This is a genomic window from Paenibacillus sp. Negev47, from assembly GCF_058313655.1.
The window spans coordinates 3,689,756-3,747,426 of record NZ_CM177754.1; the positions used below are offsets into that span (position 1 = coordinate 3,689,756).

50 protein-coding genes and 1 pseudogene (2 of these 51 running past the window's edge) are annotated in these 57,671 nt (G+C 46.0%); 15 read left to right on the forward strand and 36 right to left on the reverse strand.

The features are described 5' to 3' along the window. A protein-coding gene (locus tag AC4G47_RS16490) for an MMPL family transporter (RefSeq protein WP_491101858.1) crosses the window boundary here: on the forward strand, positions 1–2,192 show its 3' portion. The gene continues 133 nt to the left of window position 1, outside the view; only the last 2,192 of its 2,325 coding nucleotides appear in the window; the start codon falls outside the window, past its left edge; its stop codon occupies positions 2,190–2,192. A gap of 95 nt (positions 2,193–2,287) precedes the next feature. Here AC4G47_RS16490 and AC4G47_RS16495 read toward each other — a convergent pair whose 3' ends face one another. Then, positions 2,288–3,043: a gamma-glutamyl-gamma-aminobutyrate hydrolase family protein gene (locus tag AC4G47_RS16495; RefSeq protein ID WP_491101859.1), complete on the reverse strand. Its 756-nt coding sequence runs from the start codon at positions 3,041–3,043 to the stop codon at positions 2,288–2,290. Positions 3,044–3,251: 208 nt separating this feature from the next. Beyond that, positions 3,252–4,451, reverse strand: coding sequence for an MFS transporter (locus AC4G47_RS16500; RefSeq protein WP_491101860.1), 1,200 nt, complete (start codon positions 4,449–4,451; stop codon positions 3,252–3,254). A 244-nt stretch (positions 4,452–4,695) separates the two neighbouring features. Between AC4G47_RS16500 and AC4G47_RS16505 the strand changes: the two genes are divergently transcribed. After that, positions 4,696–5,568 (forward strand): helix-turn-helix transcriptional regulator, encoded by an 873-nt coding sequence (locus AC4G47_RS16505; RefSeq protein WP_491101861.1) that lies wholly within the window; start codon positions 4,696–4,698, stop codon positions 5,566–5,568. 89 nt (positions 5,569–5,657) lie between these two features. Here the strand turns inward: AC4G47_RS16505 and AC4G47_RS16510 are convergent, their stop codons facing one another. Beyond that, positions 5,658–7,172, reverse strand: a complete 1,515-nt coding sequence (locus tag AC4G47_RS16510; RefSeq protein WP_491101862.1) for a response regulator — start codon at positions 7,170–7,172, stop codon at positions 5,658–5,660. A 16-nt stretch (positions 7,173–7,188) separates the two neighbouring features. Further along, on the reverse strand, positions 7,189–8,952 hold the full coding sequence (locus AC4G47_RS16515; protein WP_491101863.1) for a sensor histidine kinase: 1,764 nt from the start codon (positions 8,950–8,952) through the stop codon (positions 7,189–7,191). A 207-nt stretch (positions 8,953–9,159) separates the two neighbouring features. Here AC4G47_RS16515 and AC4G47_RS16520 point away from each other — a divergent pair, with 207 nt between their 5' ends. From AC4G47_RS16520 to AC4G47_RS16530, 3 genes are all read left to right on the forward strand, one after another. Continuing rightward, positions 9,160–10,470, forward strand: coding sequence for an ABC transporter substrate-binding protein (locus AC4G47_RS16520; RefSeq protein ID WP_491101864.1), 1,311 nt, complete (start codon positions 9,160–9,162; stop codon positions 10,468–10,470). A 74-nt stretch (positions 10,471–10,544) separates the two neighbouring features. Beyond that, positions 10,545–11,417 carry a carbohydrate ABC transporter permease gene (locus AC4G47_RS16525; RefSeq protein ID WP_145317392.1) on the forward strand — a complete coding sequence of 291 codons (873 nt, stop codon included), beginning with the start codon at positions 10,545–10,547 and terminating at the stop codon, positions 11,415–11,417. Position 11,418: 1 nt separating this feature from the next. Then, positions 11,419–12,249 carry a carbohydrate ABC transporter permease gene (locus AC4G47_RS16530; RefSeq protein WP_145317395.1) on the forward strand — a complete coding sequence of 277 codons (831 nt, stop codon included), beginning with the start codon at positions 11,419–11,421 and terminating at the stop codon, positions 12,247–12,249. A gap of 281 nt (positions 12,250–12,530) precedes the next feature. Here the strand turns inward: AC4G47_RS16530 and helD are convergent, their stop codons facing one another. Continuing rightward, complete coding sequence (helD, locus tag AC4G47_RS16535; protein WP_491101865.1) at positions 12,531–14,945, reverse strand: RNA polymerase recycling motor HelD; 2,415 nt, start codon at positions 14,943–14,945, stop codon at positions 12,531–12,533. Between the two features lie 409 nt (positions 14,946–15,354). Between helD and AC4G47_RS16540 the strand changes: the two genes are divergently transcribed. Beyond that, on the forward strand, positions 15,355–16,335 hold the full coding sequence (locus tag AC4G47_RS16540) for an aldo/keto reductase (protein ID WP_491101866.1): 981 nt from the start codon (positions 15,355–15,357) through the stop codon (positions 16,333–16,335). 69 nt (positions 16,336–16,404) lie between these two features. Here AC4G47_RS16540 and AC4G47_RS16545 read toward each other — a convergent pair whose 3' ends face one another. Together AC4G47_RS16545 and AC4G47_RS16550 are read right to left on the reverse strand one after the other, a co-directional pair. Continuing rightward, positions 16,405–16,776: an iron chaperone gene (locus AC4G47_RS16545; protein ID WP_458126835.1), complete on the reverse strand. Its 372-nt coding sequence runs from the start codon at positions 16,774–16,776 to the stop codon at positions 16,405–16,407. Between the two features lie 177 nt (positions 16,777–16,953). Beyond that, a complete protein-coding gene (locus tag AC4G47_RS16550) occupies positions 16,954–17,994 on the reverse strand; it encodes an NAD(P)-dependent alcohol dehydrogenase (protein WP_491101867.1) in 1,041 nt (346 codons plus the stop codon). A gap of 192 nt (positions 17,995–18,186) precedes the next feature. On the opposite strand from AC4G47_RS16550, the gene AC4G47_RS16555 reads away from it, so the two are divergent. After that, positions 18,187–18,600: a MerR family transcriptional regulator gene (locus AC4G47_RS16555; RefSeq protein WP_491101868.1), complete on the forward strand. Its 414-nt coding sequence runs from the start codon at positions 18,187–18,189 to the stop codon at positions 18,598–18,600. A gap of 97 nt (positions 18,601–18,697) precedes the next feature. Here the strand turns inward: AC4G47_RS16555 and AC4G47_RS16560 are convergent, their stop codons facing one another. Further along, entirely contained in the window at positions 18,698–19,276 is a 579-nt protein-coding gene (locus AC4G47_RS16560; protein ID WP_491101869.1) for a TetR/AcrR family transcriptional regulator, read from the reverse strand. A 203-nt stretch (positions 19,277–19,479) separates the two neighbouring features. Between AC4G47_RS16560 and AC4G47_RS16565 the strand changes: the two genes are divergently transcribed. Beyond that, positions 19,480–20,403 carry an AraC family transcriptional regulator gene (locus AC4G47_RS16565; RefSeq protein ID WP_491101870.1) on the forward strand — a complete coding sequence of 308 codons (924 nt, stop codon included), beginning with the start codon at positions 19,480–19,482 and terminating at the stop codon, positions 20,401–20,403. 110 nt (positions 20,404–20,513) lie between these two features. On the opposite strand, the gene AC4G47_RS16570 is transcribed toward AC4G47_RS16565, so the two are convergent. From AC4G47_RS16570 to AC4G47_RS16595, 6 genes and pseudogenes are all read right to left on the reverse strand, one after another. Further along, the gene (locus tag AC4G47_RS16570) at positions 20,514–21,536 is read right to left on the reverse strand and encodes an NADH:flavin oxidoreductase/NADH oxidase (RefSeq protein WP_491101871.1); all 1,023 of its coding nucleotides are present in this window, start codon (positions 21,534–21,536) and stop codon (positions 20,514–20,516) included. Between the two features lie 111 nt (positions 21,537–21,647). Continuing rightward, positions 21,648–21,992: a rhodanese-like domain-containing protein gene (locus AC4G47_RS16575; RefSeq protein WP_458126829.1), complete on the reverse strand. Its 345-nt coding sequence runs from the start codon at positions 21,990–21,992 to the stop codon at positions 21,648–21,650. A gap of 51 nt (positions 21,993–22,043) precedes the next feature. Then, a pseudogene (locus AC4G47_RS16580) lies at positions 22,044–22,511 on the reverse strand (NAD(P)H-binding protein); the annotation flags it as partial. A gap of 116 nt (positions 22,512–22,627) precedes the next feature. Continuing rightward, complete coding sequence (locus tag AC4G47_RS16585) at positions 22,628–23,053, reverse strand: MarR family winged helix-turn-helix transcriptional regulator (RefSeq protein WP_458126828.1); 426 nt, start codon at positions 23,051–23,053, stop codon at positions 22,628–22,630. Between the two features lie 349 nt (positions 23,054–23,402). Continuing rightward, a complete protein-coding gene (locus AC4G47_RS16590) occupies positions 23,403–23,633 on the reverse strand; it encodes a hypothetical protein (protein WP_491101872.1) in 231 nt (76 codons plus the stop codon). Next, the gene (locus tag AC4G47_RS16595) at positions 23,626–24,168 is read right to left on the reverse strand and encodes a TroA family protein (protein ID WP_491101873.1); all 543 of its coding nucleotides are present in this window, start codon (positions 24,166–24,168) and stop codon (positions 23,626–23,628) included. Before AC4G47_RS16595 ends, AC4G47_RS16590 begins: the two co-directional genes overlap by 8 nt. Positions 24,169–24,376: 208 nt before the next feature. On the opposite strand from AC4G47_RS16595, the gene AC4G47_RS16600 reads away from it, so the two are divergent. Next, the gene (locus tag AC4G47_RS16600) at positions 24,377–25,189 is read left to right on the forward strand and encodes an undecaprenyl-diphosphate phosphatase (protein ID WP_491101874.1); all 813 of its coding nucleotides are present in this window, start codon (positions 24,377–24,379) and stop codon (positions 25,187–25,189) included. 88 nt (positions 25,190–25,277) lie between these two features. Here AC4G47_RS16600 and AC4G47_RS16605 read toward each other — a convergent pair whose 3' ends face one another. Together AC4G47_RS16605 and AC4G47_RS16610 are read right to left on the reverse strand one after the other, a co-directional pair. After that, positions 25,278–26,456: an MFS transporter gene (locus AC4G47_RS16605; protein WP_491101875.1), complete on the reverse strand. Its 1,179-nt coding sequence runs from the start codon at positions 26,454–26,456 to the stop codon at positions 25,278–25,280. Positions 26,457–26,603: 147 nt separating this feature from the next. Beyond that, entirely contained in the window at positions 26,604–27,461 is an 858-nt protein-coding gene (locus AC4G47_RS16610; protein ID WP_491101876.1) for an arginase family protein, read from the reverse strand. Positions 27,462–27,566: 105 nt separating this feature from the next. Between AC4G47_RS16610 and AC4G47_RS16615 the strand changes: the two genes are divergently transcribed. After that, on the forward strand, positions 27,567–27,932 hold the full coding sequence (locus AC4G47_RS16615; protein WP_458127234.1) for a winged helix-turn-helix transcriptional regulator: 366 nt from the start codon (positions 27,567–27,569) through the stop codon (positions 27,930–27,932). Positions 27,933–28,076: 144 nt separating this feature from the next. Here the strand turns inward: AC4G47_RS16615 and AC4G47_RS16620 are convergent, their stop codons facing one another. Then, a complete protein-coding gene (locus AC4G47_RS16620; protein WP_491101877.1) occupies positions 28,077–28,547 on the reverse strand; it encodes a GNAT family N-acetyltransferase in 471 nt (156 codons plus the stop codon). Positions 28,548–28,738: 191 nt separating this feature from the next. Between AC4G47_RS16620 and AC4G47_RS16625 the strand changes: the two genes are divergently transcribed. After that, positions 28,739–29,404 carry an MBL fold metallo-hydrolase gene (locus AC4G47_RS16625; protein ID WP_491101878.1) on the forward strand — a complete coding sequence of 222 codons (666 nt, stop codon included), beginning with the start codon at positions 28,739–28,741 and terminating at the stop codon, positions 29,402–29,404. A 73-nt stretch (positions 29,405–29,477) separates the two neighbouring features. On the opposite strand, the gene AC4G47_RS16630 is transcribed toward AC4G47_RS16625, so the two are convergent. Continuing rightward, positions 29,478–30,101 (reverse strand): DUF8426 domain-containing protein, encoded by a 624-nt coding sequence (locus tag AC4G47_RS16630; protein WP_491101879.1) that lies wholly within the window; start codon positions 30,099–30,101, stop codon positions 29,478–29,480. Between the two features lie 225 nt (positions 30,102–30,326). Here AC4G47_RS16630 and metE point away from each other — a divergent pair, with 225 nt between their 5' ends. Then, entirely contained in the window at positions 30,327–32,621 is a 2,295-nt protein-coding gene (gene metE / locus AC4G47_RS16635) for a 5-methyltetrahydropteroyltriglutamate--homocysteine S-methyltransferase (protein WP_491101880.1), read from the forward strand. A gap of 162 nt (positions 32,622–32,783) precedes the next feature. Here the strand turns inward: metE and AC4G47_RS16640 are convergent, their stop codons facing one another. The 6 genes from AC4G47_RS16640 to AC4G47_RS16665 form a co-directional block, all read right to left on the reverse strand. Continuing rightward, positions 32,784–33,326 (reverse strand): TlpA family protein disulfide reductase, encoded by a 543-nt coding sequence (locus AC4G47_RS16640; RefSeq protein WP_491101881.1) that lies wholly within the window; start codon positions 33,324–33,326, stop codon positions 32,784–32,786. A gap of 11 nt (positions 33,327–33,337) precedes the next feature. Then, entirely contained in the window at positions 33,338–34,051 is a 714-nt protein-coding gene (locus tag AC4G47_RS16645; protein ID WP_491101882.1) for an ABC transporter ATP-binding protein, read from the reverse strand. Beyond that, positions 34,044–34,865 carry an ABC transporter permease gene (locus tag AC4G47_RS16650; RefSeq protein ID WP_491101883.1) on the reverse strand — a complete coding sequence of 274 codons (822 nt, stop codon included), beginning with the start codon at positions 34,863–34,865 and terminating at the stop codon, positions 34,044–34,046. The genes AC4G47_RS16645 and AC4G47_RS16650 overlap by 8 nt, the downstream gene beginning before the upstream one ends. A 28-nt stretch (positions 34,866–34,893) precedes the next feature. Further along, positions 34,894–35,475, reverse strand: a complete 582-nt coding sequence (locus tag AC4G47_RS16655) for a nitrous oxide reductase accessory protein NosL (protein ID WP_491101884.1) — start codon at positions 35,473–35,475, stop codon at positions 34,894–34,896. Then, entirely contained in the window at positions 35,472–36,740 is a 1,269-nt protein-coding gene (locus AC4G47_RS16660) for a right-handed parallel beta-helix repeat-containing protein (protein WP_491101885.1), read from the reverse strand. The genes AC4G47_RS16655 and AC4G47_RS16660 overlap by 4 nt, the downstream gene beginning before the upstream one ends. Before the next feature lie 443 nt (positions 36,741–37,183). Continuing rightward, complete coding sequence (locus tag AC4G47_RS16665) at positions 37,184–37,771, reverse strand: TetR/AcrR family transcriptional regulator (RefSeq protein ID WP_491101886.1); 588 nt, start codon at positions 37,769–37,771, stop codon at positions 37,184–37,186. Between the two features lie 139 nt (positions 37,772–37,910). Here AC4G47_RS16665 and AC4G47_RS16670 point away from each other — a divergent pair, with 139 nt between their 5' ends. Together AC4G47_RS16670 and AC4G47_RS16675 are read left to right on the forward strand one after the other, a co-directional pair. After that, positions 37,911–38,792, forward strand: a complete 882-nt coding sequence (locus AC4G47_RS16670) for an ABC transporter ATP-binding protein (protein ID WP_491101887.1) — start codon at positions 37,911–37,913, stop codon at positions 38,790–38,792. Position 38,793: 1 nt separating this feature from the next. Continuing rightward, on the forward strand, positions 38,794–39,591 hold the full coding sequence (locus AC4G47_RS16675) for a hypothetical protein (protein ID WP_491101888.1): 798 nt from the start codon (positions 38,794–38,796) through the stop codon (positions 39,589–39,591). Between the two features lie 210 nt (positions 39,592–39,801). Here the strand turns inward: AC4G47_RS16675 and bshB2 are convergent, their stop codons facing one another. The 3 genes from bshB2 to AC4G47_RS16690 all read right to left on the reverse strand — a co-directional run bounded on the left by bshB2 (position 39,802) and on the right by AC4G47_RS16690 (position 41,318). Beyond that, positions 39,802–40,479, reverse strand: coding sequence for a bacillithiol biosynthesis deacetylase BshB2 (gene bshB2, locus AC4G47_RS16680; RefSeq protein ID WP_491101889.1), 678 nt, complete (start codon positions 40,477–40,479; stop codon positions 39,802–39,804). A gap of 23 nt (positions 40,480–40,502) precedes the next feature. Beyond that, entirely contained in the window at positions 40,503–40,847 is a 345-nt protein-coding gene (locus AC4G47_RS16685; protein WP_145317477.1) for a YojF family protein, read from the reverse strand. Between the two features lie 132 nt (positions 40,848–40,979). Then, entirely contained in the window at positions 40,980–41,318 is a 339-nt protein-coding gene (locus AC4G47_RS16690; protein ID WP_458126812.1) for an antibiotic biosynthesis monooxygenase, read from the reverse strand. A gap of 270 nt (positions 41,319–41,588) precedes the next feature. Between AC4G47_RS16690 and AC4G47_RS16695 the strand changes: the two genes are divergently transcribed. After that, positions 41,589–42,374, forward strand: a complete 786-nt coding sequence (locus AC4G47_RS16695) for a DUF817 domain-containing protein (RefSeq protein ID WP_491101890.1) — start codon at positions 41,589–41,591, stop codon at positions 42,372–42,374. A 180-nt stretch (positions 42,375–42,554) separates the two neighbouring features. Here the strand turns inward: AC4G47_RS16695 and AC4G47_RS16700 are convergent, their stop codons facing one another. From AC4G47_RS16700 to AC4G47_RS16740, 9 genes are all read right to left on the reverse strand, one after another. After that, the gene (locus AC4G47_RS16700) at positions 42,555–45,092 is read right to left on the reverse strand and encodes a glycosyl hydrolase family 95 catalytic domain-containing protein (RefSeq protein WP_491101891.1); all 2,538 of its coding nucleotides are present in this window, start codon (positions 45,090–45,092) and stop codon (positions 42,555–42,557) included. Further along, positions 45,089–46,234 (reverse strand): glycoside hydrolase family 88/105 protein, encoded by a 1,146-nt coding sequence (locus AC4G47_RS16705; RefSeq protein ID WP_491101892.1) that lies wholly within the window; start codon positions 46,232–46,234, stop codon positions 45,089–45,091. The genes AC4G47_RS16700 and AC4G47_RS16705 overlap by 4 nt, the downstream gene beginning before the upstream one ends. Before the next feature lie 67 nt (positions 46,235–46,301). Continuing rightward, positions 46,302–48,359 (reverse strand): glycoside hydrolase family 65, encoded by a 2,058-nt coding sequence (locus tag AC4G47_RS16710; protein ID WP_491101893.1) that lies wholly within the window; start codon positions 48,357–48,359, stop codon positions 46,302–46,304. Between the two features lie 43 nt (positions 48,360–48,402). After that, complete coding sequence (locus AC4G47_RS16715; protein ID WP_491101894.1) at positions 48,403–50,697, reverse strand: helix-turn-helix domain-containing protein; 2,295 nt, start codon at positions 50,695–50,697, stop codon at positions 48,403–48,405. Between the two features lie 87 nt (positions 50,698–50,784). After that, positions 50,785–53,016 carry a glycoside hydrolase family 88/105 protein gene (locus AC4G47_RS16720; protein ID WP_491101895.1) on the reverse strand — a complete coding sequence of 744 codons (2,232 nt, stop codon included), beginning with the start codon at positions 53,014–53,016 and terminating at the stop codon, positions 50,785–50,787. 1 nt (position 53,017) lies between these two features. Next, entirely contained in the window at positions 53,018–54,346 is a 1,329-nt protein-coding gene (locus AC4G47_RS16725; RefSeq protein ID WP_458126805.1) for a Gfo/Idh/MocA family protein, read from the reverse strand. Further along, a complete protein-coding gene (locus tag AC4G47_RS16730; RefSeq protein ID WP_491101896.1) occupies positions 54,343–55,881 on the reverse strand; it encodes an extracellular solute-binding protein in 1,539 nt (512 codons plus the stop codon). Before AC4G47_RS16730 ends, AC4G47_RS16725 begins: the two co-directional genes overlap by 4 nt. Positions 55,882–55,904: 23 nt before the next feature. After that, entirely contained in the window at positions 55,905–56,774 is an 870-nt protein-coding gene (locus AC4G47_RS16735; RefSeq protein WP_458127233.1) for a carbohydrate ABC transporter permease, read from the reverse strand. 2 nt (positions 56,775–56,776) lie between these two features. Beyond that, a protein-coding gene (locus tag AC4G47_RS16740) for an ABC transporter permease (RefSeq protein ID WP_491101897.1) crosses the window boundary here: on the reverse strand, positions 56,777–57,671 show its 3' portion. Its footprint extends 65 nt past the window's final position; only the last 895 of its 960 coding nucleotides appear in the window; the start codon falls outside the window, past its right edge; the stop codon is at positions 56,777–56,779.

Here is a 57,671-nt window from a genome sequence, read left to right on the forward strand (position 1 = left end):
TGAAGATTGAAGGCACCGAGTCACAGAAGGTCCTGGATCAATTAGCAAAAGAACTGCCAGCCGCTTCCGGTGGTCAAGGAAGTGTTGTGTTCAAGGCACCAGACAACGAACGTCTGGATACACCTGAAAATATGGCTGCTATGATGAAAGGTGTTACTGAGGTTTACGGATTAGATAAAGTCATTAACCCTGCAGACTATGCAGCTGAAGCAGGCAATTCGGGTGCTGCCGCTGAGATGGCCCAGAATGCTCAATTTACCGATATGGCGCAATCCTCAACAACCACTCCTCCACCCTATGGACCTTTGATGCTGGATGGGGTTCCAGTACCAGGCATGCTGATCTCTTCGGATGGAAGCATTGCACTGTTCCAATTCCAATTTACAGTGGAGCAGTCTGCCATAACCCAAGATGTGTTTGATTCCGTTATTCAATCCGTTATGACGGTTGAGCAAGGAACCCCTATTACGGTATTGCCAGGCGAAACGCTCAAAACGGTATCCATTGGGGTCGGCTCGGCAGAGATTGTCGGATTGGTCATTGCTGTCATTGTATTGCTGATCACTCTTGGGTCCGTTGTTGCCGCAGGTCTTCCTCTCCTCACTGCACTCCTTGGTGTTGCAATCGGAGTAGGTGGAGCATTCTCCATCTCCAAATTTATCGAAATGCCTAGTGTCACTTCCGTGCTGGCTCTCATGGTTGGATTGGCGGTTGGAATCGATTATGCTCTCTTCATTGTTAATCGCCAGCGCCGAATGATTATTGATCAGGGCTTGAGCGCAAAAGAAGCGACGGCAAGAGCTATTGGCACATCGGGCAGCGCAGTATTTTTTGCCGGATTAACCGTCATTATTGCACTGTGCGGTATGCTTGTCATTGGTCTTACATTCTTGTCTACGATGGCTTTGGTTGCAGCAGCTACCGTGCTCATCAACGTGTTCGTTGCTTTAACCCTGTTGCCAGCTTTGCTGGGATTGGTAGGAGAACGTATCTGTTCCGCCAAAGCTCGTGAGAAAGGCGCACAACATGCCAAAACCGCTAATCGTGGATTTGCAGACAAATGGGTGAAATTCGTTATCAAGAATCGTTGGGCTACCATTATTGCCATCATCGTCATTCTTGGGTTCGCCGCAACGCCGATCACCAAAATGGAAATGGGTATCCCTGGCGCTTCCTCAGCGAATCTGGATACAACCGCAAGACAAAGCTATGACGCCATCTCCGAAGGCTTCGGAGATGGATTTAACGGACCCCTTATTCTGGTCGCAGAGCCTAATCAATCTTCCGCAAAAGTTACACCGGAGCTCTTGGGCGGTCTGGTGATGGAACTCCAAGGTCAAAATAACGTTGCACAAGTCACACCGCTTGGTATGACAGAAGATTTAGCTATTTTCAGTCTCATTCCAAAAACAGGTCCTAACGATAATCTCACTAAAACACTGGTCACTGATCTGCGCGCGGCTGATTCCAGCATTGCACAGACCTATGATGTGAAACTCGGAGTTACGGGACTTACAGCTGTTAACATTGATATGTCAGCCAAACTGGCGCAGGTGTTCCCTATTTATGTAGGCATCATAATCCTGCTCTCGCTGATCATCCTGTTACTCGTATTCCGTTCGATCATCGTTCCAATTAAAGCCACCATCGGGTTCCTTCTTAGTATCCTCGCTACATTCGGGATCACTACTGCTGTATTCCAATGGGGCTGGCTGCATTCGCTCTTTGGTTTCGATACCGGCGGTCCACTGCTTAGCTTCATGCCAATCATCGTGACAGGTATCCTGTATGGCCTTGCGATGGACTATCAGGTCTTCCTGGTCAGCTCCATGCGCGAATCCTATGTTCATGGTCATCGCGGAACTGAATCCGTTGTTCATGGGTACAATCAGGTAAGTCGCGTGGTTGTTGCCGCAGCAGTGATCATGGTTTCTGTTTTTGCAGGATTTATCTTCACTGATGATGTCATGATCAAGCAGATTGGCTTTACCTTGGCGGTAGGCATCCTGATTGATGCGTTCATTATCCGGATGGGATTGGTTCCAGCCATCATGGCTATTTTCGGTGACAAAGCTTGGTCTCTCCCGAAATGGCTGGATCGTATTCTGCCGAATCTGGATGTTGAAGGCGAGAAACTGATTGCTTCCCTTAATGCAAAAGATCAAGCCAACACCAAGTCCGGGTTAAAATAATACTGCGCTAGCATGGTGATATCATGACTCCATTCACCACGACAAAGACCTCCTCTGTTTGTATAAACAGGAGGTCTTTTTTTCTGCTCCAAATCTTATGCAGTTATGTCTTCAATATGGACATTATAGCGTGAGGATTGAGCAGCATGAACAAACGCCGCAAATAACTTTTGACTATAATGATCCACAGTGTAACTGTACTCCGGGTGCCATTGTACCGCCAAAACAAATGTCTGGTTCGGCATAACCACCGACTCAACGAGTCCATCTTCGGCAACTGCCACGGCAGTTAACTTATCGGATAACATCTTGATCCCTTGATGATGATAACTATTCACTTTTATCGTGCCTGCTTGCAAGATATCGTATAATAGATTATTTGTCTCAATATGTACATCATGTACAAGATTCGTATACGGCGGGTTTTGCTTATGATTAACGATCTCGTTCACATCAAGTTGAAGGCTGGTAGGAATATCTTGATACAACGTACCACCCAAAATAACGTTGAATAGTTGGAGTCCACGGCATATGCCAAAGGCAGGCTTATCAAGCTCAATTACCTTTTGTAATAATATCGACTCCATCAGATCGCGTTCAATACATAACTCCCCACAGGTATCCTCTGTCTGCTCATGATATAGATCAGGATTGAGGTCATGTCCTCCTGTGAACAGGAACCCATCGAACTCATGAGCCAACGTAGCAAGGATCTCGACATCCGTTGTCAGAGGTAGCATGATTGGAATCCCACCAGCACCCTCGATTGCGTTCATATAACCCGGAAGCATCCAGTAACTTTTTTTGTCAGTATCATATAAAGGCAGTACACCGATCATGGGCTTTTTCATGGCTTTCCCTCCTAATGAATTCATTTTATCAGATCTCCTTATATATAAACTCACTAAATTGTTGCATTTTCCTACCTCTATCATCTGTGAATCCGTTTCATCTGGAGCGCTGTAAACTAAAAAAAACAAAGCCGCTGGAACAGCGACTTTGCTTGTAATTCTATTACCATCTATATGGATTCATCCATTTTATTAAAAAACATCTGATCTAAGCTGCGTTCACAGTGGCCACTTCATCCGAATTCAATTGAATGGAACGTTGGCATATCCGGGTAATGACATAAGCCAGCAAGGCAAGCATTACAGCAACTGGAGGCACCCACTGTACACCACCTATATTGACGGCAATCCCCCCGACACCAGAGCCTAGCGCTATCCCCACATTGGCCGCCACAGGCAGCAGTGTAGATGCGAATGCTTTGGATCCCGGCGCGATCGCTCCAGACACATCAAACAAATATAACTGGGACGCCGCGCTCATGGAGGATGACAGACATCCAATCAGGAACAGGAATGCCAAGCCGATCCACAAGTTGGAAACGGCAAAACTCATGCCCAGGAATAGGATCGCTTGGATTACGAAAAGCCGCTTGAGCTTGGGCAGGAAATCACCCTTGGCTATTTTGGCACCAATCCAGTTACTCAGGATGCTGCAGGCACCATAGATCAGGAGTATGGCACTAATCCACTGTACAGGCACACCCATTGTCTCACTTAGGAGTGGCGTAATGTACGTAAAAACGACGAAAATACAACTGTTTCCCAGCACCGGGATCAGACAGGCGAGCAATATCCGCGGCTTCAAAAAGAGAGACATCTGATCACTGAACGAACCGGCGATCGTTGTTGTTCGGCGTGGCAGAATACGGAACATAAATACCAACGGCACAAAACCTATGCATGCCGTAACGACAAAAGTCATGGACCAGCTCAGATGTTGTCCGATAAATGTACCGAGCGGAACACCCAGTACATTCGCGATTGAAAATCCGCCCAAAATCCAAGCGATAGCTTCCCCTCTTCGCTCCCGGTTCACTGCGTCGCTTACGATCGAGATCGAAAGCGATATCGTAAGTCCACAAGCAACGGCCGAAACGATGCGAATGGCCATCAGAGAAGAGAACGTTGTTGAGAACACGGTCAATAGATTTAATGCCAACACGATCGCGAATCCAATCAATATAGAGCTTCTTCTGGATATTTTGGCCAAGAAGGCTACGGCAAATGGTGTACCCACTGCGTATGCAATAGCAAAACCGGAGACGAGCATGCCCGCGGCAGCAAGCGATACTTTCATGTAACTTTCAATTTCTTTCAACACACCCACAATGACATACTCGGTTGTTCCCAGTACAAAGCTAACTAGCGTAAGCGTTAAAATAAGTAGGTTCTCTCTATTTCTAGTCATAAATCAATACTCACTAATCCTTTCTATTGTTGCAAGCGCTTCAATTCTTTTTACGATCAGTAATCATGTATTTTCTGCTTTCCCATCCCTTCACTTTCGATATATAGTTACATTTTGGATAGTGAAATTGTACTGTCAGATACGCCATGGCGACAATCAAGGTTGTTGTGCTTTTATTGCAAAACATTATGTATGTTGTCATTTCAGCACAGACTATCATTACAATTCTGAAGGGAAGACATAGATGAATACACACCACGAATCCGGCCAACTGTATCCAAATCGAGATTGCACCATTATTTATGTAGGAAAGCTGGCAGACAATCCCCATTGGAGTTTTCCGACGCATAAGCATGACGATCTGCATGAGATTATTTACGTAACTGAAGGCAAAGGATTATTCACCATTGACGGTACCAAACACTGGGCTGAAAAAGGGGATTTGCTCATTTATAACAAAGGTACTCTTCACGAGGAGAAGTCCAACCCTGAATTCCCGTTATCCACTTTTTATTGTGGCTTTCGTTTTACAGAAGGTACCCACTCCCTTGAGGATTGGGTCATCCCTCCCTATAACAAACCGATCATTCGAGCCAACCGATATTCCGATGAACTCCATTCGTTGATGCAGACTCTCTTCAATGAATTTTCAATCCGAGAACATGGATACGAGTCGATCTCTGGGCATGTGCTGAAAGCTATACTTCTGATCATCGATCGACAGTCCCGTCAACAACTTCCTGATGGGGAGAGCGTTGGGAGGAATACCCTTGCTGAGAGCATTAAGGACTATCTGGATACCCACTATCGGCAGAACATTAAACTTAAGGAATTGGCAGATCAATTTCATATCGATTTTTATTACTTAATTCATATGTACAAAAATCACTATGGCACTTCTCCATATCACTACCTGATTCAACGAAGAATGGGTGAAGCCACCCGATTATTAGTCTCAACCAACAAAAAAATATGGGAAATTGCCAAACTGGTCGGTTACGATAACCCCAATTACTTTACGATTCTATTTACAAAAACCGTCGGTGAATCACCACGAAGTTTTCGAAAGAAGAATCAAAAGGATATGTTCGGAGATGATGCATCACATTCTTTCTAACCTCACTAATATCATTAAACGCAAAAAGGCGCTCCATTGGGGAAGCGCCTGGTACTTTACACGTTTCCTTACACACATACAAACTTACTCTAGAGCTTAAACCGCTGTTGTTTATATTCCGTAGGACTGAAACCCGTATATTCCTTGAACACCTTCGAGAAATAGTGCTGGTCACTGAATGACAGCAGGTCGGATACTTCCTTGAACTTCATGTCCGGTTGGCATTCCATCAGTCTGCATGCTTCCTGTATGCGAAGCCGTGTGTAATACTGAACAAACGTTATTTGTGTGGCATTCTTGATCACTCTGCTGACATACGACGGGCTGACGTGGAACTTTATTGCAATGTCATTAATCGATAATTGAGAGTATTTATTCAGTTTTACGTAATCGTCAATCTGCTCGAACAGAATCGCCTTGCTTTTTCGAACGTGGGATTGCAGCATATCGAAGCACTGCCCCGTCCATTCCGTCAGTTCCCGGCAAAAATCAGCGTAGGACTGTGCCTGAGTTAATTGTCTTGCCCGAAGCTCCAGACCCAATCTCATGCCCGATCCTTGTTCCTCGTACAGATGAGCAAACGTGTCTACGACCAATCCGATAAACCGCTCCACCTCGGTCATAAGTGCATTGTCCTCTGCCCATCGGTCCAGCAGCTCAGACAGCTTGAGAGCAAACTGCTCTTTCCGCCGATCCTGTATCATCTGTACAAAAGTAGATTCAAGCACCGAATCCAGACAACCTGTCTCGGATCTCGCCATCGACACCGGATTCCCGGTATCGAGCGCTATGCCTTGTTTCAACCGTTGGTGCTCAGACACTATGGACGACATGCGGTGATAGAGTTCTGGCAGATTACGAGACTCAGCGTACAGCAATTGTCCTCCGATTATCGCATCATAGTTATGTGCAAGCAGATGCCGACGCAACGATTCAAGACATTCATGTATGGAAGAGTACAAGTCAAGTGCACTCTTGTTGACGAAAACGACATATTGATAAGGGGTTTGACTTGTGTATACACGACATGCATGGGATGTAAAAAAATCCTGCATGATAGCCTCAAGTTCCACCTGCATCCATCGTTCATGTCCTGCGGTGAAGGATTGTTTGTTCATAATAATCATCATCTGGCTGAATAAAGGAGGAAAATCATCCGCTTGTTTCGGTGTAGTCTCACATTGGGGATGAATAAATTCTTTCAAATCCAGCAGGTCCTTGGACATCTGTTGATCGAGTTGCTCAATTACCCGACCCATGACCTCTTCTAATGCGTCTCGCTCCACGGGTTTTAATAAATAGTCAAACACTTTCAGGTTCAAGGCTTTTCTCGTATATTCAAAATCACTATAACCACTAATCAGAATGACCTTCAGATCTGGGTTGGCAAGCTTGGCTTGCTCAATCAACGATAGGCCATCCATTTTCGGCATCCGAATATCTGTCAATAGCAGATCAATCGGTTCCTGCTTGATCGCTGCCAAGGCTTCCTCTCCATTCGTTGCCGTAGCCGCTACGCGAACCGGGAAGTTGAGCGTTTCCAAGAGCATTTTAATATTGCGTAATATCGGTTTACTATCCTCAACGATCATAACGTTATACATCGCCTATGCCTCCTAGTTAGTAAAAATCCTTTGTCAGTGAGCCGATGATCTGAATCGTTGCTCCATGTTCCTCCTCTGTATGATTATTAAATATATTAATAAAAAGCCGATTGTTATACATGAGTTTGAGTCGATTGACACTGTTGAGAATCCCCATGTTACCCAGGGCTGTTGGTCGATTGGACGTTGAATTTATTCCCGATCCAGATGACTGGATATTGGCTAAAATCTCCTGGATCTTATCCGGTGGAAAGCCTTCTCCGTTATCCTTAATCTCCAGAGCCCATAATCCGTTATATTGCTTCACGGTAATCCGGATACGCCAAGGTGGTGCGGTGTTGGCAAAGGCATGTTCGATGCAGTTTTCCACAAATGGCTGGATGACCAACCGCGGCAACTTAATTTCATTCGCCAGCTCGTCCGCACGGATGTCCCACTCCAGATCCTCTTCGTACTTTTGTTGTACAAGCGACAAGTAATGTCTCGTATGTTGAAGCTCATCAGCCAAGGTCACATGGGCGTAGGGCGAAGAGACGATGTAGCGCAGACTGTCCGAAAGATGTTTGCACATATCCGATACGACTTTGGTCTTCCCCTCTTGTGCAGCAATACTGATCAGATACAGAACGTTATGAATAAAATGTGGAGCGATCTGAGCTTGCAGCGCTGAATTACGCGCCTTTACTTCTTCATGAAGTGCTGATTTTTCGCGGTCAATGGATTGTTGCAGCCGCTCCATGAGATCCTGAAAGGCTTCGTTAAGCAATAACAGATCGTTGTTCTTCGGCGTTTCATCCACTTTCAGATTCATATTGCTGTAGTTCATACGCCAGATTTGACTGCGGAGCTTACGGATTGGAAGCAGCAGGTTACGCGTTGACAGGAAGATATACACAAAGGAAACCAGCATCAGCGCCGTTATGAGCAGGATGGACATGGTCTGAACCGAATGGATCGAGCCCAGAACGGATTTTTTGGGTGTTATGATATACGTGATCCAACCTGTGCTGGGTGATGTGGAATGCGTGATATAATTGTCGTCTTTGTCGACCACCAGTCCCTCGTCTGATGCAGGCTTCGACCAATTGGCAAATGTCACCCCCGCTTCTGAACCTGTCATCTGTTCCCCTTGTTCATTCAGAATATAGACATCTCCAGCAGTAATGCCTTCCGTAAGATTCTGTATATAGGCCTGTTCCATCTGAATGCTAAGATAACCGTACACCTTGCCGTTCTGATCATTGATCGTCCGCACAAAGGAGATGGTATCGAGTTGGCGCAGCAAGACAAAACCGCTTTCCGTCCAATCCCGCCCGATCTGGCTACTCTCCATCATCGTGTTCAAAATCGCCGGAGGATTGCCTGAACCCAGATATGACGTAAGAAGAACACCTTGCCTGTCATAGATGGACATGTCCTTGATATTCATGCTTGGCCCAATCGCCTGAAACATGATGTCTTTGATGATTCGAATTTGCTTCAGTCTTTCATAGTTACTATGAGCTGAGGAGCTCTTGTCCATGGCTGCAAAGATATTCTTGCTGGACAATATTCGCTGCGACATTTGGTTCTGTTGTTCTACGTATAGATCGACCTGCTCTCTCACCTTCGTAGCAGTCACGAGCGTATCTTGCTCCGTTTTCAGTTTGAGCGGGCGAATAACAATCACATTTACATACACGATAAAACAGCCCAGCACGAACAAAAGCAGGGCCAGAAACGTCAAAAGCACCTTCGTCTGCAAACTGAATTGAGTTGCCTTATGTATGAGCTTCGCCATTCTCAGAGTTACCCTCCTGTTCTGACATGATGTGAAATCCCTTAGATTTATGTCCTACTGTATCACGGTACTCCATGAAATGATAGCGATTTCAAGTTCAGGATTTTACACATCAACGTTCAAGCACAGACATGTACCGGGGCGATAAAAGAATCTATAATCGAACTTGTAAACGGATTCACTAAACGTTTTAGAGGGGGATTTGCATTGAAGACAATAAAAAGAAAAAAGGCTATATCCATTATTCTGGCTAGTCTATTATCGATCTCGTTAACCGCTTGTGGATCAGGAGGTACAGATTCCGGTGCTGCTGGCGGGGACAGCAAGAGTGGTAAGGTCACACTGGAATTGGCGATCTCTAAAAGTTCTCAGGACTCTGCCTTCATTCAGCAAGACATTCTCGATGAATTCGAAAAACAAACGAATATCCGCGTGAATTTGCAGCTGATTCCAGCGGAACAAACAACAACGGTATTGCAAACCAAACTGGCTGTAGATGAAACACCTGACATTATTCAATATAATCTGGCGAGCGCAGTCACGGACCTGAACCTAGAACGTAACTTCGAGATTCTCGATAACGAACCTTGGGCGAGCAGAATCGTGAACAAAGATGTCCTCTCTTCTGGTGGTCACCTCTACAGTTTCCATGTTAGCCAGGATACAGGCATGCAAGGGGTCGTTTATAACAAACAAATCTTTGAAGAGCTCGGATTGTCGCTTCCAACCAACTACGAGGAATTCTTGGCGATCTGTGAAAAAATCAAAGCGAGTGGCATTACACCTGTATTCATGCCTTACAAAGATGCCTGGGCTGCCAACATCTGGCCTGCTGCAGCTTTTGCCGATTTTGTAGCCAAAAATGAACCGACGTTTTTTGATGACTTGAACAACAATAAGAAAAAATGGTCCGATATTCCGGAATTCAAAACATTCCTGGAACAACAGTATGAAGTGTACACCAAAGGTTACACCAACACAGATGTGCTTAGCGACAGCTATGACATGGCAGTAGGTAAATTCCTGAACAAGGAAGTGGCCATGATGTTTATGGGCGATTGGTTAATTGAAGGCGTTGCCGAGCAAGATCCAAGCATGGAACTGGGCGTTTTCCCGATTCCATCGTCGGATAATGCCAGTCTGGGTGCAAGTCCACTGGGTGGACAACTGTTCATTCCGAAGAAATCCAAACATTTGGAAGAAGCCAAACAGTTCCTGGACTACATCGCTTCCAAGGATGTCGCACAACAGATCGTGGACTCCAAAGGCTACGTATCCAATTTAAGTGACGTCACAACACCGGAATTGCCAGCCTACAAGCAGGACATTGTAGACAACTACATTACGCCGAAGAAAACCGTGCTGACCACGGATGCATTCATGTTGGTTGATCGCAGTGAACTGTACCGATTGTTACAGGATCAATTTGCAGGCGGATTGTCACCGGAAGAAGTCCTGAAATCCTGGGATGAGAAGTTCAGTCAGCTGATGCAGGATAAAGGTGTAGCCGGTTTCTAAGAAATAGGAGTGAAATACAAGGCAGCATACCACGGATGAATGTTATGCTGCCTAGCTATAACGGAGTGTGAGACATGAAAAGGACTAAAAATTTGTATTCGTATTACATGATCTTTCCCGCACTGATTATCTACTCCATCTTTTTCGTCGTGCCTGCTCTTGCCGCCTTCTATTACTCATTCACGGATTGGCGGTTGGACCGGCTGGAGTTGAAGTTCATCGGGTGGGACAATTTCAGGAAAATTTTCTCGGACAAAACGCTTATTCTGGCGTTGCAGAACACAGCAATATTTGCGATCGTCACCGTAGTGGGCAAAAATGTTATCGGTCTATTACTGGCTGTAGGACTTAATATGCGATTAAGAACGAAGAACCTGCTGCGCGCCATCTTCTACTCCCCTTCCATACTCAGCATTCTTGTGATCAGCATTCTGTTCACTCCCATGTTGCGTACTGAAGGTACAATTAACAACCTATTGGAATCTGTTGGCTTACATTCGTTAAGCCAAGCTTGGCTGACCAATCCATCCATTGTCATCTGGACGATTGCTATCGTCTCCATCTGGCAGAGTGCCGGTTTCCAGATGGCCATCTATCTGGCGGGCCTGCAGTCCATTTCTCAAGAGTATTACGAGGCAGCCAAGATTGATGGCGCAAGCTCGTGGAGAAGTTTTTTCAAAATCACACTGCCGCTCTTGCTGCCAGCCATTAACATTAACCTGATGCTGACATTAATCGGTGGACTCAAAGTATTCTCCGAAGTGTACGTCATGACCGGTGGTGGCCCGGGTAACGCTTCCCAGGTCGTTGGTACGATCATTCTACGATCTTTCGGTGAAGGCAACTGGGGACTCGGTACCGCGGTCAACACACTTCTGTTCGTCGTCGTTACCATTATCGCTATACCGCTATTGATCTTCATGCGGCGTAAGGAGGTTACGGAATAACATGGGCTATACACGCAAACTCGCCATCCGCAACTATATCGTGGAAGGTTTCCTGATTCTGGCCTCTCTCATCGTTCTGTTGCCGCTTGTCATTCTGATCTTTGGTTCATTTAAAACCAGCGCCGAGGTGCTCAGCTTCTCTCTAAGTTTGCCTGAAACATGGCAGTTCTCGAACTATGTTCGTGTCTTCCAGGAAGGCGGTCTGTCACGAGCATTCTTCAACAGCATCTTGATTACTGGCGTCTCATCCATTATTAACATCGTTGCTTCTTCGGCAGCGGCATTCATTCTGGCACGTCGGGAAACCAAACTATCCGGCACCATCTACATGTATTTCTTCATGGGGCTGATTGCGCCGATGTCGATTATTACGACCATTCGGGTTGTGCAGGGATTAGGATTCTACGGCAGCATCACAAGTGTCATTCTGATCTACGCCGCGTTAAATACAGCCTTCAGTGTATTCTTGTATAGTGGATTCATCAAAACCATTCCACGAGCGCTGGACGAAGTGGCATTTCTGGAAGGTGCAAGTGTGTTCGGCGTGTTCTTCCGCATCGTCACACCGCTCATCCTGCCCGTTAACGCAACGGTAGCGATCATGGTGTTCATGTCCGTTTGGAATGACATCACAATTCCGGTGTACTTCCTGACAGACAGCTCCACCTGGACGATGCCACTATCGATCTACAATTTCTACGGCAAATATAGCCGGGACTGGAACCTGATCTTCGCCAATCTCGTGCTTACTTCGCTGCCTGTATTCATCCTGTATCTATTCGGGCAAAAATATATTGTCAGCGGCCTTACTGCCGGTGCAGTTAAAGGCTAAACCTCATATTCTCACCGTTCTTAAGGGAATGGAATTGGAGGATTCATGACGAACTTAACCCCCGCCAGATCTGGTGGGGTTGTTTTATTTATAGCGTGAAAATGCATCTACACCTCTCTATTTTTGAAACAATTGCGGGTAAAGGGATCGTCTCGTAACTCCCAATAACAATCTATCACGTCGGGAACGATCAGCATAAAAAAGAAAGATGCCCGTTAACCTTTGAAAAAGGCTATGAGCATCTTTCTTGGTCCTTCATTTAAATTGGATTTACTTATGGATTATGATCTTATGTCATACAGATTCGCAGGTAACGCCTGCACAAACGGTGACCAGTCACTCGTTGTATATAGATGAAGTCGGTGCATGGCTCGTGTGCAGGCCGTATACAGAAGCTTGCGGTCATATTCCTGGCTGTAGGCGTCTGGTGAAGCATCATAGACCAGGACAGCGTCGAACTCGACGCCTTTGGCGAGGTACACAGGAATAACCATGATTCCTTTTTCAAAAATCTGTGTGTCCTTCGTTATGAGCTGCAGCCCTTCGCCTCCTTGACTACGTAACCATTCATGGGCTTCCCGGCTTTCAGCCGCCGTCTTCGTAATCACAGCGATGGAATCGAACCCCTCCGCCTTGAGTGCGGTAATATCTGCGAGAATCTGCGAACCACGCAGCGTATTGTCCTTCAATCTTGTTAAAAGAGGCTTCTGATCTCCCCGTTCAAACGGTCTGATCTCTTCTCCCCCTGGCAGCATGCATTTGGTGAATTCAACAATCTCCCTGGTTGAACGATAACTGCGTACCAGGCGTATTAATGTGGTTTCGGCTTCTCCGTAAAGGTGAACCAGTGGCGAGTTGGATGCTGCTAAATCCGTAGCCTGCATAAAGATCGCTTGCCCGAAATCACCAAGCACCGTCATGCGGGCACGAGGAAACAGCTTTTTGAGATATTCATATTGAAACGCCGAATAGTCCTGGCCTTCATCCACAAAGACATAACGGATATCCGTGTTTGTCCGGACACCTTCGATCATCTCTTTTACATATAGAAAAGGAGTAGCATCCTCATGGAACAGCTTGTTCTGGAGGATCATTTTCTTAGTCTGTTTGCAAATCTCAGGCCAATGCTGCGGGGGGATTGCCCCATTCGTTTGTTCACGATAAGCAGCTTCATCTACAAATAGTTGTTCATATATGCCTTTCACATCCACGAACTGGAATTTCCGCACACTCTTTCTTAACGGTTTAAACATGTCTTTCACCAGTTTCTGACGAAGCAGTTCCTCTTCCCGCACAGCAAAGTTAAAGGCACCCTCATCTTTCTCTGCGCTTGTATTCCCATTCTCCCGCGCTGCGTATTTTTCCGCCACATCGAACACAGGCTTTTCTTTGTGCAACATGCGGAAAGCTTCCACGTACTCTTCTGTGTCCAGATAATTCAACTCCTCCAGAACCCAGTCTGCTTCCCGTTCCAGTCGTTCCAGCGAAACGAGTTCTCTCAGCAGCCATTCCTGCAAAAGTAGTATACGGTTGGACAATGTAAGATTTTGATCCAAACTGTAAAATTGGGTCTTTATTCGGTCTGCAGTGATGAATTCACGTTCCCGAAATTGAATTCCGTTAAACCGCATCCCCTCTCTTCCCAACCACTTACCGTAGTTTTGGAGCACTTGAAGGAATGTCTCGGAAGCTTTGTACTTGATCGCCTCCATACGAGCTTCATATCCCGGATCTCCCTGGGCTGTCAGTACATATTCAATCTGATCAAAGGCATCCTCTGGTTGTACGGAGGAATCCAGCCAATAATTCAAATATTCCTGGAAAGTCGTCTGCTGCATGTTCTCTTCACCAAGTTCCGGGAGTACGGTGGAAATATAGCTGGTGAACATCGGATTCGGCGAGAAAAGTACAATCTGATCTGCTTTGACGGTCTGGCGGTGTTTATACAGTAAGTAGGCGACTCGCTGTAACGCTGCCGACGTCTTGCCACTGCCCGCTGCCCCCTGCACGATAAGCATCCGGCTGCGGTCATCACGAATAATAGCATTCTGTTCCTTCTGAATGGTTGCTACAATGCTCTTCATTTGTGAGTCTGCACCCTTGGCGAGTACTTGCTGCAACAATTCGTCACCAATCGTCTCAGTTGAATCAAACATGCTATGAAGCTGCCCATGTTGGATCTGGAATTGACGCTTGAGCTCCATCTTTCCCTCGATTCGTCCTGAAGGTGTGTCATAGCCTGCTGGCCCGGGAGAGTGATCATAGTACAGACTCGCAATTGGTGTTCTCCAGTCATAGATTAGAAAGTTCAGTCCATCCTCATCCATGAAAGATGATACCCCGATGTAGATCTGTTCAGTAATTGTCATGCCTTTTTCCTTATAGTCAAAACGACCAAAATACGGCGTTGGAAGCAGTCTCTTTGTGTTCTTCCATTGTTGTGTTAATAGCTTGTGCCCGCGCTCCCTCTCGGCCAATACCCTCGACTGCTGATTGATGGTATAGAATGCATCTTCAAAATCCGTGTACGAACCCGTGTTAATCGTCACGTCTTCCCAGAACCGTTTACGAATTTCGGCAGCCTGTTCATGCAGTCCGGCAACCTTCGGTTCTAACTCGTCGAGTCGTGCCTGAAGTTTGTTCCTTACCTCCACTAGTCTTTCCTCTTCCAACTTCCATTCGTTTGTTTTATCCATGAATAAGTCCACTCCCTTTTCCATTTATTAGGACCCAAAAAAAGAGCATTGACAAATCGGAATGTCGGATGTAAAATTAAATTAGGAGAAATAATGATTAACCCTTTACATTCAAATCAAATGTCAATTGCGCTATAGATTATATCATGGCTTTTTTTTGCGTTCAATCCTTTTTTTCTCTTCTCTGTCTGAGTTGAACCATACTTTATATGGAGTAAGATGTCCCTTGAGCTACACTCGGGGCATTTTTTTATGTTCTATATCCAACCGATTTGGAGATAATGATAGGATTAGGCAAAAGTTTGATAGAAATGTGGTACAGGCTGGTTCGTTCGTTATGACATAATAAATGAAAATAGGTCACCATACAGGTGGCCATAATAAATATTAGAAAGGATTTGGACATCATATGGAATATACAAAACTTGGTAACACAGGCTTGGACGTATCTCGATTTTGCCTGGGATGTATGGGGTTCGGGGACGCCAGTAAGTGGGTTCATCAATGGGTATTGAATGAAGAGAACTCCCGCCCTGTCATCAAAAAAGCGCTAGATTTAGGCATTAATTTCTTCGATACAGCGAATGTATACTCTTTGGGTACAAGTGAGGAATATCTTGGTCGGGCATTAAAGGATTATGCCAATCGTGATGAGGTTGTCATTGCAACCAAGATCCACGGACAGATGCATGAGGGGCCCAACGGTTCTGGCCTTTCGAGAAAAGCCATCATGAGTGAAATAGACAAGAGTCTGAAACGTTTGGAAACGGATTATGTCGACCTGTATATCATCCATCGTTGGGATCACAGCACCCCTATAGAAGAAACCATGGAAGCTTTACATGATGTGGTGAAGTCCGGTAAAGCGAGATACATTGGAGCTTCAGCAATGTTCGCATGGCAGTTCCAAAAGGCATTGCATGTGGCCGAGAGAAATGGTTGGACCAAGTTCGTTTCCATGCAAAACCACTTAAACCTCATCTATCGTGAAGAAGAACGCGAGATGCTTCCTCTGTGCAAGGAAGAAAAGATTGGTGTGACTCCCTACAGCCCTCTGGCTTCAGGCAGGTTAACCCGTGACTGGTCTGTAACCACGCTTCGTTCCGAGACAGACGAAGTGCAAAAATCCAAGTACAATGGAACCAGTGATGCGGATCGGCTTGTTGTCGAGCGAGTTGCATCCATTGCAGAAAAGTACGGTGTACCTCGCACACACATTGCACTTGCCTGGTTATTACTAAAAGATACCGTAACGGCTCCAATTATCGGTGCCACCAAATTATCGCATCTGGATGATGCTGTAGGTGCTCTGTCTGTTAAGTTGACCAGCGAAGATGTTACGTTCCTTGAAGAACCATACGTACCTCACCCTGTAGTAGGTCATAAATAATACTGTAATATACCAAAGACCCTTAACTTCCGAATCTGGAAGTTAGGGGTCTTCTTTTTCTATCATGATTTATTTACGCCAAAATGTTGAACAGTCTGCCTTATCCGCGATATTGAACTCAATCATTCGCTCAAGTAACGAAAAATCAATTTCCTGTTTCCACTTCATCCGAACCAATTCTTTGGTGTGATCATAACCCGCCTGAGTGATCTCTTCCGAAAAGCGATTAATTCCTGCCTTCTCGGGAGCAACAGCCAAATGTTGCTTGGATACACTAAAACCAATGATAAAAGTCTCGTGATCGGTAAACATCGGTTGATTCCATGCTATTTTTTGCTTTAGATTCGGGAATTTTTCAGTAACCCAGTTCAAGACTTCTTCCGTTCGTGCCTGATGTTCCGGGTTATCGATGCGTGCTATAAATTCTGCAAAGGTCTCCATTGCTTTCCCCCTATATCAATAATAAATATTCTACTTCTTTTGCCCCATTCGATCTCATTCTATCATGAATCCATCAACCGAATCTAACCAGATCATAAGAAAACAAGCAAGCAATTGACCTTGGTGGCCAGCTGCTTGCTTGTCTACTTATGCATCGAGTTATTACTTACTTCACAATTACATTGTGTTGATATCAATAACAAAGCGATATTTCACGTCGGAAGCCAGTACACGTTTGTAAGCTTCGTCAATCTGGTCAGCCGAGATGACCTCAATGTTAGGCGCAATATCATGTTCTGCACAGAAATCGAGCATTTCTTGCGTCTCACGAATGCCACCAATCATGGAACCTGCGAATGAACGGCGATGACCGATGAGAGAGAATACGTTAACAGCTAATGGCTCTGCAGGTGCACCCACGTTCACGAGAGTACCATCCAGCGTGAGCAGTGAGAAATAAGCGTTAATATCAATATTCGCACTTACTGTGTTAATCATCAGATCAAAAGTCCCTGCAAGTTTTTCGAACGTTTCCGGTTCGCTTGTTGCGTAGTAGTGATCTGCACCAAATTGCAGTCCATCTTCTTTTTTGCTCAAGGACTGGGAGAGAACCGTTACTTCGGCACCCATCGCATGTGCAATTTTAACAGCCATATGGCCTAGACCACCCATACCTACAACGGCAACCTTCTTACCTGGGCCAGCTCCCCAGTGATGCAGCGGTGAATATGTCGTAATACCTGCACATAGCAAAGGTGCAGCAGCGTCCAGTGCAATGTTATCCGGGATGCGAACGATGAAGTCCTCGACTACAACAATGTGGGTAGAATATCCACCTTGCGTAGGCTCACCATATTTGTCTACCCCAGCGTAGGTAGGAATATTTCCTTTGAGACAGTATTGTTCTTCACCTTTGCGGCAGTTATCACATTCTCCACAAGAGTCGACCATACATCCGACCCCTACTCGGTCACCGAGCTTGTATTTGGAGACTCCTGTTCCTATATCGGTTACAATCCCGGCAATCTCGTGTCCAGGAACAAGCGGATAATTCACAGGACCCCATTCACCGTGGGCAGTATGGATGTCAGAATGGCAAATACCAGCATATTTAATCTCGATTAATACATCATTCGTATCCAGATCACGTCGTTTAATTTCAGCACTTCGGAATTGTTGGTCTGGTCCGTCAACTGCTCTGGCTTTAGCTATAATCAATGTAATAACCTCCTAGTAATTTAAAGTTCAAAATAATCTTACCCCCTCTAGTTAACTCTAGGTCAACTATTTATCTTATTTTTTATCTCCACCTCACTTTGACATGTTGTAATGTAGCATGGTAGAATTTCACTCGAATCAATCCTAGAGTTAACTCGAAGTCTACCCCTAGTAGAAAGGAATTCATTCTAAATGACCTATTCAATCGGTGAAGTTGCCAAAAAATTAGACCTTACGGTATATACATTGCGTTACTACGATAAGGAAGGACTTATGCCTTTTGTAGAACGTACCACGAGCGGAACACGTTTGTTCAAAGATTCAGACATTGACTTTCTAAAGATCATCCAATGTCTGAAGCTGACCGGGATGCCTATAAAGGATATCAAAGACTTCATTGAATGGTGTTCTGAAGGGGACTCCACCCTGAAGCAGAGATATGACATGTTCTCGGAACGAAAAGCTAGCGTAGAAGCACAGATGGAGGAATTACGAAAGACCATGGAGGTCATTGAGCACAAATGCGCATACTACGAGACTGCTTTGAAAGCCGGGACTGAAGAGATTCACAAAATTAAATCAATAGAAAATGCCATTACCAATTGATTGATCAGTCTTTTTCTTATAAAGTTGTGCAAAAAAAGTAGTAGCTTGAAGTCCTCTAACGGATTCGAGCTACTACTTATATGTGTAAAATGATGCATCAATTTTCCAAAAGTTTCATTGATACATTGATAATGCGATTTAATTTCTCTTTATCCATCGAAGTTCTTGCCATGGCCCGTATGCCCACGGAAATATTGTGCAGGTACTCTGCCATTTCCTTCGCATCCTGAGTTGAGGAGAACTCTCCATCCCGCTGTCCCCATTCAATAATCTGCTCGAACATCCGCTCTGTTACATTAAAAGATTCAAGAGATCGGGAGTCCACATCCGTATCACGGGGGCCCAGCTCCACCGCCGAGTTCACGATCAGGCAACCCGATGGCGTATCCTCTGATTCGCTGATCATTACTCCGAAAATTTTATGGAGTGCTTCCACTGCCGTCTTGGACGCTTTGATCTCTGCGAGCAATGTGTTGCTGACCTTTCCATTGTAACGATCCATTGCCTGCAAAAACAACGAATGTTTGTCGTCAAACGTATCATATATACTTCTGCGATGAATCCCCATATGTTCAACCAGGTCACTCATCGACGTCTTCTCGTATCCTTGTTCCCAGAAGATCTTCATTGCTTTATCCAATACTTCGTTCACTTCAAACTCTTTACTCCTAGCCATGTTGACTTCCCTCCCAAAATCAATCTAACACATCGGGAACGATCAGTAAATAAAATAAGGACTTGTGAATATTCACCCGGCAAGTAACATATCTTATCCATTCACCTCAAATGTTTGCCTATTCCTATCCGTTTTCTACCGCCTTGGGTCAATATACGATAGAATGTGGTTATTATGTTGTGAGGAAAAAAGGAGAACTTCGCATGTCTGATCAAATACAAGAACAACAGAACGAATTAGCCACACTCATTGACCGTTATTCTGACAAGGACGGAGTGCATTCTACGGCTATCCCCTCATTATTTTTAATCCGCGAATCTGTCGTTACGGAACCCCTATTCAGAGTTAATGAACCGTCCTTCTGCATTATCGTTCAGGGCGAAAAAGAGGTACTGCTGGGACAGGATCGTTTCCGTTATGGTCCAGGAAGTTATATCGTCGCAACCGTTGATTTGCCAGTTAGTGGACAAGTCATTCAGGCCTCGCCTGAAGCTCCTTACCTGGCGCTAAAACTTGAGTTTACATCCAGTGAAATTCTGGAGGTATTAAACCATTCCGACTTCCCTACAAAACCGCTGAATAATGCGAGAAGGGCAATGTTTGTCAGCCAAACCGAACCGTCTCTGCTGGACGCGGTCGTCAGGTTGGCCCGACTACTGGAAGAACATTCGGAAGATATCCCATTACTGGCACCTTTGTTCAAGAAGGAAATTCTCTATAGAGTATTGAAAGGTCCCCATGGGGTCGCCCTGGAACAAGCTACAATGGAGGGCAGCCACACATATCGAGTCAAAGACGTCATTCAATATATTATGAATCACTCTGATCAGAATTTCAGGGTTGAGGAATTGGCCGACTTGGCGAATATGAGCACTGCCTCACTGTATAGACACTTTAAAGAAGTGACTGCCATGAGTCCAATTCAGTTTCAAAAACAACTGAGACTTCAGGAAGCTCGGCGCTTGTTATTATCAAAATCCACCGATGCAGCAGATGTAGCATATCAGGTAGGTTACGAGAGTCCTTCCCAATTCAGTCGTGAATATTCCCGCATGTTCGGTTTTCCGCCAAGAGAAGATATTAAACGTCTGAGAGGTAAAACCGATGAATCGACTACCCTCTCCTGACTCTTACTCGTTAATATCATACCTTCACTTCGTTTAGTTTAACCATAAAAAGGACTCCTTCTGTTTTGTCAGTCGGAGTCCTTTCTTATCCATATATTTAATGCTGAACATTAAAAACCAGTTGTATATTGTTTTGGAACGTCCGTTGTCTTGCGCAAAGCAGACGCTGCTTCCAATGCCCAGTAAGGATTTCTTAACAGCCCTCTTCCGACTGCAACGAGATCAGCTTCTTCATTTCCAATGACTGCATTCGCCAATTTCGGGTCGTCCAGTCTTCCAACAGCAATCACGGGCACATCAAGAGCTTCTTTGATTGCTTTAGCGAGAGGTACTTGATAAGCTGCGTGAGTTCCTGGTCTGCCCGATGCACCAATAGGTCCCTCGCCACCAGATGAGATATCGAATAGGTCCACGCCTGCCTCTTGATATGCCTTGGCAAACTCGGAACTTTCGTCAATTCCATAGCCACCTTCGACGTATTCTTTTGCTGAAATACGCATCATCAGGGGCATGTCTTTTGGCATTTCTGCCTTTGCAGCCTGAATGATCTCCCGGCCGAATAACGTTAAATCTTGTCCATATTCGTCTTCTCGCTTGTTCGTTAGTGGAGAATGGAACTGATGAATCAAATAGCCATGTGCGCCATGAAGCTCAATCGCATCAAATCCAGCTTTCACAGCACGCGCTACTGCACTCCGGAATTTCTCAACCATTCCTTTTACTTCATCCGTTGTAAGCGCACGAGGTTGCTTGGAATTCTCATCAAAGGCGATTGCGGACGGGGCTACTGGAACTTCGGCATCTTCTGCTTTGCGGCCCGCATGAGCAATCTGAATGCCGACCTTGGCACCATAACTGTGACACGCATCTACGATCCGCTTCAGAGCTGGGATCTGTTCATCTGACCATAACCCAAGATCATAATCTGAAATTCGGCCATCCGGTTCCACATCTGTCATTTCAATGATAATAAAACCTGTTCCCCCCACAGCACGACTAACGTAGTGCATATAATGCCAATCTGTTGCGATACCATCTTTTTGCTCAACTGAATATTGACACATTGGAGCCATTACGACACGGTTTTTAAGCTCTAGGCTTTTAAAAGAATATGGACTAAACAAATCTGTCATCAAAATAAAACTCCCCTTTTCATGAATCAAGTTTAATAAAATGCATGCGCAAGCATCGAAACAGCCCATACGATTAATAATTCCGTATGATTTAGAACTCACACGTAACTTTTACTTCATCACATAAAGACATTCAAATCCATGCTTTCGCAAAATACGTACAGCCTTTTTGGATTGAAGCATACCAGGAGACATTATAATTACGTTATCTTCTCGAAGAAGGTATTTTTCCCAGGTGAAAGCAAGACGTCCCAGTGAGATGTTAATCGTATCCGGAGTGGGATTAGCCATATAATCCGTCGCATCTCGAATATCGATCACTTTATACTGCCGAAAATCACGCTCTTGTCTAAGAAATACTTGATAATCTATATATTCAAGATTGCGCAGTGGCCAAAATTGACGTACAACGATGAAGATACCTAATATGAAAGTCAAAAGCATCAACATGATCATTGTATAGCCCTCTCTTAACTCATCTGATTTCGTCGAAAATTTCGTTTTGGATCAAAGTCTGCTCAATGCCTCAGATATTACATCCTCACCAGCGATTAGATCAAATGAACGTTTGTAAGTATTCTTCTCACTCAAACTGGCCAAAATCACATGAGCTACATCTTCACGAGCGATGTTATCAGTTTTAATATTCTCAGCAGCAGAAACTTTACCTGTCCCTGGTTCATTTATTAGTATCCCGGGGCGTATGATGGTATATGTTAATCCACTGATCTCTAACAATTTATCAGCATAGTGCTTGGCTGCATAATATGGAAGGATGTTATCATGCCAGTTCTCACGATTATTGGCTTGAATCGCACTCACCATGATATATCGATCAATACCCGCTTGTTGAGCCGCTTCAATGGTTTTCCCGGCACCATCCAGATCAATCAGAAGTGTTTTGTCATATCCCGTTGCAGCAGCTACAATTGAGTCAACCGTCCCTTCCAAGTCGGTAAGCACCGTTTCTACACCCTGTGTTGCAATTCACAATAAAAGCATGCGCATGCATTTAATTTAACGGATATATTAATGTGTGTCAAGTCTTCTTATAGGGTAAATGACTACATTACCCTATATTCACCCTAGCCTTAGAACAATTTTTTAGTGAGGTTCTCTAATCGAGTCTCAAATCCATCCTGTTCCAATTCAGTTTGCAAGACCTGATTAAACGTTTGAAGTGCTTTCTTGTATTTATTCTCTCCAAGCTCCGTAATACGAGTGTAAATGCCACGCCGGTCATCTTCACATGCATGTCTTTCCAGAGCCCCACAGTCTTTGGCTTCCATCCTAACGACAAGCCTGGAAGTAGCACTTTGGCTCAACCCCACCAGTTCTTGAAGTTGCTGTAGGCGTAATTCCTTACCCTCCGCATTATATATGAAGTTTAACACATAAAATTCCTTCAAAGATAAGTCATATTGTTGAAGCAGAGCTTGTTCCAGCTTCTCGTTCAGATGGGTATGCATGTTAGAGAAAGCCAACCAAACATTCAAACGTTCACTTTTTTGCTGCAATTTAGATCACCCCACTTGATATTTAATGTTCATCAGCAGTTATCCTATTGTATCAAGCTTAATTACATTGGTCAAAATCCATCCAAGATCGACGTATATAACATTCTACGCTCATAAGAAGAGCATTTCCCCGTCTTGTAACGACGTTTCGGAAATGCTCCAGTATTACCATGTATATGGTTCGATGTTACTTCGCCGAAAGCAGGAGGTCTTCCATAATGTATTATCATATACGATCTTGGGATCGGTTGTATCTCCCGACCACGGACTGGTGAAGATAATATCACCCGCATACTCCGGCAATAGTTCCATGGAAATCGAAGCCCATCCGGTCCCGCTGTCAGTTGCTTCAGCTTGAGCCTTGGCTGGTGCCTTGAGGCCCAAACTCCCCGTAAATAATCTCACCGCCTCTACCGTAGTTATGACCGAATACAAATAACCCTTTTGCGTACGGATTCAGGATAGAGACTGTCCGATCACCGACAACCTCCTGAACCTTAGGCTTCAGTTCATTGATGCGCGCTTCCCATTTAGCATTCCAGGCTATAGCTGCATCTTCTCTATTGGTCAGCTTACCCATTTTCGAGCATTAGATCTTTGAAATCACGCTTGCCAAATGTAATCTGTACGACAGGCGCAATCTGCTCCAACTTATCGATGCCCTCTGTGCCCGTATATACGATAAATAGGTCTGGTTTTAAGCTGATTAGCTTCTCTGGAGTAGGTACTTCACCCAAGTCACTGGTGCCCGCTGCTGCCAGTTGATCCTTGATATACTTGTTGTTCATCGCTCCGGATAAAGCACCGACTACCGGTGCATCCAGGGCAACAAAGTACCCTGTCGAGAATGATGTCAGATCAACGATACGTTGTGGATTCTTGGGCACCTGTACTTCGCCGGCATCCGATTGATATGTAACGAGTTCCTCATCAGCAGTTGCATTGGTTTCAGGAGAAGCAACTGCATCCGAGTCCATCTTGGATTCTGTCTCTAAAGCTGCATTCGCGCTATCAGCGGTTGTAGTATTAGTCGTGGCTGACTGTCCACATGCACTAAGTACAAGCAGCAAGATGAGTGCCATCATAATCCATATTGGTGTTTTCTGTTTCCGCAAAATAAACCCACCTCTTCATTGATATTGATAATCGTTATCAACGATATCATGCTCTGAACGAAATGACAAGACAAGTTTATTTCACTCTCTCTATGAATTCTAACTTGCAAGTCACCTAGTTAAACAGCTATCATCTATAGAGTAAATAAAAACTTCAAAAAAGAGAAACACATTGGAAAGCCAATGAAACTTATCCAAGGAGGACAACATGGAAGAGATTATATTGTGGTTAAAGTATTTGTTTTTAGGTATTGTTCAGGGGGCGACCGAACCGATCCCTGTCTCCTCAAGCGGTCATCTGATCATCGCCCAGAGACTCATGGGCATGAAGCAGAACGGATTGTCATTTGAGATTTTAACGAACACGGCATCGCTTATCGCTATTATTTTTATATACCGGGAAGATATCAAAAAATTGATCATTGGTGCACTAGGTTACCTGCGTACTCGTAAAGAAGAATATAGAGCTGACTTCATGTTTTGCTTATACATAATTATTGGTACGATCCCTGCTGGGGTCATTGCGGTCCTCTTCAAGGATCGGATTGAAGAAATCTTCTCGTCCGTATATACCGTTTCAATCGCGCTATTGATCACCGGGGTTGCCTTATGGCTGATTCGTAATCTCCGTGGTCGCAAGCAAGATGGAGATCTGTCTACGAAAGATGCATTACTGGTAGGTTTGGCTCAGGCGGTCGCTCTTATTCCAGGGATAAGCCGTTCAGGAGCGACTGTAATCGCCTCGATCGCTGTTGGCATGAAACAGGAAACGGCTCTGAAGTTCTCCTTTATGCTGTATATTCCAATTAGTATAGGCGGACTTATTATGGGTGTATCCGACATTGCCAATGATCCCAACCGGTCACAGTTGGCTATCCCTTATCTGATTGCATTTATCACAACGCTCTTTGTCACCTATTTCTCCATGAGATGGTTTATGGGCATTATGGCCAGAGGCAACCTGAAATACTTTTCGTATTACTGTTTTGCCGCAGGTACCTTGTTACTGATCTTTTTATAAAAATAAACAGGTATAACAAAAGGAACAACCAGCGATGGTTGTTCCTTTTGTTATGTAATGAGGGAACCACCTTCCGTGACCGCAAGGGCTAGAGTGTCAGGCGGGCATCCTTGTTGCTTCTGTTAACCAGCTCTGTAGCCACGAACATGACACTGAAGAGCATAAGAAGAATCAGGGGTACCATCGACATTCCCCAGTGGCTTGCAATCAGGCCCATACCTAAAGGAATTAATGTTGAACCCGTATAGGCACTTGCCATCTCAAGTCCAATTACACTTGGGGAGGCCTTCTCTCCGAACCGTTCTGGTGTCGCGTGAACAATACTCGGATAGATCGGTGCTCCACCCAATCCCACGACAAACAGCGCGCCTGCTGCAATCCAGTAAGGAATCGGCATAACCAGGATGACTAATCCCAAACATCCAACGATTCCACCATACCTGATGAGATTTTTGCTCGATACATGAGTCGATAGAAACCCTGAGATTACACGTCCTACGATGATTCCGATAAAGAACAAGGAAGATAACGCTGCAGCAGTGCCCGGAGATACGCCTTTACCACCTATGAAGAAAGAAGCCATCCAAAGACCAGCAGCTGTCTCCGATCCGTTGTAACAAAGCATGGCTAGCATCGACATCTTCACACCGGGTATGCGTATAGCCTCCCTGTTGCTCACACGTTTCTTCTCATCGCCGGATTCTTCTATTCTCCCCTTCTCGAAGATCTTCCATAGTGACAACGTTGACAATAAGATCACCGCGATCCCAAGGAGAATCAACCCTACAGTAACGTATCCTGCACGCCAGTTGTTTGCTTGATTCAGCCAATATGCCATTACGAGTGGACCTGTCACCGCGCCAATTCCCCAGAAACAATGCAGCCAATTCATATGCTTCGCCTTGAAATGTAATGCTACATAATTACTAAGTGCCGCATCCACCGAACCTGCACCTAAGCCGAGAGGGATCGCCAGAATCAGGAAAAACACAAAATTCTCAGAGATCGAAAAGCCCAACAGAGCAACGGTTGTTGAAAGGATACTGAATAATGTGACCCTGCCCGTTCCGAATCGGTGTAACAATCGACTGGCAGACAGACTGGACACTACTGTACAAAATGAAATGATTAAGGATATGTAACCTGCCATTTCTGTCGTCGCATGTATATCGTATTTCATCATGGACCAGGCACTGCCAAGTAAGGCATCTGGCAGTCCCAGTCCTATAAATGCGAGATAGATAAGGATTAGCAATAACGTGACCATCTGGGTGTACTCTCCTCAGTTTGTTTGAATTCTGATTCGCATTGAACCACCCATATAATAATATTGATATTTCCATCGCTGATCTTCCTCAATATTGACTTAATATATCAGTATTCTGATATATTATGTGGCGACTTATAACCTATTTCACTGGTTCAAAATAGGAATTTCTCCAAGCAAATTCTTCAAGTTAATGGCATCCCATGGCATATGCTCGGTTATCCCTAATCCAACTACATCTGTTTCTTCAGACAGTTCTTTGATCAGATGAAGCAAGTGAGGTATTTGCATGGTTCCCGCTGGTGAAAACACATAAGGTTCCCCTGGTTTGGAGAATAACAATGAACGGAACATGTTGGGATCAAGCACATCCAGATCAAGGTGAATTGCCAGGTGTTTGATACCATTTTCTTTAATCCACTCCTTAATCGAATCCGTGCCATGGGTTAATTCTTCAGTTCCAGCCGTTCGGATACCCAATCTTTGAATCACTTCGGTTTCCTGTTCCGTGGGGGTCGTCAACCCGGCCATGAAGACATGTTCCGGCTTCACAGGGACTCTCACATGTTTGGCAAACTCCGGATCGCCTTCCCCAAGAAGGTTCCCAAGCGGTAAAGTATGACCGTTGTCATAGCCCTCGTATCTAACCAAATCACCGTGCGCATCAATCCATATCAAACCAAGTTCTCCGCCATATCGTTCATTTAAATAAGCAAACGGGGCTTGTTCTACCAAACAGTCACCGCCAAACATGACTATGCGATCAGGCTGGTGAGCTTGAATAATATGATGGGCCGCCTGCAATTGCTGAAGAAGCTGTGTTCTGCCTTTTATCCCGTTCTCGCCTACCAGAAGTGTTCCATCATAAGCCTCAACAGGAACATGAATGAGAGGTTGATTATTGTCAGGTGCGAGCCAAGCAAGCAGCTCTGCTCCAAAAGAGTAGTTTGGATTATCCCCACCTTGCCATTGTGGCATGAGCAAACGTATTGTTTTTTGAGTCATCGTAATTCTCCTTTACTTCAAAGTAAGGTTAGTATAAACTGAGCCCAAACAAATAAATAGTACGGTCTTTTATGATAGGTACTACCCGGAAGGATAGTGTAAATGATGAGTATGGCTGAATACCACGGTAAAGTTAAAAACATTCAAGATACCCCTTTTGGATATACGTTGTCTGTTATTGGTGGCAAATGGAAAATGGTGATTATGTATCTTCTGGCGGATAACCAGCCCGTCCGCTTCAATGAGCTAAAAAGACAGATCGGAGCCATCACGTATAAAACGCTGAGTTCACAGCTCAAAGAATTGGAAGCAGATGGTATGGTTGAGCGAAAAGAGTATCCCCAAGTCCCTCCTAAAGTTGAATACCGTCTGACAGCCAAAGCTGAAACGCTATTGCCCGTTTTGGAAGGATTATGCGAATGGGGTGTCCAACATCAAGACCCTTCGATCATTCATTCCGCAAAGGATTAAATCTTTGGTCTATGCCTTTAGAAAAGTAGGATAAGTTAAAGCGTAAAAAAAGTCGCCCATAGGCGACTTTTCTTGTATCTTCTTATGCTCATCTGTCCGTTCAGTTGTCCGTTCAGTGAAAGAGGCTTTAATTCGTTCGTAGATTTATACTTTCTCGTGCACCAGATCTTTCTGGTAGGCTAACACTCTGTCCCAATTACCACTAAAAATAGGGATTCGATAATATCCTACCCGCTCATAGAGTGCTGCCGCTTCCGGCTGCAAGGGACCTGTTTGCAGTTTCAGATTAGTGTATCCAAGTTCGTACGCAAGACGCTCCGCCTCAGCCAAAATGGCCTGAGCAATGCCCTTCCGACGGTAGCCACTGCGTGTATACATGCGTTTAATTTCTACAGAAGTTTCATCAAGGGGCCGAAGTGCTCCGCAACCAACCGGATACCCATCGATTCTGGCGACGATAAAGGCCGCACGTGGTACTTCAACGTCTGACAGTTGAAAACCCGCCGTCCCATCACCACCATAGAGCAAACCGAGTTCTTCGCTCAGTTCCTTAATTAATTGCAGCGAATCCTCGCTTCGAATATCTTCAGCTGCCGCATGCACGATGTGTGTCATCCCACATACCCCCTTTATCTTATTGGACTTGTTGGTTTTTATGATATATATAAATTATCATTCCCAACATCAAGCGTCAATTCCCCCATCCATTAAATATTTCTATACGTATCTTTTTGTAGTCTTTATTCGTTTACCTAAGAAATGTAATGACCCATTTTGTATATCAATTTATTTTTGGAGGTCGCATTATGGAAATTTCAAAAGGAATAGAGATGCTTCAGCTCGATTTTGAAGGGAATGTGATTCACCCTATTCTGATACGGGATGAAGAAACAGCTGTGTTAATAGACACCGGTTTCCCTGGGCAGTATGACGATTTACGTATTGCGTTCGAAAAGATAGGCATGCCGATCAGCCAGCTTAAAGCAGTGATTTTGACGCATCAGGATATGGACCATATCGGGTGTCTTCCCGAGATTTTGCAGGAGTGTGGCTCGCAAGTCAAGATATATGCCCATGAGCTGGATAAGCCGTATATTGAGGGACAGCTCCCTCTTCTCAAAGACGGTCACCTTGAGCATCCTCCAAAGGGCAAAGTAGATGAAACGGTGACTGATGGTCAGGAACTCTCGTTTTGCGGTGGAATTCGCATTATTCACACACCTGGTCATACGCCAGGTCATATCAGTCTTTATCTGAAGCAAAGCAAGACACTCATTGCCGGAGATTCAATGTACAGTGTAAACGGCATGCTTGGAGGCATTCATGAACCAACTACACTGGATATAGAGACTGCCCGGTTCTCTTTGAAAAAATATACCGAACTCGACATTACATCTGTGGTTTGTTATCACGGAGGACTAAGTCATAGGAATGTAAACGAACAGATCTCAGGACTTACTCAAGGGCTATAAACATTAAAATTGCTGTTCCATGAATGGTTACCGTCTAAATCAGTAACCATTCTTAGTTCTTGGCATAGTAGTTCTATGGTTTGGCATACTGCAAAATGGCTGTAGCCGCACGAATTCGCAGCTCTTCTTCTTCACTGTGTAACGCTTCTCTAAGCACATGGAGTGCGGTTTGAATCGTCGCTTCATCTACCTTTACTGGGGGAGGACTAGTTGCACCCGATGCTGCGGTGACTGCAAGTCCGCGATCCAGTTCTGCTAGTGAAACAGGATACTCAAACTTCGCAAGAATGGATGAGTCCTTTTGCAATGCTTGCACTTTGTCATTTAACTCAGCAAGTGGTATACGCCCCAACCATGTAACTCCGCGACGATGGCAGATCAAGTCCTCTTCAGTACCAGCGGAATCGTCGTAATAATAATCCCCGATATCTCCCACGTACGTCCACTCATCATCACTAATTAAGACATAATCTCCATCCTGCATGAGGTTAACAAACATATGTAATGTCGCTAGTGTGTTCGCCAATTCCCATTCATCATAACCATAGTGCTGGACCAACTTTTCCTTCCATAGCTCCGGGGGCGTATGCTCCAGATCCCCTGTACCTGACCATGCGATACCAATAAAATGTTCTTCCAAAAAGGACTTTACTCTGTTGATTCCATGCACGGTCGACTGGATATGATACAGATTCACGAGTACCACCTTCCTTTCAATCATTCGTATGAACATAGTTAACCATTGTAACATTAGTGGTGTCTATTTCAAACGTAATGACTTCTTCAAGTTCTATGCTTCATGCAAAAAGATTCTTTTCGATATAGCCCCAGGCTATAACTAGGTATAATTTAATGGAATTACATTATAACTCCGGATCTGTGATAAATTTTGTGTAACATAAAAGCAGAGGGGTTTTAAGCGATGACGAAAAGTAGTGTATTGGGATATCCGCGTATTGGTGCTGATCGGGAATGGAAGAAAGCGTTGGAATCGTTCTGGGCAGGCAAGCTGGAGGAAAATGAATTTCACACACGTTTGCAAGAGATCCGTATCGATCATTTGCGCAAGCAGCAAGCGAAAGGCATCGACCTCATTCCGGTGAATGATTTCAGTTATTATGATCATATCCTGGATACGGCCGTGATGTTCGGCATTGTTCCCAAACGATTTGCTTATACTGGCGGTTCCGTTCCGTTGTCCGTATATTATGGCATTGCCCGGGGAACGAAAGATGCCGCAGCAAGCGAAATGACGAAATGGTTCAACACTAACTATCACTACATAGTGCCTGAACTGGACGGGGCTTCCCCAACTCTGACGGAGAACAAACCTCTTCTCGCTTATCGTGAAGCAAAAGAAAAACTCGGTATTGAAGGCAAACCGGTAATCGTTGGACCACTAACCTTCCTGAAACTCTCCAAAGGTTATGACAAATCCGAGACGGACGCTTGGCTGGACCGCTTGCTGCCACTTTATACTCAATTGCTTCAAGAACTTGCAAGCGAGGGCGTTCAGTGGGTGCAGATCGACGAGCCTATTCTGGTAACCAAATTAATCGATGAAGATGTACAGCGTCTGAATAAAATATATGAGACATTTGCAGCAGCCGTTCCAGGCCTGAATATCATGTTGCAGACGTACTTTGAATCTGTTGAAAATTACAACGATATTGTTGCACTGCCAGTTCAAGGTATAGGACTTGACTTTGTACATGGACTCTCTGGCAACAGCCAATCCATTCAAACATCCGGTTTCCCGTCGGACAAAGTATTGGGAGCAGGTATTATTGATGGGCGTGGAATCTGGAAAGCTTCCCTTCAAGGAAAACTGAAATTGCTGAATGAACTTGCTGAAGTCGTGACGCCTGAACGTATTATCGTGCAATCGTCCTGCAGCCTGCTGCATGTGCCAGTAACGACAGAACGGGAGACAAAACTTACATCCGAACTGAAAAATGTTCTTGCATTTGCAGATGAAAAGCTGGATGAGATTGTTCTTTTGACTACAGCCTTATCTTCACCAAATGCAGAAATTACCGCTTCCATAGAAGAAGCAGAGCTTACCCTTCAAGCCCTTCAGCAATCTGAAGATCGGAATCGTACCGCTGTTCAGAAAGCCGTTGCTTCCATTAGTGTTCAACAGCCGGAGCGCTCCCGTCCTTTTGCCGAGCGTCATGAAGCCCAACAGGCCAAATGGCAATTGCCACTCTTCCCGACGACAACGATTGGCAGTTTCCCGCAATCTGCTGAAGTCAGAAAAGCACGTCAGTTGTGGCGCAAGGGCGAGTTGAACAACGAACAGTATGCTACCTTTATCCGGGAGCAGATTGATATCTGGATTAAGATTCAGGAAGAGATCGGAATTGACGTGTTGGTGCATGGTGAGTTTGAGCGTACCGATATGGTTGAATTCTTTGGCGAGAAACTTGCCGGTTTTGCCTTTACACAGTTTGGCTGGGTACAATCGTATGGTTCACGTTGCGTGAAGCCACCTATTATCTTCGGCGATGTTGCATTTACGGGTGAAATGACGGTGGAAGAAACGAAATATGCCCAATCGCAAACAGAGCGCCCTGTCAAAGGCATGCTGACTGGCCCGATTACAATCATGAACTGGTCATTCGTACGCGAAGACATTGCTCGTGAGCAGATCGCCTATCAATTGGCGTATGCACTGAGACAGGAAGTCGAAGCACTTGAACAGGCAGGCATCGGCATGATCCAGGTTGACGAGCCGGCTGTTCGCGAAGGGCTTCCACTGAAGGAAAATGAACAAGCCGATTACCTGGCTTGGGCTGTCAAAGCTTTCCGCATCTCCACGTGCACAGTGCACGAAACGACCCAAATTCATACTCACATGTGTTATTGCGAATTCCATGATATGATTGATTCCATTGAAGCCATGGATGCCGATGTTATCTCCATTGAGACATCCCGTAGTCACGGTGAACTGATTCACAGCTTTGAAGAAAATACGTATGAGCTTGGTATCGGTCTTGGCGTATATGATATTCATAGTCCACGTGTTCCAAGTGTGGATGAGATGAGCAGCATGATTGAACGCGCCCTGCGTGTTCTTGATCCGAAGCTGTTCTGGATTAACCCGGACTGCGGATTGAAAACCCGCGGACAGGAAGAAACGGTTGCTTCCTTGCGCAACATGGTTGATGCAACCAGAATCGCTCGCACCAATTATGCTGCAGCTGCTGTACTGTAATCGGCTGTGAAGTCGCATATTATTCAAAAGCAGAAGCCGGACACCCTAGATTTAAGGGGTGTCCGGCTTTTGCTTTTGTTACTTTTAACATACATCCGTTACGCTTGGAAAATGGGCACCCCCGGCATCCCTGCCCCTTCTCTCACCACCAAACGCTTACGACTAGATACTTTCTTCGAGCCATTGCTGTAACGGGATATCCTCCGTCAGTTCGCCAAGCAGTATGTGACGGAACTCCCCTTCTTTATCAATAACCATCGTTGCAGGCAAACCCGTAATACGATACATGGCTGATATGTTGCCCGTCACATCAATGATCACCGGAAAATTAAACGCTTGCTCATCCATAAACTCACGGATCGTGCCCTTCGACTCCCCCACGTTAACAAACAGGGTTTCCACATCGTTCTGATAGTCTTGAGCGATCTGGTGAACGAGCGGCATCTCCCTTACACAGGGCGTGCACCATGAAGCCCAAAAGTTAATCATGACGGCTTTGCCCCGATAATCGGACAGTCTGACTTGTTCGCCTGCTGAATTAACCGCAGTGAACTCAGGGGCTTTTGCACCTGCTTGAATAGTGTTGCCTCGTTGCGCATCGGGTGTCGATACATTTTCGAAAATGGCCCATGCACCTACGAGCAATGCGACCAAACCAATCAAAATTGTAAGTGTACGTCTGCTTTTAAAACTCTGCTTCTGCAATAAACTCACCTTCACTTTAGGCCAAGACTTTGATGAAATGCTGCATGGAGCGAACCGAATTGATCACGAAAGTCGTGAGTCGATCCCTCTCCAACATGACGTCCATGATTCATGAATATCACCTGATCCGCAATATCGTCTGCGATCTCCAGCTGATGGGTCGAGAACACGACCATATGGCCATACTGCTTGATTCCCTTGAGCAGCTGAACTAATTCTTGCATCCAGAATGGGTCCAATCCATTCGTTGGCTCATCCATGATGAGCAGTGGAGGTTTCGACAGCACAGCCTGAGCGAATAACACACGTTGGCGCATGCCTTTGGAGAAGGTCGTAACCCGCTTGTTCTTTTGTTCCTGCAACCCTACCATGGTCAGTACTTCTTCAACCCTCGCCTTGGGAACTTTCCTCAGAGAAGCCCAGAACAAAAGGACTTCTTCTGCACTCAGCCCCTGGTTAAATTGATAATCGTCCGGCATATATCCAATCTGTTGCGAATAACGCTTACGCTCCTTCAACCATCGCACATTGTTCACCACAACCTCACCGGAGGTAGGCCGAAGAATTCCCGCGATCATACGCAGCACTGTGCTCTTCCCTGCGCCATTCCCTCCACAGAGGGCAAGCACTTGGCCTGAAGTTATGCGAAAGGAGATATTCTCCACAATCGGTTGCTTTTTAATGGATTTGCACAATTCCATCACTTCGAGTTCCACCTTATCCATGGGAACGCCCCCTCTCCCAGATCGCGTATACCGCCAGAACAGAGCAGGTAATCCAGAACAGGCATATCCCGATGAAAATCCAACTGCCACTGGGTTGCTGCACCCACTCCACCCATCGATAATATTCCGGTCCCAGAATGGAGCCGCCCCCCAGTTTGATCACTACATACAAGCGCACCAACTCAGCCGGATTGATAAGAGTCAGTGTAATAAGCAGTGGTTTGACCCATAGATAAGGCATCAGTCCCAGCACAGAGAGCAACAGCGTCGGCCATCCAATGACAGCGAAGAACCACACGGTAACGGAGATCGTTAACGCCTGCCACCGATTGCCTGACAATGAACCGATAAATAGAGCGAGTGTCAAGAATAACAACACCAGTCCACAGGAAAATGCCAGAAAGAGAAGGTATGTCATGGCATCCAGTGGATTCCCGATCAAGCCGCTAATTACCCCCATCAGGCCGTATCCAAATGCAACAATGGTTATCAAGACAACCGAGAGCCCGAGATACTTCCCAACAATAAAGGACATCGTGCCGATGGGATACGTGGACAGCAGTTGCCAGCTGCCGTCTTCTTTTTCGGATGTTAACGAGAAGGAACCCAGAAACAGCGTCATTAATGGCAAAAGGTAGAGAATGAGATTCAACATGGAACCTGTGGTGCCCGAATATCCTTCAACTAGATTCTGTGAATTCAGAAGTAACAAGCTTAAGCTAAAGAGGCAAAACAGGATCAGAAACGAATACGCCCAAGGATTGCGAAATCCCATTTTCACTTCTCGTCTTGCAATCTGTATCATATCTGACATCATTGATCACCATTTTCTATTGTCATTCCTAGTGGCCTGACTCTTCTTTCATCTCACCTTCCTGATGCATCTCATTACCTTCTCCTTCTTCACCATGTCCGTGCTCACCATGCCCATGTTCACCCATCATGTCCATATTCTCTGTATTCTGTTTCCAGTCATGAGAAGCAAGATCCTCAGCGGTCATAATGGTTCCCACACCTTGCTCTGCAATGAAAGCTTCAGCCGAAGGCTTGTCCTTAAAGTTAAGAATGCCGTAGGCCATAGGCGTTCGCAAAGAAGCGTCGTACACGTACGTGGCTTTGCTGTATTCAATCCATTCCTTATCATTGTAATCACGCACATAGTCCATGCCGATGTTATCGGTGCCATTTTCTGTTTTCCACTGGTTCATACAGCCGATATCATCGAACTTGTAATTTTGACCGTCTTTGGTTGTGAGCTGCGTTGCATACGCATCATCCTTCACCTGCATTTTACATATCACGCAGATATCCACGTCTTCATTGATCGGCAATGCCGCGTATTTTGGTCCGCAAGCTGTTAACAGTATAATTCCAAACATAAGTACCATGACCGTTGTCCATCTTCTTCTCAAGCTTTTGTTCATTTTCGCAATACCCCCATATAGATGATTATAAAAGTTGCCAGCCCCAACAGAACTAGCCCAAACATCCACACCATATTGGAACCTGTAGCCGTTTCCACTGACATGTGCAGATCAGATTCCATATCCATGCTCATTCGTGGCGACTTGTCGGTAGTCCATTGATCTCTGCCCTCCGTAAACAAGTCACTCAGAAAGACCATGCCCGGTGATTGAAAAAAGAGCTGATACGCTGAATTTCGACTAACCAGTTGCTCATAAAATGGATTGATGGCATAGGAAATTTCACTGATCCCATCCTGATTCAGGTCGAGTCCCTGAAAAGAGTCCCAGTAATTCTCCATCATGACATTATTCGGGCTATCCAGTGCGGAAGCCTCAATGACGTTAGAAACCAATCGGTTACGTGTAAACTCATTAGCTTCTGCCAGGACCAGCTGGATTCCAACAAAATTCCGAAGCACCGCATTGCCACGGATCTCATTGCCTGAGGATTCTGCAATATTCATGCCGACACGATTACCCTCCACTACATTGTTGTGAACAGAGGACTGATGTACGTCATACAACAGAATTCCTTGGGAATGAACATTGCTACTCTGTTTGCGAAAAGAATTCCCCGAGATAACCGTATTCTTGACGCCCATAATCATGGCACCTGTCATGTTCTCTTCTCCTGTATTATCCATGACAGAAGAGCCGTCAATGTACATACAATGAATGCCATACCTTGTATGTAACAGCCTGTTATTTTGCACCGTAGACTTGCGACTGTTCTCCAGATAGATTCCATCTCTCATGCCGGAAATCTCATTGGCTTCAATGTAGCTGTCATGCGAATTGTACAGATCGATGCCATTACCCTTCTGGCTGCTGGAAGCAGTATTCGCCCCGATCCAAGTTATATTATTCCGCTGAATCGTCGCCTGGCTCGAATTCCGGATCATCATCCCGAAACCCTGGGTCTGAATATGCAGATCGGTGATCTCACTGTTTTTTGCTTCCACCTGAATCGCTGCGCTCGCTTCATTCGCATCATGTTCAATCGTAAACCCACTCAACTTCACCCCATCCGAACGAATGGTTATCGTAGAAGTGGCCTCCGTATTCATTACGATGACCGTAGAATCGCCCTGAATGGTAATGCTCTTATCAATGGTTACAGGGCCCGAATAACGACCTGCTTCAAGCTGAATGACGTCTCCGGGGACAGCAAGGTCAATTATAGGTTGAAGGGGAATGAGATCACGATGTCCAGAGGAGGCCATGATCGCACCGTGCGGAAGAGACAGTAGAAGCATCATCATACCTATCAGAAAAATTAAACCCCAAACCCTGCTTTTGATGCAAACGCCGAATTCATCTAGCCTTGTCGAAGGATTACCCATGAACCTTCACGCGCAATTCTGGCTTCTTGTTACAGTTGCTTATTGCTGTGGCAATGCATTCAACGAGTCTTGCGTTAATCCCACATATACGTTGGTTGTACACACCATCCCTCCATTCCATTTAAATTCAACTATTCATGACTTTCATCCATTGAAGCTCAGCAACAAATGAAGCGTTATCACATTCCTGATCATAGTGTACTTAAAATGATATTTTTTCCATATAGCTCAATTAGGCTATAGACACTGCATTTTTGTGTCGATATTGTGATGTAAACCCAAAAAAAGCCGCCATATAGGCGACTTCAAATTAAGCGTGCATTTTAATCCTTTTTACCCAGTATTCCGTAAAGGAACAGATTGCCCAACTCCTTTCGTACATTTATGTTCAGTTTTTCTGCGAATGAAGGTTCGCTCAACATGGCCATAATTCCATTCATGAAAATCATGATGGCTTCTGCCGATACACCCCCTGATATTTTCCCCTCGGCTTTCCCCTGTTCGATTAGCTTCATAAGCTCGGGAATGACAACGTTTCTGGCGTAATCTTCAACATACTCTTTGAATGCCGGATCTTCGAACATAAAATTCTTCATGCCCTCATTATTCAACGTCTCTTGATTGTTTACGGACACCTCATACATTTTGCTCATCTTGTCTTCAAAAGGAATACCAGAGTTCATTAAAACACTGAATTCCTTCCCCGACTCATCCATCTGGTGATAAAAAACCTCCTTAGCCAGTTCTTCTTTACTTCCAAAAAAATTATATATGGATGCAGGAGACACACCAGCATGTTGCGCGATCTCCCTCACACCGATTTCTTTAAAATTACGTGTCATAATCATATCGGTTAGTGATTGCAGGATTTGCCTTTTTTTCTGTTCTCTGCGTTTTTCGAAGCCATTCATGGAATCTACCGTCCTATTCTCCGCAAGTTATGTAACAATATATCTCTATGTTATATTTTTATTGACTTCTGATCAAGTCAGTAATATTATGTAACTGGGATTAAAGATGTTACATAACTTACTGTGGAGGTTGAGATCGATGATCAAGGTTCACTCATTAACGAAGATCTATTCGAATGGTAAGGGAATTCGGGATGTGAGTTTTGACGTTAAAGAAGGAGAGGTCTTTGGATTTCTCGGGCCCAATGGAGCCGGAAAAACAACTACCCTACGCCATCTGATGGGATTCGTGAACCCCTCCAGCGGGAAGGCAACTATTAACGGATTAGACTGCAGAAGGGAAGCAGCACAAATTCAAAAGCATCTGGGTTATGTGCCTGGTGAGATGGCATTTTACGATAACATGACAGGCATGCAGTTTCTGGACTTTATTGATGATTTAAGAGGACGTAACGACAAATTGCGCCGTAACCAATTAATCAACCGATTCGAGTTGGAATCAGATCGAAAAATCCGGAAAATGTCCAAGGGGATGAAACAAAAGGTAGGATTGACCGCCGCTTTTATGCACGACCCTGCAGTGGTTATTCTTGATGAACCTACAAGCGGGTTGGATCCGTTGATGCAAAGAAGATTTGTGGAACTAATTATTGAGGAAAGGAATCGGGGCAAAACCATATTGATGTCTTCCCATCTCTTTGATGAAGTCGATCACACTTGTGAACGGGTAGGCATCATACGGGAAGGATCAATCATAACCGTGGAGAACATAAACTCGCTAAAACGGACACTGCCGAAGAGTATTGTAGTCGCTCTGGCGCATGCGGAGGATATGAAAGTCCTTCAAAATAACGGACTCCTTTATACTGAATTGGTTCCCTTACGTGTAAAGATTGAAATTACGGATGGATATGACCAAGTGCTCAGGGTACTCTCCCAGTGCAAGGTTATTGATATGGAGTGCCCTCCCCAAACGCTTGAACAAATTTTCATGGACTTTTATGGGAAGGAGCAAATTTAATATGTCTTGGGCATTATTTAAAGCAAACATGCGGGCCAATCGGTTCATTTGGTTACTTATTGTAGCCATTTATTCTTTTTACTCCATTATGCTGATAGGTATGTTCGATCCGGATAGCGTCGATGCATTAAAAGAAATGTTGAACATGCTTCCTCCTGAGCTCATCAATGCTATGGGAATGAACGTTGGAACCACTTTGCTTACCTTTCTTTCCGGAACACTTTACAGTCTTCTTCTCTATTTGTTCCCCATGATTGTTTCCATCATTACGAACCACCGAATAATGGCTGCTCATGTTGATAAAGGAAGTATGTCCTATCTGCTTTCAACGTCCAACTCAAGAAAACGGATTGCTGTTACCCAAGCGGTTTACAGTCTAATTTCAATAACAGCGATCTTTTGCTGGATTACGGTACTAACTCTTGTTGTATCATCTGTCATGTTTCCGGGGCTTATGGATATCAACAATTTCATTTGGCTTAATCTTTACGCCCTACTGATGTATTACGCCATCAATGGCATCTGTTTCTTCGCTTCTTGTTTGGCGAATGAAAGCAAGTATAGCCTTGGACTCGGGGCCGGTATTCCTGTAGCGTTTGTACTACTGCAAATGCTGGGTGATTCAGGAGAAACATTGAGCTGGATTGGCAATATTTCATTATATTCCTTGTTCGATCCGGTGCGATTGTTCGAGGGTGACAGCTTTGCGTATATGGGAATGGCTGTGTTCGCAGGACTTGCAGCACTTCTGTATGCTGCAGGAATCGTTATTTTTGATAAAAAAGATTTGCCTATTTAATCCGGTTATAGATTGGATATACTCTCGCAAAGGGCTTGCAATGATGGAAAAACGCAAACGGGACGAAGCAAGATAGACCTCTGCTTCGTCCCGTTTGAACGTATTCGATATTATTACTCGACCAATATGATTTTTAAGGGCTTTTGAGACAGCCACTTTTTTTAGTTTCTACCTAAAGAAAATAATATCACATACGGCGCCTTCGGATAATCATGTTTCAAATGGATAGGTCCAAAATGTTTCTCTACCAAAACGTTTCTTGATTTCTTCATCATTCAGCTCACGGTCTCCTACAAGCTCTGCTGCCTGGAACTGTGAACGATGGGCACGAATGGATGCCATTTTTCGGTCCAAAAATTCGGATACGTCAACGAATACATCCGCTTTGCCAATATACTGTTCCTGATTGTTAGCGAACGCCGCACAGTGAACCACCGGACGCTCAGCCACAGGAAGTTGAGTAATGGTACGAATGACAGCGGCTCCCGTCGCATCATGGTCGGGATGTACGCTGTACCCTGGATAGAAAGTGAAGACCAGCGTGGGGTTCAACTCTTTAAGTAGCGACATGACGGTGTCTTCCAGTAACTGCGGGTCTTCGAACTCCAGCATTTTATCGTGGAAACCCAGCATTCTCAGGTCCTGAATCCCAATCGCTTTAGAAGCTTCGATGAGTTCCTGTTTACGGATGGCAGGCAACGTTACTCTGTTGGCAAATGGAGGAATCCCCATGTTTCGCCCCATCTCGCCAAGTGTTAGACAAGCATAGGTTACATGGGCACCGCCATCTATGTATTTGGCTAACGTTCCCGATACAGAGAAAGCTTCATCATCTGGATGTGGATACACTACCAAGATGCGCTCATGCTCGTTATGTGTAGTATTCATGGTTATTCCGTCCTCCGCTTTCATTAGAACATCTCCCGACTCAGTTGTAACGCCACAACCAGCTTGCCTTGGCTGTCGTGACCAGCTAGAATCAGTCTTTCTTCTTCCTGCTCATCAATGTGTGTAAGGCCTTCGGCGTAGATCCAACCTTGAGTTGTTTTCAGACCAACCCGGTAAGGACCTGTACCTGAGATGGAACCCTGCGTATATCGAATGGCCGCATTGGTAATGAATGCCGATGCTGGATGTCTTGTACTGTCCATGTGTTGTGCGTAAGCACCTGACGTGAGTTCTAGATGTACGTATAAGTCCTGATCAGCAAGATTATTGATCCGGAGCTGAATGTCTTGAGGTTTTATCGGTTGCATGGCGGCCTCCTTGTCTAATGTAATTGTTCGAATTTCATTTTAACATAACCACGAGAGAATATACATGGAAGGACCATGCCACCTGATCATAGAGCCTTCTATTAGAATCGGGCAAACTCTGGGATGAACTACCTATAGTCCTTGTTCAGAACTGCCGCTGCCTGTCTTCACCGTCTGTACCTGATACATATTTACAGTTGTGCTTATCAGATAATCCGGTTTCTCCTGTGTTCTTTTCTCACGGTGGCCTTTGAGATGTACATCACTTTTCTCCCAGTTCTTCCATGCTTCTTCCGATTCCCAGCGTATGATGACCATCACTTCTTCGTTCTCTGCATTTTTCTTGTTAACCATGACACTGAAATCAATAAGACCGGGCATGTCCACAACCGGAGTTGGACCACTGAAACGTTCCACGACCTTATCGCTATTTCCCTTTTTGACAATGATGCTTCGAGTTTGAATCAACATAATAACTCCTCCTGATAGTCGCATGCCTCACATTATGCAAGACATGATAACATGTTTTATTCTCTTATTTTAATCTAAATGAAAATCATTATCAATGAAGAGGGTTCATTTACATTTGAAAACAAGAACAGATCAGCGTGTTTTTTTCTCTTTTTATTCATCGATGATCTCTATATGATGGAGTGTAGGCAAAAAACGCCCATGATGAACATCCTTAATTCATATCATTAAATTGTGCTCAAACATGTTTGGAAAGGAGTTAAACTCGACTTGAAATCTCTAATACAACTACTTCATTTCGGCTATCATCAGGCGATGAGCTGCATATTTCCCGTAGCGATCTTTGGAACACTGGCCCTATCCAGCGTAATTCCGATCCCTTTCCTTCATCGATATGATGCCATTCTGCTTGTATTGCTCGCTGTGCAGTACCTGATGTATCGAAGCGGCTTGGAGACCCGGGATGAAATCAAGGTCATCTGTGTATTTCACATTATTGGCCTGGTGCTGGAGATCTATAAAGTATGGATGGGGTCTTGGTCTTACCCTGAGCCAGCTTACACCAAAATCCTGGGTGTCCCTCTTTATAGTGGATTCATGTATGCAAGTGTAGCCAGTTTTATGTGTCAGGTGTGGCGAAGACTGCGAATGAACATGACCGGATGGCCTGGTTTTGCACCTTCCATTCTGCTCGGAGCAGCTATCTATATCAACTTTTTCACCCATCATTTTATTCCTGATTTTCGCTGGTGGCTGACTGCGCTTGTATTTATTGTCTTCTGGAAAACCTGGATTATCTACCGGGTACGAGCAACGACCTATCGAATGCCGTTATCGCTCGCTTTTATCATTGTCGGTTTCTTCATCTGGACTGCAGAGAACATCGCTACATTCTTCAATGCCTGGAAATATCCAGATCAGCATGATGCATGGCAGCTGGTTAGCTTTAGTAAGATCAGTTCGTGGTTCCTGCTGGTCATCATCAGCGTCATCATCGTTGCTCAGCTCAAATATGTGAAGGCCAATCGAACCGCAGGTGATTCAAAGTCCAGTTAACTATTCATTCTCTAACCGTAAAACAGCAGCAATCTTAGACTCGTACATAAAGTCTTCGAATGCCGCTGTTTTTTTGCTGTGCTAATGTACTCGTCAACTGCTCACAACCTTAAAAGTATCCTAATCAACTATCAACCTACACGTAGAAAAGGCTACCAAAATGGCGACTCTTTATACGTCTTATGCATCAAATACTGCTATCTGTTCCAGCACTAGTTCCCCTCCAGCTTCAATTTCAAGCTCATAGATGCCATTCTCATCAAGTTCACATAGGCAGGCAGTTCTGCTGAGCATCTCGCATCCTTTCACCCATTCAGGAATATGAAGCTTCGTATTGATCCGCCGATCCGCGACAAGTTCTGCCCGGAAGAAGCCCGAGCTCCGATTCCATGTACAGGATATTCTACCTCCTGGTAAGCACCAGTCATGAATGGAACCTCGTACCCACCGTTCTGGCAATGCCGGCAGCAGCTTGATGCGATGTTCTGACACATAGAGCAGCATTTCTTGTACTGCATTAACCCAGCCCATATTGGCATCCAGCTGAATCGGAGCTGCAGGCATGGACATACATACCCCCATATTGCGCCAGTCATTATGCAAGGTATACCCATTACTCAGTACACAGGAGCGCGCAAGAATATCGAGACTTTCCAGCGCCCGCTCACCATTGCCAAGTCGAGCATATATGGACGACATATGTGCAAGGGACCAGCCACTCTGAGCACCAAGCCTTCGCTGATCAACTGCTGTCTCGAAAGCCTGAAACAATTCTGGCTGTTCTTCACGGGTGACCTCCTGTCCTGGAAATACAGGATACAGGTGCGATAGATGACGATGATCACGTCGATCTTCAAAAGCAGGATGCAGCCATTCTTTCACAGCTCCCTCCGATTGAAGAAGATAATCAGGCATACGCTCTAGCATGGCTTCCCAACACGGAATCATAGTCGTATGCACACTGACTAGTCGGCTGGCTGCAATGACATGCTGTAGCAGTTCTTTAATAATGGCAATGTCCATAGTCGCATTGATGGCTGTAGGCATAGGGTGGGCCAGTGGCTGTCCATGCTTAGGCATAAAATTCTCAGGTGTATTCTCTGGCGAAACAGACGGGTATATTTTATACTTTCCGTCTTCACCCAGCACCAGAAAATCTTCATAGAACTGAAGGGCCTCCTTCATGAAGGGCAAGGCTTCCTCCAGCAGAAACTGCTTATCCCCAGTGAACTGATAATGTGCATAATAATGTCTGGCGATCCATCCTGCTGCTCCCGTCCAATTCATGATTACCGGAACAATCTGGTTAGGCACCCCGATACCCGGTGTTGTTCCAGCGGGAATGTAAATCCCGCGGCAGCCATATAGCTTGCGGGCATTGTCCCGAAAGTCATCCATTAATCCGTTGTAATAGCGGAACAACGAACGATTCAGATTGGATAAACCACCTACCGCAGTGTGCCAGTACATCATTTGCACATTCTCATTCGCCATATTGTGGCCCCAGATCAAGCGATAATCTCCACCCCACAAGCCGTATAATCCAAATGGCAATCCGCTATGTTCAGAGGTTCCACTGATGAAGAGATATCGACCATAGGCCCACATTTTACGCACGAACCCTGTAGGTGCTTCACCTTCATAGGCTTCCAGAAGCAAGTCTTCATTACAGCGCCCGTCATCCGTTTCATCATCCAGATCAAGATCAGCGGACCGAAACAACGGTTGATGCAGTGAGATATGCCGATTCAGCAACGTATTGTAGTCGCTCTCAAGCGATGCGAGTTCCTGCTTCAACCGTGTCCATTCCTGCGCTCGTCTGCCCGTAGCAAACATTTTAACAAGTACAAGCACTTTTCCAGAGGTATGGAAATGAAGTTGCCTGCTAAGCATGTCTTCGTTAGGTTCGCTTTCCTTTTGTTGATCATGACTCGCACCAGGTATTTCGTTCAATTGGATCAGTCGCAGCACTGCTCCGTAGTCCTGTCCATCGTCATTCTGCCCGCCATAGCACAGGTATTCTCCACGATCATCCCGGTCGATTCTCATTGTAATAGACGACTTTAGTACGTTGAACTCATCGTCTTCTCTCACCCGGTCGCCCTGTGGGAATAGCAGGCCTATCGTCCCCGACAGCAATGAATGCCCAGCCGAATCTGTTCCCTGCGCACTTACTCCATCTTTCACTCTATGAGTCTGGATCTCATAGACAATACAATCGTCTGCACGTGAGACGAACAGACTTCTTGTATAGTTGTGACTTCCGTCCTGCCAGCGCACATGAACTTCCCCTGTGTCCATATCCAGTTCCCGGTGATATTTGCGAAAAGCGTTATTACACGTCATGCCCACCGTCATTGTAGCCAGTGGATATCGGGAGGACAACCTGGACGTGTAACCTTCTGCTTGCAGTGTACGGGTCAGATGCCAGCTTGCCTCCAAATATTGTTCCTCATCCATTAACTTACGGGTTTCTGATAAGGTATGACTGACATCGGGCAGCTCATCTTTGCGCCCCCAATGCCATAATTCACTGTGCTGCAAGAGAACGGTCTCCGCTTGAATTCCGCCTTGCACTGAAGCACCAAGTTTACCGTTTCCGGAAGGTAGTGCTTCTCGCCACATCCCTTTCCACCAGGAAGAGGGATATTTCAGCAACATCTTGTTCCTGTCCGACCGTATGCCTGTAGTATCTGTATGGTCTGTGTGTTGATTCACGCTTCTTCCGCCCCAAGTCTCTCCATCTCAATACTGGCTAGCAAGAATGGGGCTACGCCCATCTGCACATCGCTAACGACCTGTTCACTGATGTAATATTCATAAGAACCGTCCCGATACTTCTTCCCACCGAGTCCGGCACCGTGACAGATGTGGTGCAGATGCACCCCTTTTTCATCTTCAGTGACTAACCGCTTCAATATGCCTGCATAGGCATGATCAACGACTTCACGGTCCAGTTCAGCCAGATAATGTAATCGGAGGCCTTTGGCGAGTGCATAGGTCAGCATACAGGAAGCAGAGGCTTCCAGATAATTGCCTGCTCTTCCGTTCTGATCCATCACTTGGTACCAGAGTCCACTATCATGATCCTGAGCATGAGCAATCGCATGGGCCATTCGTTCAAATATGCCCATGATCTGTCCGCGCTGTGGGTGATCCACGGGAAAGTGCTCCAGTGCATCCACCACGGCCATTGCATACCATCCCATGGCCCGGCCCCAAACATGAACGGATCGACCAGTATCTTGAGCGCACCAACGTTGTTCCCTGCTCTCATCCCAGGCATGATGGAGTAGGCCATTACGCGGATTACGAGTCTTTTGCTCGATCAACAAAATCTGTCGTGCCACTTCATCGAAGCTCTCGGGATGATCGAAGGTGCTCGCATATTCCGCCAAAAAGGGTGAAGACATATAAATGCCATCCAGCCACATCTGAAACGGATATATTTTCTTATGCCAGAATCCACCTTCACTTGTCCGGGGCTGTCCTTTAAGCTGGTCAACCAGGTGCTGAATCGCCTTAACATATTTGTCATTGCCGGAATTCTTCCACTGGCTGAACAGATTTTTGCCTTCATTGATCATATCCAGGTTGTAATCATTCAACCGGTAGGTCCGAATGGTGCCGTCATTCTCGATGAGCTCATCCATGTGACGCGAAACAAGTTCCGCGTAGCGGGATTCTTGATTCCATTCGGCGGCGCGTTCCAGTGCCATCAGCGTCATTCCGCCCACATAGCCCCATTTGCCTGCAATCTTGGGATGATTGCCATTCTGACATTCGGAAAGCAAGGTATCTGCTATTTTGACAGACATTCTCCGTTCCTGTGTCACTGACTTTGTCGAAGTTCCAAGCATATCGAAATCCTCCTTCTGATGGATTAGGCCATCTGTACCGTTCTTTCGGGGTTTAACGTTCTGATGATTACATCAAAGGATGAAGACCTTCCCACTTCACAGTCCAGCTTCCATCCCGTGGAAATCCTGGATTCGCTTGTTCTCCTGCCCCTGTCCAGCCGGCAGCCATCATGGCGACAGCGGTTAGGAGACCACCGTTCCCGGGAAGATATGCCCACAACCCTGCTCTCTGATAGTTGTGTCCATTAGGCAAATATGTGTTCTTCGTGGCATCCATCAACAGGAAATCCACTGCAAGCTCTGGTTCATTCAATCTGGCTGCTGTCATCGCGCACATCGGAAAATCCCAACCCCAGGCGGATTCCCAGTCCCAGCATTCTTTGACCTTGAGCAACGTATTTCTCATGATCTCCGGATCGATTAATGAACCTGGCAATAGTCCAAGTGCTCCAACCATCGAGGGATGATCATGGTTCTTAACGGTGTAAGTGTCCGGACAATTCTCGTGTGCGAGATAAACTCCGTTCTCATGTCGAGGTTTAGCCATGTACGAAGCCACTCTTCGCCAGTCTGGATTGGCTGGATGATTCAACCGCTCTGCCCACAAGATGGCTATCTCCAAGCCGAATTTCCAGTACTCCAGTTCATAGGGTGGATTCAAACTATCGTTCATGGCGTGATTCTCCTGCGCAGGGATAAGCGGCGGACCTAGCACATACGCTTGCCTTTTCCCATCCCAATGGGCATAGGACACCATAAAGTCAGCCGCTTCAAATACGATATCCTTATACCTTGTTAACATGGCAGGATCAGGCCGGGACAGATAACACATCTCAGCTAGTGCCATGGGATGTGGTTGTTGCCAAATCAATCCCGGAGCTACCGGCGACGGAGTCTGATGCCCGTTATAACCCACCATTTTAGGCCATCGCGCACCGACATAACCTTGAGAGCATGCCAGTTCGCGGGCTTCTGGCAGGATGGTCAGGTACCAGTCCATACTCTTGTACAACAGATCGGTCCGATTCCAGAGCGGAAAATGCGCTGCATGCCACCAATGCATCTCCAGATGCATTTTGCCGAACCAGCTGTTGTACATATATCCGGTCTCCTGCGGCGGCAAGGACCCACCGCTGTGCACCGCACTCAGGAACTGGGATAGGACTACTCTGCGCTCCAGTTCGGCAGCACGCGGATCTGAACTGCCTTCAAAATTAATCACTCCGCCATCGTTCCAGAACTGATTCCAGTGGACCGAGCTTGATCGCAACACTGCATCTGCTGGCAAGGTTTCCGGCTTATGTGCAGCAAAAGATACACTGCACGACCAGATGTCCGAGTCTGGTACGGCCTCGGGAGATAGTGTGAATTCATGAGTTCCCGTATGTTCCAGCTTGCCTGCGTCCCAGATCCATTCCAATGCATACTCATCTTCATCCAGCACACGTTTCAATGATGCGGAAGTCGAAGTGACCGATGTCAACACAGTAGAATGTCTGTCATGTTCATTCCAGTCGGGGAATACTGATTTTGACCAGCTCCGGTGTGTCATATCAGGGGATGGAAATACAATAAAAAGTTGCATACGCTGTTTACGAATTAAGCGGGATTGTACACGAATGGCGATACAATCTAACCGTGGGTCACAGGCTGTCTCTACACGCACTTCTTCCCCCTGCACGGTAAATTCACTGTGCAGAATTCCGGTCCATAGATTCAATTCCTGACGTACCGGGACGACATGGGTGGCGTCCGTCTCCCGACCATCTTCTCCTAGCAAACGAAATGAAATGCGTCCAAGCTGAAGTCGATGCGGGTTCTGCCTAAGCCAGTGATAGGCTTCTTCCTTGTCTTCCGGCTTCATGGGATATGGCACTTTGCGGCCATATGTCTCAAATGCCTGATAGACAATATCCTCATCTCCGAATACGTGATGACCGCCCGTATAATGCCAACCCCAGTTGGATTGTGTACCGAGAGGTATTTCATACAGATCTGGAAACGTCTGAAGTCCCGTAAAATCAGCGCTGAACGCAAATTCTCCATTACCCACCGATAAAGGCGATCTCGGCTCAAGCTGCGTTAATACCGGATAATTTCTTCTGACAACTGATTGTCGATCCATCAATGGCTCTGCCTCCTTGTCATTCTATGGGTACAAGTATGGGTCAAGATTCCCGTAGTACACCACTGCGGCTTCGCATTATTTCTCTGTACTTACCCGGTGTAATGTCTTTGTATTTTCGATACACACGGATAAAGCTGTTCTCATGCTGATAACCCACCATCGTTGCGATCTCGGAAATTCTGTAATCCGTATCCAGCAATAGTTCACAGGCACGTTCCATCCGAAGTTTAGTGAAATATCCGTGGATGGTATCACCCATCTCCTGCTTGAACAACTGGCTTGCCAAACTGCTTCCGATCCCGGCATGCTCGGCAATCTCCTGAATGCTTACCGGGTCTTCCAGATGCTTGTTCATAAACGTAATCATCTGTTGGCACAGTATGAAATCCTTGCTGAGCATAAGGCTATCGAACCAATCAGCCAAACCTTCGATCTGGCTTCGCAGCACTTCACAGACAGCCTCCAGATGCATGGTCCGCATATCCACCATTTCGAGTCCGCAACCTTCTGTCTCCCGCTTTAGGCGAATTCGTTCAAGTGTAGCTGCAACAGCTTCAAGAAAAGCCAGCGCTGATGAAGGTTGCCATTGCTCGTGCGTCATTCGACCGATTATTTTGTCAAAATTCCTTAGGGCTTCTTCGCCTCTGCCTGCTTCAACGGTCTCCGTCAGTTGAGTCATGAATTCATGTTCTTCCGATGTATTCCCGGTCGGTTGCAGACCCGAGATCTCTTCAAACGAAATAACTCGCTCATACCCCCGGTACAATCTGTAATCCAGCGCACTCTCCGCCTCATGCATGGCTCGCTGAAGTCGCATGAGTCCGTCGTGCCCCCCGCTTACACCGCTCGACACCTGAAACTTGAGTAAGCGGGGAATCATGCCAATCGTCTCTCGTATTGCTGTCGCTACGCTCATTCCCCCGCCAGAATCAAGTGGTTGCAGCATTACGAGCATCCGGTCTCTGCCCAGATCGGCAGATAACACTCGCCACTGTCCAGACAACAGTTCAGCAATGATGTTACCAATGGCAAATTTCAGCAGGGAGTGATCCGACTTCGTAAAGCGTTCACACCAAGCCTGATAATTGTCAATCGACAACATGGCAATAGAAAGTGACTCATCGCTCCAATCCTTGAAGTAACGGCACCATTTCTCGTTAATTTCCCGACTTCCTGTCATATGTCCGTTATAAATATCCGTCAGAAATTTGGATGAAGCTTCCGGAAGGGTCTGCCTGAGATTAATGGCCTGCTGAGCATGATCCGTTAACAATTGACCCGTTATTTTCTCCAGATCGATCTGTTCCGGATGGATTCTCTCCTGGTCGTACCCACTCAGTAATTGCCTCATGCGTCTTACCGGTCTAAAAGCAGCTGCATTGTAAAATGTGATCGTAGCCGCTCCTGCTGCAAGAGCCAACAGAGATACGATAAAGACAATATTACGGATCTTCTGTGCATTAGCCAGCAGACTGTCTTGTGATATCACGGACAGATAGCGCCATCCGGTGTACGGTGAAATGACCTGTGAAGCCAGTAAAAGCTTACCTTCATGCTTAAACTCACCAAGCTTTTCACCGTCCAGTTGGGTGAGCACATGACTGACCGCTTCCTCTCCAACAGCATAGTTGCCGAGATCATATAAAGGCTGGTTGTTGGTGTCGAGGATGAACCGATGGCTGTCAAGGTCGGAGACGGATGAGAGCAGCATGTGCTCGAACATCTGCTCTGTCTTGAAATTGACTGCGATAATCCCTTTCAACTCGCCAGCGATCATTATTTTTCGGTAAAGTGTAATTTGCGGCATGGACGCACCAGAAGAAGTGGAAATCTCACGTTGCTTGACCAGCATGGGACGTTCTTCAAGTTCATCGGCAACGCCAACCCAATCCGAATCAGGGAAATTAACCTTGCTGGAGCTGTAGCCTTGTGGGAAGGCAACGATGCTCTCCCGATTCATATCATAAATGTAAGCGCTCTTAATAAAGGACGTACTACTGATTAAGGTTTCCAGAAATTGTACCAGCTCCGTAATATTGCGGTATGATCCCTGTACTTCATTGGTGAGAAATCGGTATACATTACTGTTCAGTGCAATTTTCACCGCAATCTGATCACTTTCCCGGATCACTTCATCAATATCATTCATGCTGATACGCAGCATCTGGTGCTGCGGCTCACTTAATTCCTGCTGTAACACCGACTTGGAAGAATAATACGTCGTCATCCCCACCGCAATAATAATCATGAAGACAACAACAGTCAGAATCAGCAGCAGCCGGGTCTGGGTATTAGTGACATTGAATTTTAGCCACTTCAAGAAGGAAAGGGTCACAGTTATCCCACCTCATATGCAATATACCGATATTATACCGTTCCCATATGCCCAATACGACCCGGTCCAACAGCCTATTTTCTCCCTTTAAAAAGATGATTTCTCCAATTTCTCCGTTGTTCCGACCCTTTCCGCTGCGAAAATCGGCGTGTTTGTCTGCCATTCCTGCATAGAAATAGTTTCAAGCCCAGCAAGAAGTACAATGCCGATCCCATGGGTATCATTCAGATTCCATCCCAGTTCATGCTTGTAATAGTGATTCGTGAAGGAGTAGCTGGAGCCGCGACATACGCCGTATACATTGCCTCTTTTATCAATTGTGCGCTCTGAAAGCCCCTTCCACCCATGATGCGCCGCTTGTGCAAAGGGTTTCGGATCTAAAAGCCAGCCCATTCGAACACCCCGGGCATATGCATAGATGAACATGGAGGTACAGGATGTTTCCTCATATGACTCCGGGTCCGTTAATACCTGATGCCACAATCCGTTTCTGCCCTGCAATGCCAAGTACCCTTCACACAATTCCCTGTAGAACTGAATGAGAGCTGTATACGATGGATGCTCTTGAGGAAGCACCGTCAGCAGCTCCGACAAGGAGAACAGCACCCAGCCGTTGCCTCGGCCCCACGGGGTCCGTGTTGGCTCACCTCGCTCCACATCGAATACATGAGACATGATTTGACGCTCTGGAATATACAGATACTTTTTATACAAAAGAACCTGTCTTGCCGCTTCATCCAGCAGCTTATCGTCACCCGACCATTCGGCGTACCTGCACAGGAACGGGATGCTCATATACAGATCATCACACCACATCGTGTTATCCATTGATCTGGAGACACCAACCTGGCGGTATAAAGTGCCATCTTCCAGACGGGCCTGTTGATGCAAAATATAGTCTGCAATATGAGCTGCCGTCTCTGAAACACCCTCCAACTTGCGTTCCCGATCAGCAAGCAGCATGGTGGCCCCGAAAGAACCACAGTCGTCCAGGCTGTCGATATGGGAGAGCTGATTATTCAGCCCAGCTGCACCATAACGTTCTCTGTCCCATAAGGAGTAGCCGAAACGTGAAGAGGCAAATTCAATGTGATTCAGCACGTAATCTCGAATATCCGATCGCTGACCCGCTTTGCCAAGCTGAAGCAATCCGTATAACGTGACGCCAAGGGGATAGTTCCATCGGCCGAACCATTCATTTTCCAAAAATGGACGTACCTCTCCGCCTGGCAGCTCTGTTCGCCAGTATACGTCTTCACCTGTTCCACTACGAACAGTCCGCTTCATCTTCTGGCAGGAAGCCAGATCAATCTCCTGTTCCGCTTGAAAAGGACCCATGAACAGCCACTTGCCTCTGTGCCCTTTCACATCCAGTGCAGGCGTCAACATCTCATCTGTAGTTGCATCCATACGGAATCCCCAATCCCGATCTCCACATGTACAGTTCGCTGTCAGATCTTGCACGGCAGCAGACAATGGCAGTTCGAAATGGAAGCGTCCTGCCTGCTTTTGATGGAATACCACCTTGCCGTCCACCGAGAACTCAATCGGGCTGTAGGCCTCGCCGGAGATTAGCACAGTCTCCTTGCCACAATTCCTACCATCTATCTTAGTCCAAGCATAAGCAGACATGCCACTCGTCAGTCCATACATCCGTGCCAACTGTCCATAAGGTGATGCTTTCTCGGGGTCTTCCTCCCGAGGCAACCAGTTAACGCCAGTGGCCTTCTCTCGCATGGGGCCAGATGGGATTTCCGACAACGGAATATCCAATGGCGCTGTGTAAAGCCAGCCTTCTTCCCCATCACGTTCGAGTGTAGGCACAATAAAGTGAAGTGGTCTGTTCTTCCGGGAGCCGGTGCCAAACTGGCCACCTCCCCCTATTTCGCCTGATTTGAATTCAAGAACGAAATGATTCCAGCCTCTGACCAGTCCACATTTCAGTTTCAGAACAGGAACCGCTGGATATTCCTCTTCAGGTGCAGAACCATAGATCAGCACCCCATTATGATATAGCCTTACAGGCCCGAAGCAGGTGATATGAAAAACAAATTCCTGATCACTGTCACTCCACAGTTTGGCCCATGCATAGACCTGTTGTCCTTTCTGCATGTCGGGAAACATATCCCCCAGTGGGAAGACGTAGCGGTGATCCTCACACTTACGCACCGGTCCTGATCTGCTTATTCTGTAGACCGGGGGATGCGGAGGATTGGCTCCAATATACCTTCCCGCAATGCTCATCAGGGCGTGCATAACGTCTTCACCACTCTGATAAGCCATACTCTCCTCCGGTTCGAAATAAACATGACTGCTCATGTCACTTCTCCCTCCCTTTGTGCGTGGGCACTCTGCTGTTCCAACCACCCAGCACTTCGTCTATGGAAATAGGCCGATGCTCTTCCACAGATCGCCATACTGCTTCTCCAGCGGCAACGGAATAAGCGCCGTCTTCAGCACCAGACAGAATTCGGTAAGGGCGTCTCTTATCTTCGCCGAGGAAAATATCCTCCAGCAGCAGTGGATCTCCTCCTCCATGTCCGCCTTCACGATGAACAACATGGATCGTTTCTTTTGAACCAAAGAGCGGAAAGTAATCGATCGTCTGGACGGGTGTGGGAAAAGGCGTCCGGGCCGGCATGTGATACTCCAATGTTTCTAGCCTGCCCTTCGTGCCATTCACGGCCAACCGGTACCCTTCGTATGGAAGGGAGAAATTGACCGAATAACTCATCAGCGCGCCGCCGCTATATTTCACGGTTGCGGCATACGTGTCTTCAATCTCAATGGTGGAATCGAAGATACACTGGTCGGGACGATATGAAGTGTACGGAAACTCCTGCTGGCTTGCTGTACCGAGTTGGTTCAGATGGTCATCCGGTACCCGAATCTGACGACTGCGGGACGTCCAGCGGGAATAATAGGCGCAATCTTCTGAGACATGGCATGTACGGCAATGTCTTCCGTCCTCCTGTGCCGGATTCCATTCGCCTTCAGCCCCGTAATAGTTCAGTGCTCCATAGGCAAAAACTTCAACTGGCTTTTGATTGATCCACCACTGGACCAGATCAAAGTGGTGGGTACTTTTATGGACCGACAGACCGCCCGAGAATGCCCGCTCACGGTTCCAGCGTTTAAAATAACTGGAGCCGTGATGGGTATCGATATACCAGTTAAGGTCTATGGAAGTGACGCGACCGAGTTTCCCCTCCTGAATCAATTCCTTAATGCGCATGTGGATCGGCATATACCGATAATTAAAAGTTACGATGACTTTGCCCTTACTTCTTGCTTCTGCTTCCAGAATGCGTCTGGCATCAGCGCCTGTAGTCGTCATTGGCTTTTCGGTGATAACATCGAGATCCTGCTCCAACGCGGCAACAATATAATGGGCATGGGTATCGTCCCTGCCAGCCACGATGATACAGTCTGGCCGAGTCTCATCGACCATGACCCCAAAATCCGATGCGCCATATACCGCTACTTCTGTATGCTGAGGGAAACGGGTACGATAGACTTCAAACCGTGCAGGATCGGTATCCAGCAGAGCGACAACCTCTGAATTATGAGAGAACAGCTCATGAATTGGTTTGGCAAATTGTCCCAATGCTCTGCCGCTGACCCCACATAAGGCATATCTTTTTTTCATTTTCTCACCTTCTCATACCATTCCTGTACACGCTGGGTGACCACTTCTCCCCCGGAAGCATTCCATTTCTTCACATATTCATCATAAGCCTCAATCGGCAGCTCGCCGATGACAATCTTGGTCAATACCTCTTGAAACAGCTTGTGGGATTGAATATCAGGAAAGCCTTCATACACAGAGGCTGGCAGACCGTCACCTGCAATTTGCCGTGCATCGGCAGTACTGACTTCGAACATGTCTTTGACCATCTGTTGCTGATCTTCCGGATATGTCTCTTCAATCCGCTTATTCATGTCTTCTGCTGTAGTGAGATTCTTCATACCGAGGGCAAGCGGTTTGTTGTCAGCAGGTGGAAGAATGACTTTGCGTCCATCCTTGACTTCATGCTGCTCACCTTCAATACCGAAGCGACCAAACTCATCATTTTTAGGATTATAAAAGAAGTCCAGTAACTTCAACGCATTTGGCGCATTATCCTGTTTGGTGGCCGGAATCATCCATTCCGGTTCACCCATGCTCTTCTGGGTGACAAAAGCTTCAAATCCTTCGGCTTTGGGCAGCGGCATTGCTGCAATGTAAGCATCTGGAGCCTGGGTCAGCATCGCATTGTACCGATCTCGCACATTTGCAGGCAAATGGTACCAGCTGCCTACGAGGTTGTTATTGATTTTGGCCTGCCACACTTCCCCTTTGTTCAGGAAGGTTTCATTGTCCAGCAGTTTTTCCACATATAACATGCGAATGAACTTGATGGCTTCCCTCATATTGTCGGTAGTCCCTGCGTACTGGATTTTTCCATCGTATTCATCCCATTCGGGATAACCTTCCCACATCGCTACCCCGTACATCGCAAACAAATGGTCCATCCATCTGCCGAATTCCCTGCCACTTGTTGGCAGTTCATCCGGTTTGCCGTTGCCATTCGGGTCCTTGTCACGGAAAGCTGTGAGTAGCTCGACATATTCAGCTGTGGTCTTTGGCATCTCCATGCCCACCTTATCCACCCAATCCTGACGAATTAACGGTGCACGTTCAGGCACAAGGAATACCTTGGGCACATAATAGATTTTGCCATCAGGGGAAGCAGAGCGTACGATATCCCAAGCTTCCTGAGGAATACTTTCCCACACATGGGGTGCATATTCAGGCAGCAGTTCATCCAGTGGCAACGCGCCTCCCTGCTGAATCAGTGTCTGCTCAATGCCTCCAATCGGACGCAGGATATCTGGCAGTTCATCCGAGGCAATCATCAGGTTCAAGTATTCGGATGGCTCCGAACCGGGAGGCGTTGTAATGAGTTCATACTGGACTCCCGTCTGTTCAGCGATGTATTTCACATGCGGATTATCCGCAGTTGGCAAGCTACCAACGCCCATATGGCTTTTGAATACTTTGACTTTTACAGCTCCACCACTGCCTTCGCCGTTACCAGCGTCATTTCCGGAATTCGTAGTAGCGGAGCCACAACCAGCGACCAACAGCATGGCTAGACTGAGCATTAGCGGCATCATCTTGCGACTCAGTTGTTTTCTCATGGAATCATCCCCCTGGACATGGTTTATTCTTTCAGTGAGCCGAGCAATGAACCTTTCACAAAATACTTCTGTAGATAAGGATACACCAAAATAATGGGAACGCTTGCAAAAAGTATTGTCGCTGCCTTTAACGTGGTTGTATTGAAGTTGTAATCCCCAAGAAACATATTTACCTGGGCCAGTTCCTCCGGGCTGGTTAAATACGCTCGCAGCTTCATCTGCAAAGGCCAGAGCCCCGGATCACGTAGAAACAGTACTGCACGCTGGAACGTGTTCCAGTATCCCACCGCATAGAACAGACTGACCGTAGCCAGAACCGGCTTGGATAGCGGCAGATAGATCTGAAACAGAATCCGGAAGTCATGGCAACCGTCAATTCGGGCTGTGTCATCAAGTTCCTTGGGTAAGCTCATGAAAAAGGTACGCAGAATGACCATATTAAATGTACCAATTACACCAGGAATGATCAGGGACCAGATGGAATTCATCATGCCCAGCTCCCTTACCGTCAGGAAGAACGGAATCATCGGGGCATTGAAAATCATCGTAATTACGATGCCCAGCATGACTTGTTTGCGAATCATGAATTCTCTGCGCGACAACGGAAAAGCGGTCAACACAGAAAATAACATACTAAGCGCAGTACCCACTACCGTAATGAATACGGTTACACCAAACGATTGCCATAAGCCTGAGCTCTGAAGGATGTGTTTCCATGACGCGAAAGTAAAGCCGACGGGCCATAGAAATACTTCTTTGGAGTCTGCCGCAACCGGCGAACTCAGGGAAACCGCAAGCAGATGTAGCAATGGAAGGAGCATCGTAAAGGCTGCAAGCGTCAGGAAGATATAGTTGGCGGTTTGGAACAGCCTTTCTCCAATCGTCTGCTTGATCATTACCACAACCCCTCTCCTGATTTTCTCGCAAGCCGATTGAAGACCCAGAGCAGAATGAAGCCAATCACCGATTGAAATAGACCAATCGCTGTTGTTACGCTATATTGCCCTTGCAGGACACCAGAGCGGTATACATATGTTTCAATGATATCCCCTACCGAGTAGGTCATCGGTGTCAGCAGGTTATAGATCTGATCAAAGCCAAGTTCCAAGAAATTGCCGATATTCAGCAGGAACAGGGTTAAGATCGTCGGGAACAACGCAGGCAATGTAATGTAGATCGTTTGTTTCCAGCGATTCGCTCCGTCCATCACTGCCGCTTCATATTGCGTGGGATCAATGCCACTTACCGCAGCGAGATATATAATCGTTCCCCAACCTACCTCTTTCCAGATAGAGGACAGCACAACAATAGGTCGGAAATATTGCTCCTGCTGCATATAGAGAATCGGTTCGAACCCGAACCATCCACGGACAGCGTTTACAAAACCACCTGAGGCTAGCACCTCAAACACGATTCCCCCGACAACGACCCAAGAGAGAAAATGAGGCAGATAAAACAGACTCTGCAAAAAGCGTTTGGCAAGCATTTTTCTCACTTCGTTGAACAAGAGCGCCAGCAAGATGGGAGCCGGAAATCCGATCACCAGTTTGTATAAGGCAATCAGTGCTGTGTTCCGAAGCACATGATAGAAATCCTGATACGTAAAAATAAACTTGAAGTTATCCAGGCCTACCCAGGGGCTACTCCATATGCCTTTCATAATCTGAAAGTTCTGAAATGCGATTACGCTTCCGCCCAGTGGAATGTACTTGAAAATAATATAGAACAAAATACCGGGCAGGATCATGACATACAGCATCCAGTGTTTTCGAATGTTACGCAGATAACTT

Coding starts and splice junctions, on each gene's coding strand:
- AC4G47_RS16495 (WP_491101859.1), bottom strand. CDS start 3,043: ATGAAAAAGCCCATGATCGGTGTACTGCCTTTATATGATACTGACAAA.
- AC4G47_RS16500 (WP_491101860.1), bottom strand. CDS start 4,451: ATGACTAGAAATAGAGAGAACCTACTTATTTTAACGCTTACGCTAGTT.
- AC4G47_RS16505 (WP_491101861.1), top strand. CDS start 4,696: ATGAATACACACCACGAATCCGGCCAACTGTATCCAAATCGAGATTGC.
- AC4G47_RS16510 (WP_491101862.1), bottom strand. CDS start 7,172: ATGTATAACGTTATGATCGTTGAGGATAGTAAACCGATATTACGCAAT.
- AC4G47_RS16515 (WP_491101863.1), bottom strand. CDS start 8,952: ATGGCGAAGCTCATACATAAGGCAACTCAATTCAGTTTGCAGACGAAG.
- AC4G47_RS16525 (WP_145317392.1), top strand. CDS start 10,545: ATGAAAAGGACTAAAAATTTGTATTCGTATTACATGATCTTTCCCGCA.
- AC4G47_RS16530 (WP_145317395.1), top strand. CDS start 11,419: ATGGGCTATACACGCAAACTCGCCATCCGCAACTATATCGTGGAAGGT.
- helD (WP_491101865.1), bottom strand. CDS start 14,945: ATGGATAAAACAAACGAATGGAAGTTGGAAGAGGAAAGACTAGTGGAG.
- AC4G47_RS16540 (WP_491101866.1), top strand. CDS start 15,355: ATGGAATATACAAAACTTGGTAACACAGGCTTGGACGTATCTCGATTT.
- AC4G47_RS16545 (WP_458126835.1), bottom strand. CDS start 16,776: ATGGAGACCTTTGCAGAATTTATAGCACGCATCGATAACCCGGAACAT.
- AC4G47_RS16555 (WP_491101868.1), top strand. CDS start 18,187: ATGACCTATTCAATCGGTGAAGTTGCCAAAAAATTAGACCTTACGGTA.
- AC4G47_RS16560 (WP_491101869.1), bottom strand. CDS start 19,276: ATGGCTAGGAGTAAAGAGTTTGAAGTGAACGAAGTATTGGATAAAGCA.
- AC4G47_RS16565 (WP_491101870.1), top strand. CDS start 19,480: ATGTCTGATCAAATACAAGAACAACAGAACGAATTAGCCACACTCATT.
- AC4G47_RS16570 (WP_491101871.1), bottom strand. CDS start 21,536: ATGACAGATTTGTTTAGTCCATATTCTTTTAAAAGCCTAGAGCTTAAA.
- AC4G47_RS16575 (WP_458126829.1), bottom strand. CDS start 21,992: ATGATCATGTTGATGCTTTTGACTTTCATATTAGGTATCTTCATCGTT.
- AC4G47_RS16590 (WP_491101872.1), bottom strand. CDS start 23,633: ATGGGTAAGCTGACCAATAGAGAAGATGCAGCTATAGCCTGGAATGCT.
- AC4G47_RS16600 (WP_491101874.1), top strand. CDS start 24,377: ATGGAAGAGATTATATTGTGGTTAAAGTATTTGTTTTTAGGTATTGTT.
- AC4G47_RS16605 (WP_491101875.1), bottom strand. CDS start 26,456: ATGGTCACGTTATTGCTAATCCTTATCTATCTCGCATTTATAGGACTG.
- AC4G47_RS16610 (WP_491101876.1), bottom strand. CDS start 27,461: ATGACTCAAAAAACAATACGTTTGCTCATGCCACAATGGCAAGGTGGG.
- AC4G47_RS16615 (WP_458127234.1), top strand. CDS start 27,567: ATGAGTATGGCTGAATACCACGGTAAAGTTAAAAACATTCAAGATACC.
- AC4G47_RS16620 (WP_491101877.1), bottom strand. CDS start 28,547: ATGACACACATCGTGCATGCGGCAGCTGAAGATATTCGAAGCGAGGAT.
- AC4G47_RS16625 (WP_491101878.1), top strand. CDS start 28,739: ATGGAAATTTCAAAAGGAATAGAGATGCTTCAGCTCGATTTTGAAGGG.
- metE (WP_491101880.1), top strand. CDS start 30,327: ATGACGAAAAGTAGTGTATTGGGATATCCGCGTATTGGTGCTGATCGG.
- AC4G47_RS16645 (WP_491101882.1), bottom strand. CDS start 34,051: ATGGATAAGGTGGAACTCGAAGTGATGGAATTGTGCAAATCCATTAAA.
- AC4G47_RS16650 (WP_491101883.1), bottom strand. CDS start 34,865: ATGTCAGATATGATACAGATTGCAAGACGAGAAGTGAAAATGGGATTT.
- AC4G47_RS16655 (WP_491101884.1), bottom strand. CDS start 35,475: ATGAACAAAAGCTTGAGAAGAAGATGGACAACGGTCATGGTACTTATG.
- AC4G47_RS16660 (WP_491101885.1), bottom strand. CDS start 36,740: ATGGCCTCCTCTGGACATCGTGATCTCATTCCCCTTCAACCTATAATT.
- AC4G47_RS16665 (WP_491101886.1), bottom strand. CDS start 37,771: ATGAATGGCTTCGAAAAACGCAGAGAACAGAAAAAAAGGCAAATCCTG.
- AC4G47_RS16670 (WP_491101887.1), top strand. CDS start 37,911: ATGATCAAGGTTCACTCATTAACGAAGATCTATTCGAATGGTAAGGGA.
- AC4G47_RS16675 (WP_491101888.1), top strand. CDS start 38,794: ATGTCTTGGGCATTATTTAAAGCAAACATGCGGGCCAATCGGTTCATT.
- bshB2 (WP_491101889.1), bottom strand. CDS start 40,479: ATGAATACTACACATAACGAGCATGAGCGCATCTTGGTAGTGTATCCA.
- AC4G47_RS16685 (WP_145317477.1), bottom strand. CDS start 40,847: ATGCAACCGATAAAACCTCAAGACATTCAGCTCCGGATCAATAATCTT.
- AC4G47_RS16690 (WP_458126812.1), bottom strand. CDS start 41,318: ATGTTGATTCAAACTCGAAGCATCATTGTCAAAAAGGGAAATAGCGAT.
- AC4G47_RS16705 (WP_491101892.1), bottom strand. CDS start 46,234: ATGCTTGGAACTTCGACAAAGTCAGTGACACAGGAACGGAGAATGTCT.
- AC4G47_RS16710 (WP_491101893.1), bottom strand. CDS start 48,359: ATGGATCGACAATCAGTTGTCAGAAGAAATTATCCGGTATTAACGCAG.
- AC4G47_RS16720 (WP_491101895.1), bottom strand. CDS start 53,016: ATGAGCAGTCATGTTTATTTCGAACCGGAGGAGAGTATGGCTTATCAG.
- AC4G47_RS16725 (WP_458126805.1), bottom strand. CDS start 54,346: ATGAAAAAAAGATATGCCTTATGTGGGGTCAGCGGCAGAGCATTGGGA.
- AC4G47_RS16730 (WP_491101896.1), bottom strand. CDS start 55,881: ATGAGAAAACAACTGAGTCGCAAGATGATGCCGCTAATGCTCAGTCTA.